Source organism: Streptomyces sp. NPDC096136 (genome assembly GCF_044763325.1).
Lineage (GTDB): Bacteria > Actinomycetota > Actinomycetes > Streptomycetales > Streptomycetaceae > Streptomyces.
Map to the genome: position 1 here is coordinate 55,484 of NZ_JBIWFZ010000023.1, position 56,393 is coordinate 111,876.

The following is a 56,393-nucleotide window of genomic DNA, read 5'->3' on the forward strand; positions in this document are numbered from 1 at the left end:
ATGAAGCTGACCCGCTCGCCGGGGCTGAGGTTCTCCAGGAGCAGCGCGATCGCCGTGATGGTGGCGAACATGACGAGGCCGACGCCCAGCAGCACCGCCCGGGTACGGTTCGGCCGGAAGGTGACCGGGAGTTCGGGCAGGGCGGGCTGGGCGGCGGACTCGCTCATGGTGCGGTGGGGCCTTCTGGGGATGGCGTACGGGGGGCGGCGGACGGCCCGGCCGGGTCGCGGGTGACCGGGCCGGGGCCGGACGGGCCCTAGAGGCGGCAGGCGTGGATCGAGGTGGTGAGGATCGCGCGCGCGCCGAGCTCGTACAGGTCGTCCATGATCCGCTGGGCTTCCTTGGCGGGGACCATGGCGCGGACCGCGACCCAGCCCTCGTTGTGGAGCGGGGAGATGGTCGGCGACTCCAGGCCCGGGGTGAGGGCGACCGCGCGCTCCAGGTGCTCGGCGCGGCAGTCGTAGTCCATCATCACGTAGCTGCGGGCCACGAGGACGCCCTGGAGGCGGCGCAGGAACTGCCCGACCTTCGGGTCGTCGTCGCCGGCGCCGGTGCGGCGGATGACGGTCGCCTCGGACTTGAGGATCGGCTCGCCGATGACCTCCAGGCCGGCGTTGCGCAGGCTGGTGCCGGTCTCGACGACGTCGGCGATGACCTGGGCGACGCCGAGCTCGATGGCGGTCTCGACGGCGCCGTCCAGGTGGACGACGGAGGCGTCGACGCCGAGGTCGGCGAGGTGCTTGGCGACGATGCCCTCGTAGGAGGTGGCGATCGTCATCCCGGCGAAGTCCTCGGGGCCCTTCGCGGTGCCGGGCTTGGTGGCGTAGCGGAAGGTGGAGCGGCCGAAGTTCAGCGGCAGGATCTCCTCGGCGTTGGCTCCGGAGTCCAGCAGCAGGTCGCGGCCGGTGATGCCGATGTCGAGCTTGCCCGACGCGACGTAGATCGCGATGTCCTTCGGGCGGAGGTAGAAGAACTCGACCTCGTTGTCGGGGTCGACCGTGACGAGTTCCTTGGACTCCTTGCGCTGGCGGTAGCCGGCCTCATGGAGCATCTCCGACGCCGGTCCGGAGAGCGAACCCTTGTTGGGGACGGCGATGCGCAGCATGGGCTTCCTTCGTGCGTAGGTGCGTAAGGGGGGTGGGCCGGGGGGCCCGGGGCGGAGGGCTCCGGCCTAGAGGTGGGCGTAGACGTCGTCGAGGGAGATCCCGCGCGCCACCATCATCACCTGGACGTGGTAGAGCAGCTGGGAGATCTCCTCGGCGGCGGCGTCCTTGCCCTCGTACTCGGCGGCCATCCAGACCTCGGCGGCCTCCTCGACGATCTTCTTGCCGATGGCATGGACGCCCTTGCCGACGAGCTCGGCGGTGCGGGAGGTGCTGGGGTCGCCGTCGGCGGCCTTGAGCTGGAGCTCGGCGAAGAGCTCTTCGAAGGTCTTAACGGGTGTGTTCGCCATGATGCCCTTAGGGTACGGGTTCACCCGGCCCCCCCGGTGCCGGGGTTCACTCCGTGGACTACCGCCAGGGCTCGCTGACGGTCCGCAGGGTCATGGCGGTGGAGACGGCGGCGGTGACCGCTTCGTGCCCCTTGTCCTCGTTCGATCCCTCCAGGCCGGCACGGTCCAGCGCCTGCTCGTCGTTGTCACAGGTCAGGACGCCGAAGCCGACGGGGACCCCGGTGTCGATCGACACCTGGACCAGACCCTGGGTGACGCCCTGGCAGACGTAGTCGAAGTGCGGGGTGCCGCCGCGGATGACCACGCCGAGGGCGACGATGGCGTCGTAGCCGCGGCCGGCGAGGACCTTGGCGACGACCGGGAGCTCGAAGCTGCCCGGGACGCGCAGCAGGGTGGGCTCGTCGATGCCCAGCTCGTGCAGGGCCCTCAGGGCGCCGTCCACCAGGCCGTCCATGACCTTCTCGTGCCACTGGGCCGCGATCACGGCCACCCGGAGGTCGCCGCAGTTCTTCACGCTCAGTACGGGTGCGCCCTTGCCGCTCACAGCTCTGCTCCTCGGGGGGGTCCGGTGGGTACCGGGGTTGACGGGGGGTGGGGTGGGGTGGTGCGGGGTGACTACTGGTTTCCGCAGGCGGAGGTGGGCACGGCCCCCTCCAGCCAGGGGAGGTCGTGGCCCATGCGGTCGCGCTTGGTGCGCAGGTAGCGCAGGTTGTGCTCGCCGGCGCCGACCGGCATGGCCTCCCGGCCGGCGACGGAGATGCCGTGGCTCTCCAGGGCGTCGGCCTTGTCGGGGTTGTTGGTCAGCAGCCGCACGGTGCGCACGCCCAGGTCGGCGAGGATCTGGGCGCCGGCGCCGTAGTCGCGGGCATCGGCGGGCAGGCCCAGTTCCAGGTTGGCGTCCAGGGTGTCGCGGCCGCGCTCCTGGAGCTCGTAGGCGCGCATCTTGGACAGCAGTCCGATGCCGCGGCCCTCGTGCCCGCGGAGGTAGACGATGACCCCGCGGCCCTCGGCCTGGACCCGGGCCATGGCGGCCTGGAGCTGGGGGCCGCAGTCGCAGCGCTGGGACTGGAAGATGTCGCCGGTCAGGCATTCGGAGTGCATCCGGACGAGGACGTCGCGGCCGTCGCCGATCTCGCCGTGGACGAGGGCGACGTGCTCGACGCCGTCGACGGTGGAGCGGTAGCCGTACGCCGTGAACTCGCCGGCGGCGGTCGGCAGGCTGACCTCGGCCTCGCGGCGGACGGTGGGCTCCGCGGAGCGCCGGTAGGCGATCAGGTCCTCGATGGAGATGATCGTCAGCCCGTGCTTGCGGGCGAAGGGGATCAGCTCGGGCAGCCGCAGCATGACCCCGTCCTCGCCGGCGATCTCCACGATGGCGCCGGCGGGGCGCAGGCCCGCGAGGCGGGCGAGGTCGACGGCGGCCTCGGTGTGGCCGTTGCGGACCAGGACGCCGCCGGGCTTGGCCCGCAGCGGGAAGACGTGTCCGGGGCGGACGAAGTCGCCGGCCTCGGAGGTGCCGTTGGCGAGGAGGCGCAGGGTGGTGGCGCGGTCGGCGGCGGAGATGCCGGTGGTGACGCCGTGGGCGGCGCTCGCGTCGACGGAGACGGTGAAGGCGGTCTTCATCGACTCGGTGTTGTCGCGGACCATCTGCGGGAGCTCCAGGCGCTCCAGCTCGGGGCCCTCCATCGGCGCGCAGATCAGGCCCCGGCACTCGCTCATCATGAACGCGACGATCTCGGGGGTGGCCTTCTCGGCGGCGATGACGAGGTCGCCCTCGTTCTCGCGGTCCTCGTCGTCGACGACGACGACGGGGCGGCCGGCGGCGATGTCGCGGATGGCCTGCTCGACGGGGTCGAGGCGGAAGGACTCCTCGGCGTAGGAGTCGGCCGGGTCGGGCACGGGCTTGAGGACGGGGGTCATGCCGTTGCTCCTTCGAGGGCCGGGGCGGGGGTGGTGCGCGAGCGCTGGTACCAGTCGTGGGCACCCCAGAGCACGAGGGCTCCGTAGATCACGTAGACGAACGCGGAGAAGGCGTAGCCGCTGGTGAAGGCGAGGGGGACGCCGACGGCGTCGACGAGCAGCCAGGCGAACCAGAACTCGACCAGGCCCTTGGCCTGGGCGTACATGGCGACGATCGTGCCGACGAAGATGTAGGCGTCCGGGAGCGGGTTCCAGGACATCCACGGGTAGAGGGTGAAGAGCCCGGTGACGGCGAGGGTGCCGACGGCGGCGGCGCCGAGCAGCAGGCCGCGCTCGCGCCAGGTGGCGAAGCGGACGGCGAGGGAGGCGTCCTGGGCCTGCCGCTTGCCGCGGGTCCACTGGGCCCAGCCCCACAGGGCGACGAGCATGACCACGACCTGCTTGCCGGCGTTGCCGGAGAGGTGGCCGGCGGCGAAGGCGACGAAGAGGATGGCCCCGGAGAGGAACTGGGTCGGCCAGGTCCAGATGGAGCGCCGCCAGCCGAGGGCGAGGGCGGCCAGGCCCATGGTGTTGCCGATGGCGTCGGACCAGATGATCTTCTGGCCGAAGGCGGTGAAGGCTTCGGAGTTCAGCCAGGTCAGGGCGCTCACTTCTGCCCCTCCTCGGCGTGCAGCGGGTCCACGCCGGCGGCGAGCAGCCGCTCGACGTACTTGGCGAGGACGTCGACCTCGAGGTTGACCGGGTCGCCGGGCTGCTTGATGCCCAGGGTGGTCAGCGCGAGGGTGGTGGGGATGAGGCTGATGGTGAAGTGGTCGGCGGCGGCCTCGACGACGGTGAGGCTGACGCCGTCCACCGTGATGGAGCCCTTCTCCACGACGTACCGGGCGAGGTGCGCGGGGAGCGCGACCTTGACGAGCTCCCAGTGCTCGGAGGGGGTGCGGGAGAGGATCTCGCCGGTGCCGTCGACGTGTCCCTGGACCAGGTGCCCGCCGAGGCGGCCGCCGAGGGCCATGGGGCGCTCCAGGTTGACCCGGGAGCCCGCGCCCAGGGCGCCGAGGCTGGAGCGGTTGAGGGTCTCCTGCATGACGTCGGCGGTGAACTCGCCGTCGGCGGTCTCCACGACGGTCAGGCAGACGCCGTTGACGGCGATCGAGTCGCCGTGCTTGGCGCCCTCGGTGACGACCGGGCCGCGCAGGCGGAAGCGGGAGGCCTCGGCGAGCTGCTCGACGGCGGTGACCTCGCCCAGTTCTTCGACGATTCCGGTGAACACTCAGTGCTCCTTGGGGGCGTTGGAGGGGACGGCGGTGATGCGCAGATCGGTGCCGACGCGGACGGCCTCGGTGATGTCGAGGCGTACGGCGTGGGCGATGTTCGTGATGCCGGCGCCGGCGAGGGCGGCGGGGCCGGCGCCGAGGAGGGCCGGGGCGATGTAGCCGACGACGCGGTCGACGGCTCCGGCCTCCAGGAAGGCTCCGGCGAGGGCGGGTCCGCCTTCGAGGAGGACCGAGCGCACCCCGCGGGCGTTCAGCTCGGCGAGCAGGAGCGGGACGGGGACGCGGCCGTCGTGCAGGGGCAGCCGCAGGACGTCGGTGCCGGGCAGGTGGCGGGTGTCGGCGTCCTCGCCGGTGACGATCAGGGTGGGGGCCGCGTCGTCGAGGATGCGGGCGGTGGGGGCCAGGCCGGCGCGGGTGTCGAGGGCGACGCGCAGCGGCTGGACGGCCCCGTCGACCCCGCGGACGGCGAGGTGGGGGTCGTCGGTGCGCAGGGTGCCGCCGCCGACGAGGACGGCGTCGGCCTCGGCGCGCAGCCGGTGGACGTCGGCGCGGGACTCGGCGGAGGTGATCCAGCGGCTGCTGCCGTCCTCGGCGGCGCTGCGGCCGTCGAGGGTGGCGGCGTACTTCCAGGTGACGTGGGGGCGGCCCAGGCGGACGGAGGTGAGCCAGGCGGCGTTGCCCTGCTCGGCCTCGTCGGCCAGCAGGCCCGCCTCTGTGGGGACCCCGGCGGCGCGCAGGGTGGCGCCGCCGCCGCTGGCCTGCGGGTTCGGGTCGGAGACGGCGTAGACCACGCGGGCGATCCCGGCGTCGATGAGCGCCTGCGCGCAGGGGCCGGTGCGGCCGGTGTGGTTGCAGGGTTCGAGGGTGACGTAGGCGGTGGCGCCGCGGGCGGCGTCTCCGGCCGCGCGCAGGGCGTGGACCTCGGCGTGCGGGCCGCCGGCCCGCTGGTGCCAGCCCTCGCCGACGACGGCGCCCGCGGGGTCGGTGATGACGCAGCCGACGACGGGGTTGGGGCTGGTGGAGCCGAGTCCGCGGGAGGCCAGCTCGATGGCCCGGCGCATCGCGGTGGTGCTCGGGTCGGGTGCTGCCTGCGCGGCGTGTGTCGCCACCGGGTCCTCCTGCCTCGTCGGGCACGGACTCCGGGGCCTGTCGGGATACGACAGATGAAGCGGGAAAGCGCACGCGGGAACGCCGGGGCCGGAAAAACGGCCCGTCCGACACGTATCCCTGGGATACGTCGGTGGACCGCCGACGGCGGCGTACCGGTGACTGCCCGCCGCGCACTGCCTCCCATCCGGACTTTAACCGTCGGTCCAGGAATTTCACCTGGTCAACCGGCCGCTGGCTGCGGACGGGTCGCGGACTATACCGCCGGTTCGGAATTACACCGACCCCGGAGTGCGCTGCTACTGGTACTAGGGCCAGTGTGCCACGGGGGATCGGCGGCCATGCGGGTGAACCGCTGTGGCCTGGCTCACAAGGAAGCCGTCCTTGAGCGCCCCTGTGGCGGCGGCGGCGTCCGGAACCCCGCGGATCCGAGGTTGGTCCAGACCTATTGACGGGTTGGTCTAGTCCTCTTAACGTTCCCTTCATCTTCCCGGGAGCCGGCCTGCCGACGTGCGCACGTCACGGGCCAACCAGCGCCGCGTATCCGCCCGTTGCCGCCTTTGGCCCTGCCATCCTCCCCTCCCCAGGAGGCACCATGCCGTCCCCCACCCGTACGAGAGCGATGCTCCTGGCATCCGGCGCCGCGATCGCCGGACTGCTGGTCGGCGGGCTCTCCGCAGGCGTCTCCCACGCCGCCGACAACGAGAGCTGCCGCCCCGACGGGCTCTACAAGACGCCCGGAGTGGACGTCCCCTACTGCTCCGTCTACGACTCCGAGGGCCGCGAGAGGATGGGCGCGGACCACCAGCGCCGCGTCATCGGCTACTTCACCAGCTGGCGCACGGGCAAGGACGGCACCCCGGCCTACCTGGCCAACAACGTCCCGTGGTCGAAGGTCACCCACCTGAACTACGCCTTCGCCCACGTCGGCTCCGACAACAGGATCTCGGTCGGCTCGGACGGCCCGAACAACGCCGCCACCGGGATGACCTGGCCGGGCGTGGCGGGCGCCGAGATGGACCCGGCCCTGCCCTACAAGGGCCACTTCAACCTGCTGAACAAGTTCAAGAAGCAGTACCCGAACGTGAAGACGCTGATCTCGGTCGGCGGCTGGGCCGAGACCGGCGGCTACTTCGGCGACGACGGCAACCGCGTGGCCTCGGGCGGCTTCTACTCGATGGCCACCAACGCCGACGGCTCCGTCAACCAGGCGGGCATCGACACCTTCGCGGACTCCTCGGTGGAGTTCGTCCGCAAGTACGGGTTCAACGGCGTCGACATCGACTACGAGTACCCGACCACGATGAAGGACGCGGGCAACCCTCTGGACTGGCAGCTGTCCAACGCCCGCCGGGCCGGTCTGGTCCAGGGCTACGCGGCGCTGATGAAGTCGCTGCGCGAGAGGCTCGACCGCGCGGGCGCCGCCGACGGCAAGCACTACCTGCTGTCCGTCGCCGCCCCCTCCTCCGGCTACCTGCTGCGGGGCATGGAGACGTTCCAGATGCAGAAGTACCTGGACTACGTCAACATCATGTCCTACGACCTGCACGGCGCCTGGAACGAGTACGTCGGCCCCAACGCCTCCCTCTTCGACGACGGCAAGGACGCCGAGCTGGCGGCCGCGGGCGTCTACTCCACCTCCCAGTACGGCGGCGTCGGCTACCTCAACACCGACTGGGCCTACCACTACTTCCGCGGTTCGATGCCGTCGGGCCGGATCAACATCGGCCTGCCGTACTACACCCGCGGCTTCAAGAACGTGCAGGGCGGCACCGACGGCCTGTGGGGCAAGGCCCCGGCCACCGGCTGCCCGGCGGGCGCCGGTCTGACCAAGTGCGGTGACGGCGCGGTCGGCATCGACAACCTCTGGCACGACCTCGACACCAACGGCGTCGAGTCCCCGGCGGGCTCGAACCCGATGTGGCACGCGAAGAACCTGGAGAAGGGCGTCGTCGGCGACTACGTCACCAGGTACGGCTTCCCCGCGAACACCACGCTGACCGGCACCTACGCCCGCAAGTACGACTCCACGCTGGTGGCGCCGTGGCTGTGGAACGCGCAGAAGAAGGTCTTCCTGTCGACGGAGGACGAGCAGTCCGTCGCCGCCAAGGCCGACTACGTCGTGGACAAGGGCATCGGCGGCACGATGGTCTGGGAGCTGGCGGGCGACTACGCGTACAACGCCGCCAAGGGCCAGTACGAGATGGGCGACACCCTCACCTCCCTGATGTACGACAAGTTCAAGGCGGCCTCCCCCTACGGCGCGAAGAAGGCCGGGGGCACGCTGCCCACCCAGGCGGTGGACATCAAGACGGAGTTCACCGAGTTCAAGCTGGGTGACTCCAACTACCCGATCACCCCGAAGCTGAAGATCACCAACAACACGAAGACCACCCTGCCCGGCGGCACCGAGTTCCAGTTCGACTACGGCACCTCGGCCCCGGCCAACGCCTCGGACCAGTCCGGCTTCGGCACGAAGGTGATCGCCACGGGCCACTCCGGCCCCAACGCCGGCGGCCTGAAGGGCGACTTCCAGCGGGTCTCGCTGAAGCTCCCGGCCTGGCAGACGCTGGCCCCGGGGGCCTCGGTGGACCTGGCGTTCAACTACTACCTGCCGGTGTCCACCCCCTCCAACTGGACGGTGAACATCTCCGGCACCACGTACGCCCTCGCCGGCGACCTGGCGCGCGGCACCACGGTGACGGAGCCGGGCGCCGGCCAGCCCCCGACCACCCCGCCGACCACGCCTCCCACCACCCCGCCGACCACTCCCCCGACGACGCCGCCGACCACGCCCCCGGGCGGGACCTGCACCAACCCGGCGTACGTGGCGGGCACGGTCTACAACGGCGGGACGGTCGTCTCGCACAAGGGCCGCAACTGGAAGGCACAGTGGTGGACGCAGAACGAGGAGCCCGGCACCACCGGCCAGTGGGGCGTCTGGCAGGACCTGGGCGCCTGCTGACACCCTCCGGGTGACACGGACGTGAGGACCCGGTGGCCCGGCGGCCACCGGGTCCCCGCACGTCCGCGGCCCCTCCCGCGCGCCGGTGTCACGTTCCCGCGCCCCCGGCTGTCCTGTGGGGGAAGGCACTCCCCCGCGGAAGGACAACCCCACGATGAGCACGATCCTCGTGACCGGCGGCACCGGCAATCTCGGAGCCCTGGTCGTCACCATGCTGCGCGACCAGGGCCACGAGGTCCGGGCGCTGAGCCGGTCCTCCGCCGCGTACCCGGTCGACCTGCGCGACGGCAGCGGGCTGGACGCGGCGCTGGCGGGGGTGCGGGTGGTGGTCCACTGCGCCAGCTCGCCGCGCGGGGGCGACGACGTGGCCGCCGGGCACCTGATCGACGCGGCCCGGCGCGCCGGGACCGTCACGAACCTCGTCTACATCTCGATCGTCGGCGTGGACGTGGTGCCGTTCGGCTACTACCGGACCAAGCTGCGCGTGGAGCGGATGCTGGAGGGGTCGGGGCTCGGCGTGACGATCCTGCGGACCACCCAGTTCCACGACCTGGTGGCCCAGGTGGCGGGGGCGGCGGCGCGGCTCCCGCTGCCGGTGGTGCCGCTGCCCAAGGGCGTACGGGTGCAGCCGATCGCCGTCGAGGAGGTCGCGGAGCGGCTCGCGGAGCTGGCGGTGCCGGAGGCGGCGGGGCGGGTGGCGGACATGGGCGGGCCGCAGGCGCGGACCCTGGAGGAGTGGGGGCGGGCGTACCTCGCGGCGGCGGGCAGCCGGCGGCGGGTGGTGGGGGTACGGCTCACCGGGCGGGCGTACGCGGCGTTCCGGCGGGGCGGGATCCTGGCCCCTGACCGGGCGGTGGGGCGGATCACGTTCGGGGAGTTCCTGGAGCGGCGCGGCTAGCCGTACGGGGGTGCCGCCGCGCGGGGCCGTCCCCTGCCCGCGCAGCGGTCCCCGGGGGCGGTCAGCCGAAGAGCTCCGCCTGGGCGGCCTCGCGGGCCGCGAGGCGGGCGCCCTCCAGGACCGCCGGGTCGCCGAGGGCCGTGGCCCGGACCTCGGTCGGGACCGGGCTCAGGGCGGCCAGGCGGCGGGCCACCCGCGCGGCCAGGTCCTCTCCGCCCGCGCGGCCGAGCGCCCCGCCGAGGACCACGCAGCCAGGGTCCAGCACCGAGGCGACGGCCGCCGCCCCGAGGGCGAGACGTTCGGCGACCGCCTCCAGGAAGGCCTCCCCGGCGGCCCCGGCCAGCGCCTCCTCCACGGGCCCGCCGAAGCCGTGCTCCACGGCCAGCGCGGCCAGTGCCGCCCGGCCGGCCAGGGCGTGGAAGCCGCCGCCGCAGTCGGTGGCGGAGGGCAGCGCGGCGGTCCCGGGCACCGGCAGGAAGCCGATCTCCCCCGCCCCGCCGGAGGCGCCCCGGCGCAGGCGCCCGTCGAGCACCACCGCGGCCCCGACCCCGGCGCCGAGCCACAGCAGCACGAAGGAGCCCACGTCCCGGGCGGCGCCGACGCGCTGTTCGGCCAGGGCCGCGAGGTTGGTCTCGTTCTCCACCACCACCGTGGCAGGCAGCCGCCGCCGGAGCGCGGCCGCCAGGTCCCGGTGCCAGGCGGGCAGCCCGCCGCTGTCGCGCAGCTCGCCGGTGGCCGGGGCGACCAGGCCCGGCGCGCCGACGACCACCGTGTGCAGCGCCTGCGCCCCGGCCTCCCGGGCCAGGGCCTCCAGCCGGTCCACGGCCTCCCCGACCGCGTCGACGGGCAGTTCCGCCCGGGCCAGCGGGTTGCCCAGCAGGTCCGTGACCACCGCCGTCGCACTGTCGGTCCGGACGTCCAGGGCGGCCAGGTGGGCCCGCCGGGCCACGATCCCGTAGAGGCGGGCGTTGGGGCCGCGGCGCTCCGCCCCGGACTCCCCCACGACCTCGACCAGTCCGGCCGCACCGAGCCGTTCGAGCAGGTCGGCGACGGAGGGGCGGGAGAGTCCGGTCAGCTGCTTGAGCCGGGTGGCCGTCAGCGCCCCCTCGGCCTGGAGGAGTTCGAGCGCGAGCCGGTCGTTCATGGCCCGGGCCGTGCTCGGCGAGGCGGGCGAGGGGGCCGGGGCGGCGGGGGCGGAAGCGGCGGGGGACATCGCCTTCACAGAGGTCACGGGACCCATCCTAGGGAAAGGACTTCAATTATCAGGCAGGCTCCCTGATAGTTTCATTCCATGACGACCGTGACGGCCGGGGAACCCGGCACCGGCCCGGCGCGGCTGCGCCGCGCCCGCTTCGCGATGGCCGCCGTCTTCTGCGCCCACGGCGCGGTGACCGGCTCCTTCGCCACCCGCATCCCCTGGATCCAGGAGCACGCCCAGATCGGCGCCGGCACCCTGGGCCTGGCCCTCGCCTTCCCCGCCCTCGGCGCGGCCGTCGCGATGCCGCTGGCCGGGCGGGTCAACCACCGCTTCGGCGCCCGCGCCGCGCTGCGCGGGCTGCTCGCGCTGTGGACCCTGTCGCTGGTCCTGCCGGGCCTGGCCCCGAACCTGGCCGCCCTGTGCTGCGCCCTCTTCTTCTACGGGGCCGCCGCCGGCATGTCGGACGTGGCCATGAACGCGCTCGGGGTGGAGACCGAGAACCGGCTCGGCCGCTCGATCATGTCCTCGCTGCACGGGATGTGGAGCGTGGGCGCCCTGCTCGGCTCGGCCGCCGGCACGGTCGCCGCGCACGCCGGGACCGACGCCCGGCTGCACCACCTGATCGCCGCCCTCGTCCTGACCGCCGCCGGGCTGGTCGCCGTCCGCGGCGTGCTGGACCTGCGCAGCGAGCCGGATGCGCAGGCGCCGCCCCGCTTCGCCCGGCCTCCGAAGGCCGCCGTGCTGATCGGGGCCGTGGGGTTCTGCGCGGTCTTCGCCGAGGGCGCGAGCCTGGACTGGTCGGCGGTGTTCCTGCGGGACGTGCTCGGCACCGAGGCCGGTGCGGCCGCCGCCTCCACCACGGCGTTCGCACTGACCATGGCCGTGGCCCGGCTGGCCGGGGACCGGGTCGTGGACCGGTTCGGGGCGGTGCGCACCGTCCGGGCGGGCGGCGTACTGGCCACCGCGGGCGGGCTGCTGGTGGTGGCCGTCCGCCAGCCGGCGGCGGCCATGGCCGGGTTCGGGATGATCGGGCTGGGCATCGCGGTGGTGGTGCCGCTGGCCTTCGCGGCGGCGGCGCGCAGCGGGCCGGCCCCCGCACAGGCCATCGCGGGGGTCGCGACGATCACGTACACCTCGGGGCTGATCGCCCCGTCGGCGATCGGCGCGGTGGCGGACGCCACCTCGCTGGTGTGGTCGTTCGGCCTGGTGACGCTGCTGGCGTGCGCCCTGGTCGCGGGGGCGGCGGCGCTGCGGCCGGGGCCCCTGCCGCGTGCCGCGGGCACCGTCAATCGGGACGAACCCGCTGCTACCCGGCCCTAATATATGGCTGGCCGCCCTGCGGTCATGATCCTTGACCTCTCGGCGGAACGGAAGTGGTGGAACATGGGCTTCGGCCTGCGCTGGACCCTGCACGGAGACGGGCGGACCCCCGCCCCCGGCGCGGTGGTGCGGCCGGACGAGCGGCTGTCGTGGCCGCGCACCGCCGGGCTCGGCGCCCAGCACGTCGTCGCGATGTTCGGGGCGAGCTTCGTCGCCCCGGTCCTCATGGGCCTGGACCCGAACCTGGCCATCATGATGTCGGGCGTCGCCACCGCCGTCTTCCTGCTCGCCACGCGCGGGCGGGTCCCCTCGTACCTGGGCTGCTCGCTCGCCTTCGTCGGCGTCGCGGCGGCGATCCGGGCCGGCGGCGGGGACAGCGCGGTGGTCACGGGCGCGGTGTTCGTGGTCGGCGCGGTGCTGTTCCTGGCGGGACTGGCCGTGCGGCGGTTCGGCGCGCGGATCATCCACGCGGCGATGCCGCCGGTGGTGACGGGCGCGGTCGTGATGCTGATCGGGTTCAACCTGGCCCCGGTGACGGCGTCGACGTACTGGCCGCAGGACCAGTGGACGGCGTTGCTGACCATGCTGTTCACCGGGCTGGCCGTGGTGTGCCTGCGCGGCTTCTGGTCGCGGATCGCGATCTTCCTGGGCCTGGTCTTCGGATACGCGCTCTCCTGGGTCCTCGACCTGGTCTTCGGGAAGATCCACTCCCCGGCGGGCGGGACGGAGGCCGTGGACCACTGGCGGCTCGACCTCTCCGGCGTGGGCCAGGCCGACTGGATCGGGCTGCCGACCTTCCACGCGCCGTCCTTCGAGTGGTCGGCGATCCTGATCGCGCTGCCGGTGGTGATCGCGCTGATCGCCGAGAACACGGGGCACATCAAGGCCGTCGGCGAGATGACGGGCGACCCGCTGGACGACGAGCTCGGCACGGCCATCGCCGCCGACGGCGTGGCGTCGATGCTGTCCACGGCCGTCGGCGGCCCGCCGAACACCACGTACTCCGAGAACATCGGCGTCATGGCCGCCACCCGGGTCTACTCCACGGCGGCCTACTGGGCGGCGGCCGGATTCGCGCTGCTCTTCGGCCTGTGCCCGAAGTTCGGCGCGGTCGTCGCCGCGATCCCCGGCGGGGTGCTGGGCGGGATCACCGTGATCCTGTACGGCATGATCGGCCTGCTCGGCGCGCAGATCTGGCTGAACGCGCGGGTGGACCTGAGCAATCCGCTGAACCTGGTGCCGGCCGCGGCGGGCATCATCATCGGCGTCGGCGGCGTCACGCTGCGGTTCAGCGACACCTTCGAGCTCGGCGGCATCGCGCTCGGCACGATCGTGGTGATCACCGGCTACCACGCGCTGCGCCACTTCGCGCCGGAGCACCTCAAGCGGCAGGAGCCGCTGCTGGACTCGGGCACCTCGGCCTACGACGGCTCCGAGGAGCCCGGGGACAAGCGGGGTTGACGGCGCTTCGCCCGAACCGGGGAAGCCTGCGGCCAAGTTCCCCGCGCCGGCCGCCCCGGCTGGGACGCTGCCTGTCATGGAAGCGGTACTCGCGCGGATGCGCGTCCTCGACGAGCGGCTGCCCGCGCAGGACGGCGTCGCCGTCTTCAACCGGGTGTACCTGACCGTGACGCAGACCCTGCACGAGCGGATCGGGCACGGGGGCTTCCCCGAGCCCCGGCGGGCCGAGACGCTCGGCGTGCGGTTCGCCGAGCGGTACCTGACGGCGGTGGAATCGGACCGGGCGCCGGCCTGCTGGCGCCCGCTCCTCCAGTACCGCCGCCACCCGGGGGTGCGGCCGCTCCAGCACGCCCTGGCCGGGATCAACGCCCACATCGGGCACGACCTGGCCCTGGCGGTGGTGTCCACCTGCCGGGTGCTGGACTGCGCCCCGGCGGCCCTGGAGGCCGACTTCCACCGCGTCGGCGACACCCTGGTCTCCCTGGAGGAGCGCATCCGGGAGGACCTGATGCCGGGCCCGGACCTGCTGGAGATCGCCGACCCGCTGACGCACCTGCTGGGTTCCTGGAGCCTGGAGCGCGCCCGCGCGGGCGCCTGGGCGGCGGCCCGCCTCCTGTGGACCCTGCGCCGCTCCCCCGAACTGGCGGAGGAGTTCCGGGAATCCCTCGACGCGGGCGTGGGCCTGGTGGGCCGCTGCCTGCTGACGCCGACGGGCTGAAACCCCGGTGCGGCCGGGACGCACCCCTCCCCAGGTGTACGGATGGCGGGCCGGGGTACGCCGCCTCCCGGCGGCGGCAGCGGCTGCTCTGGGCCCGGGCCGTGTGAGGCGGTCCGGAATAGGGGACGGGCCGCCGCCGCGTGGTGAACGCGGGGGCGGCCCGTGGCCGTGGACCCGGGAGTACCGGTCGGGTACTAGTCCTCGGGGAGTTCGACCGGGGCGATCTCGTCGTAGACGTCGCCCGGGCCGGGGTTGGTGGCGTCCGTGGAGCCGCCGAGGTGGTGCATGACGCCCCAGACCGCGTTCAGGGCGGTCTGGACGGCGCCCTCGGCCCAGCCCGCGGTCCAGGAGATGTCGTCGCCCGCGAGGAAGATGCCGCGCTTGTCCTCGGGGAGGCCGTCCTGCATGAAGTGGGTGAACAGGCGGCGCTGGTAGCGGTAGTGGCCCGGCAGGTTCGCCTTGAACGCGCCCATGAAGTAGGGCTCGTTCTCCCAGCTCACGGTCACCGGGTTGCCGATGATGTGGCGGCGGATGTCGACCTTGGGGTAGATCTCGCCGAGGGACTTCAGCATGACCTCCATCCGCTCGTTCGCGGACAGCGGCAGCCACTTCAGGCTGTCGTCGCACCAGGTGTACGACAGGCAGATGACGGCCGGCCGGTCCGGGCCGTCGTCCAGCAGGTAGGTGCCGCGGGTCATGCGGTCGGTCAGGGTCATCGACATGACGTCGCGGCCCGTCTCCTCGTCCTTGTCCAGCCAGAACGGCCGGTCGACGGGGACGAAGAGCTTGCTGGACTCCATGTAGTGGGTGCGCTCGATCGCCGTCCAGTGGTCGATCGGGAACAGCGTGTCGTCACAGGCGATCTTGGACAGCAGCATCCAGGACTGCGCGGTGAAGATCGCGGCGCGGTACGTGCGGATGTCGCCGTTGGCGTCGGTGACCGTGATGCGGTTGCCCGCGGTGCGGTGCAGGCGGGTCACGGCCGGGCGCGGGGCGCCCTCGTGCAGCGAGGACAGCGAGGTGCCCTGGGCCCAGTGGACGATCTTCTCGGGCTCGCGCTCCCACAGGCGCAGCGGCAGCTGCTGCGAGCCGCCGACGATGCCGCGGTGGTGGTCGTCGGCCTCGGTGTAGACGACGCGGAGGATCTCCAGGATGGAGTTCGGGAAGTCGGTGTCCCAGCCGCCGGTGCCGAAGCCGACCTGGCCGAAGATCTCGCGCTTGCGGAAGGACTGGAAGGCCTCCGACTCGCACAGGAAGCCGTAGAAGGTCTGGTTGTCGAGCTTCTCGACGAGCTTGGCCCAGATCTCGCGGATGCGCGGGACGTCCCGCTCGCGCATCGCCTGGTTCATGTCGGAGAAGTCGGCGCCCTCGTCGAGGCAGGCGTTCCACGCGGCGGCGACGTCGCGGTAGACCTGCGGGAGGTCGGCGATGGTCTCGGCGTAGTGGGTCTCGCCCTTGAGGTCCACGACCGTCGAGGGGGTGGCCTCGGCGAGCGGGTTCGGGAAGGGCTGGGTCTGCAGGCCCACCAGGTCGATGTAGTGCTGGAGCGCCGTGGAGGAGGGCGGGAAGCGCATGGCGCCCATCTCCGCCGTGAGGCCCTCGGTGCCCGGGCCCTCGAAGCCGACGGTGCGCAGGCGGCCGCCGATCTGGTCGGCCTCGTAGACGACGGGCTTGAGGCCCATCTTCATCAGCTCGTAGGCGGAGATGATGCCGGACAGGCCGCCGCCGATGACGGCGACCTCGGTGCCGTGCTCGGTCGCCGGTATCTGGCCCAGGCCCGCCGGGTGGGCGAGGAAGTCGTCGTAGGCGTACGGGAAGTCCGGGCCGAACATGGTGATCGGCAGCTGTCCGTCGCTGTGCGGGACGGCGGTGGTGGGCACCGTGGACGTCATGGGGGTACGTCTCCTTGCGGCAGAGCAGGCAGGGCTGGGGCGGGTGGTGAGGGGGGCGGGCGGGCCTCAGACGAGGGAGGCGTAGAGCCCGGGGCGGCGGTCGCGCAGGTACGGGTTGGTCTCGCGCGAGGCCTTGAGGAGCTCGGGGTCGACCTCGCCGAGGACCATCTCCTCGCCGCGGCCGGCGCGGGTGCGGGTGACCCCGTCCGGGCTGGCCAGGCAGCTGAGGCCGACGAACTCGAACTCGCCCTCGGGGCCGGTCCGGTTGACGTACGCGACGTACATCTGGTTCTCGAAGGCCCGTACCGGGACCAGCTGTTCGGCGACGAACTGGAACGGGTGCATCTGCGCGGTCGGGACCAGGAGGAGGTCGGTCCCGGCCAGCGCGTGGGCGCGCACGTTCTCGGGGAACTCCACGTCGTAGCAGATCATGATGCCGACGCGGAGGCCGTTCAGGTCGGCCTGGACGACGGGGGTGTCGCCGGGGGTGAAGGCCTCCTGCTCGAAGCAGCCGAACAGGTGGGTCTTGCGGTAGTTCGCCAGCCGGGTCCCGTCGGGGCCGATCAGCTGGGCCGAGTTGTAGACGGTGTCGCCGTCGCGCTCGGGGTAGCCGTACAGGACGGCGACCCCGTGGCGGCGGGCGATGCCCCCGATGGCGTGGGCGGACTCGCCGTCGGCCGGCTCGGCCAGGCCCGCGATGTCCCCGACCTCCAGCGCGTAGCCGGTCAGGAACATCTCCGAGGTCACGAGGAGCCCGGCCCCGCCCTGTGCGGCGCGCGCCGCGGCCTCGTCGAGCCGCTTCAGGTTCTCGGCGGTGTCGCCGAGCCGTCCGGAGCTCTGGAGGAGTGCGGTGCGCAGCGGGGGCATGGGCGAACCTCTGTGACAGATGGGGTGGGGGTCGTAAAACGGTACGTTCGGGCGTTCGATCCGGACAAGCCGTCAGCGTTGCGCTGGCCTCATCGATTCGTTGCGCGTTCCGCCCGATGTGCGGCGAATCGTTGCGCGGGCCCGGTTCGGCGGGGGGAGCGGGGCGGAGGGCGCACGCCCGAATTCGCTGTTCCCGGGGGCTGCGGGGGGCATAGCCTGCCGCCGTCGCCGCTGTCGCGTGCCGCCGCGCGGGGGCTCCCCGGGGGCGGCCGCCCCCAGGGAAGGATGCCGCACCGCATGTCCACCGAGAACCCCGCCGCCCCGCTCGACAACCCGGTGTGGGCCGCGCTGACCGGCCCGCACCGGGCCTTCGCCGAGTACTCCGGCCGCGGGGCCGCCCGCTACCTGCCGGAGGCGAACCCGTTCGCGGCGGTCGCCGACCCGGCCGACCCGGCCGCCTGGGCGGACCTGGCCGCGCTGGTCGGGCCGGACCGGGAGGTGTGGCTGACCGGCCTGCCGACCCCGCCGCCCGGCTGGGAGACCGTGCGCTGCATTCCGGGCGTACAGCTGGACGGGCGGGCGGTACGGGCCGAGGGCTCGCCGGAGGCGGTCAGGCTGGGGCCGGCCGACGTGGCGGAGATGACGGCGCTGGTGCGGTTGACCGAGCCGGGCCCCTTCCTGCCCCGGACCATCGAGCTGGGCGCCTATCTGGGCGTCCGCCGCGGGGGCCGGCTGGTGGCGATGGCCGGGGAGCGGATGCGGCCGCCGGGCTGGACGGAGATCAGCGCGGTGTGCACCCACCCGGACCACCGCGGCCAGGGCCTGGCCGCGCTGCTCGTCCGGGCGGTGGCGGCGGGGATCCGCGAGCGCGGCGACGTCCCGTTCCTGCACGCGGCCGCCGACAACACGCACGCGATCCGGCTCTACGAGTCGATGGGCTTCACCCTGCGCCGGGAGCCGGTGTTCATCGGGCTGCGCACCCCCGGGGCGGCGGGCGGCCGGCCGTGACGCGGGTTTCACACGGGTTCATCGAGTGCCGCCCGGGCCTGCCGTAGCGCCGGCACGGACGGGGGCCCGGGCCGGGGGACGGACGGCCGAGCGATGAACACGCGCCATCAGCGGCCGTCCGGCCCTCCGCCCGGCTCCCGTCCCCGTGTCCCGTCACGCCCCGGCCGCGCCCCGCTCAGCCCAGGCGCGGGCGAACAGCTCGTGCGGGGGGACCGGCGCGAGCAGGCGGAGCAACCGCGTGTGGAGGTACCGGGCCGAGCCCGCCCCCAAATGCGCCGCGATCTTCCGGCTCTCGAGCGGCAGGTGCGGGGCCTTCAGCTGCGTCCACTCACCGGGGGCGAACAGGGTCCGTCCCGAGCGGGCCCGCTTGTCGCCCACCACGGCGCCCGTGGCCAGCAGCTCCGCCTGGGCGGCCTTGTGCCGGGCCGGCGTCCAGCCGTTCCAGCGGCGCACGGCCCGGTCGGTGGGGCGGGCGAGGGCCATGAGCTGGAGGTACAGGGCGGCCGCGTCCGCACCGGTCCCGAGGGCAGCAGCGGCCTCGGCGACCAGCTCCGGGGCGCTCAGCGCGGGGTTGGCCTCGTAGCCGCCCTCCGGTACGGGTGTGGCGGCCGCGCGGGCGGCCAGGCGGGAGAGGTCGTCGAACAGGGCCCGGTGCCCGCGCAGCTCCGACAGCAGCCAGGACCGCTCCCCCAGACCGGCGGCGAGGCGCTCGGCCCGCTCACGGCGCTCCGGATCGGCCAGGGCGGCGGGCCGCAGGAAGGTGTCCCCGGCCGGGACCGCGACCACGAGGAGTCCGTCGTCGTGGGCCGTGGAGGTCCCGGTGGCCCCCTTGCCCGGCGGCTGGGGGCACGGCAGCACCGGCCCCGCGTACGGGCGGAAGAGCGGGTCGGCGGCGACCCGGTCCGCCAGCTGCGTGAACCGGCCGACGGGGATCAGCGTGCCCGGGTCCGCCAGCACCTCCCGCAGCCGCCCGTACAGCGCCAGGGCGCCGCGGAAGGCCGGGTCCCCGACGGGGCGCTCGGCCAGCGCCCAGGCGATCACGGAGGCCGCCCGGCGGTGCGGGGGCTCGGTGGTCCCGACCGGGTCCCCCGTCGGGGCACCCGGGCCCGCGTGGTACAGGTCGAGCCCGCCCGTACGGTCGCCGGCCAGGACGAAACCCGCCTCGCCGAAGGCGGAGTCGGCCGGGGCGCGTCCGGCGGGCAGGGTGCGGGCCCAGGTGTCGGGCAGGCCCAGCTCGGCCTCCAGGGCGGCGGCCAGCTCCTCGTCGGCGGGCTCGCCGGCGCCGAGGAGCCCGTTCCAGACGGCGGCCATCCGCTCGGCCGCCGCCACCGCGCCGCCCGGCTCCCACAGCGCGGCCGGGTCCTCGGGCAGGGCGGCGGCCAGCACGGCGCGCCGTCCGGCGTCGCCGAGGCTGCGGCAGAGCGCGTCGTACTGCTCGGCCAGGGTCCTGTTCGCCTTGAAGGGGGCGGAGGCCAGCAGCTTGAGGTGGTGGTCGTAGTGGTCGCGGGCGGGGAAGCCGCCGAGGACCAGGGCGGCGACGGGGCCGCGGACCCCGGTCAGCCCGGCGAAGGCCTCCCGCGCCGCCGGGGGTGCGGCCAGCGGGCCCCGTTCGGCGAGCAGTTCCAGCAGCCGGGGCAGGCGGGCGGCGTCGTCCGTCCCGATGGTGCGGACCTCGCTGTCCTCGGCGCCCTCGGGCGCGGGGTCGGCGGCCCGCTGGAGGAACCAGGCGGTGCCGCTCCGGACCGGCCCCGAGGCGAGGGTGGCCCCGGCGGCGCGGCGGGCGGCCAGGGCCTCCTCGGTCGCCCGGCCCGTGCGCCAGGCGGAGCCCGGCTCGGCGAAGGGCTGCCCGCTCCAGGTCTCCAGCAGGGCGGCCAGCGCCTCGCGCTCCTCGGCGGGGGTGGTGGCGGCGAGGGCCCGCCAGGCGACGGCGTCGATGCCGCCGACCAGCGGCTCCCAGGTCTCGGGGACGGCCGGCCGGGCCAGCACGCGGGCCTCGTCGTCGATCTCCCCGCGCAGGTGGCGCCCGTCGGCGGCGACGGCGGTCTGGACGGCCGGCTGCGGGGGGATCGAGGGCTCGTCGTAGGCGCGGTGGCGTGCGGGCACCAGCCCGTACAGGGCCGGGACGAGGACGCTGTCGGGGGCCTCGGCGCGCAGCGCGACCACGGGCCCGGAGCGGATGACGGCGATCCGGCGGGACAGCTCGCGGCGGCGGCGCAGGACGTCGGCGGCGAGGGCGGCGGCCCGGGCGACGCCGTCCGCGACCCGGGGGTCGAGGGGCTCGCCGGGCAGGGCGGGCGCGGGCCCGCCGGCCGCGGCGGCGTCGAGCAGGGCCCGTACGGCGGTGTCGGGTACGGCGCGCAGGGCCCGGGAGGAGGCCTCGCAGCGCACGGTGAGGAAGTGCCAGAAGGCGGGCGGAGGGACGGGGCCCGCGGCGTCCCCGAAGCCGGGGGTGCGGCGCCCGTCCGAGCCGGGGAAGCCCTGGACCTGCCAGAGCAGGGAGTTGTCCTCGGCGGCGTGGCAGCGGATGGTCTCCTGGCCGGCCAGGACCGCCTCCTCGCCGTCCTGCGGCATCCGGATCACGGCCCAGGGGCGGGTGCCCCAGCGGCGGCTGCGGTAGGAGGCGCGGCGGCCGTCGACGCCCTCCAGGACGAACTCCTTGGGCGAGGGGCCGGGGTGGGGGGTGCGGTTCAGGACGCGGAAGCCGACGAGGGCGCCGTCGCGGCCGAGCGGGGAGTCGGGGGCGCCGTCGGGGAGGGCGGCGAGGGTCTGGAGGTCGCCGAAGTGCTCGGTGCCGGGCGGGAGGGGGGCGGCGGTGTGGAAGGCGGGGGTGTCGTGGCCGGGGAGGGCGGCTCCGGTGGCGGGGTCGACACGGGTCCAGGTGCGCCAGGAGCGGTGGACCCGGGTGCTCCAGATCGTCTTGCCGTCGCTCATCTGGACGTCGTGGGAGCCGATGCCGTCCCGGTCGCCGGGGCGCAGGACGTGGCCCTCCTCCAGGCGTCCGCCGTCGGGGGTGGCGAACTGGTAGCCGAGGCCGCCCTGGATCATGCCGCCGTAGCGGCGCAGGCCGAGCTGCCGCTCGGCTTCGAAGACGTCCTCGGGCCGGTCGGCCCAGAAGGCGTGGGTTCCGAAGGAGGCCTTGGGGGTGGTGGCGAACCCGATCAGGAAGGAGCCGCCGACCCAGTGGGCGGTGTGCGTGGTCGCCCCTTCGGGGAGCCGGAAGGCGCAGGTGCCCCGGGTGCCGGCGTGGTCGACGGCGACGGCCCGGTCGGGGCCGTAGACGGTCAGGACGGGCCAGGTGCAGGTGACCCCGGTGACGGCGTCGGGGCCGCCGAGGCCTGCGACGGCCTCCTCCAGGGCGGGCCAGGCCCATTCCTCGGGCAGTCCGGCGCGCAGGGCGCGGGCGAGCGGGCCGGTGAGGTCCAGGGCGGCGAGGGCCTCCTCGATGCCGTCCAGGGCGAGGGCGGTCGGCCGGTCGAGGAGGGCGGCGAGCTCGTCGACGGCCTCGTCGGCCGCGGCGAGGCCGCCGCCGCGCAGGGCGCCGATCAGGCTCTCGACGCGGCCGTGGACCTCGGCGGCGATGCCGGCGTTGCCGGGGAGGTGGGTGATGGCGGTGCCGGCCCGGCGCAGGGCGGCGTGGACGGTGCCCTCCAGGCGGGGGCCGAAGAGGGGGTCGGCGGCGAGGGCCTTGAGGTCGCGGCGCGAGCGCCCGTCCCAGAAGACCAGCTCCACGGCGATGCCGGGGTCCTCGACGGGTATGCCCTCGGCGAGGCAGGCGTCGAGGAGGTCGGCGTCCAGTCCGGGGTAGCGGTAGCGGTCCTCGTGCAGGCGCAGCGGGGTCCCGGCGGCGCGCAGCCGGGGGGCCCAGCGGGCGAGGAGGTCGAAGAGCTCGGCGGGCATGGGCTGGCGCACGACGCCGCCGCCGGAGCGGCCGTGCCCGAAGCGGCGGGTGTACCGGGCGAACCAGCCGGGCAGGCCGTCCTCGGGGACGATCCGGCCGGCCGCGGCGGCGTCGGCCGCGCCGCAGCCGATGAGGAGGCGCAGCCAGGAGGAGGCGTCGCCGCGGCTCTCGGGGAAGAGGTCGAGGAGCGCGAGGGCGGTGTCGTCGGCCGGGGGGTGGGCGGTCAGCAGCGGGGTGGCCGCGTCCAGCAGGCGGTCGGGGACCTCCTTGTGCCGGGCGGGGGCCAGGACGAGGCCGAGCACGCGGGCCTCCTCCGCGGCGCCGAGTCCGGCGGCGCGGGCGGACTGCCGGACGCGGCGGGCCAGGTCGGCGGGGAGCTCGCCGGGCGAGCCGGACCAGGCCCGCAGGACGCGTACGTACTCCTCGTGCGCGGCGGCGGGCTCCAGGGAGGCGGCCAGCCGGTCCTGGTGGCCGCTCAGCTCGGTGGCGGGCAGTGCGCCGGCACGGGCGAAGAGCAGCACGTTGGCGTGCTGCCAGTCGGGGTCGACGGGCAGCGCGTGGGTGCGCTCGGCCTTGCGGGCCAGGGCGTGGGCGCGGGCGGCGGAGCGCAGGTGCCAGGCGATGAGCTTGTGGCCGACGGTGTCCCAGAACCAGGGCAGGTGGGCGGGGTCCAGTTCCCGGACCCGACGCTCCAGCCCGTCCACGAACCGGCCGGGCTTCTCGTAGGCCCGGTGGATGGTGCTCGTGACCTCGTCGAACAGCTCGACGGCCGCGGGCTCGGCGGCGGGGTCGTGGACGCGGGCCCAGTCGGTGTAGACCGTCGAGGTGTGCGGTTCGGCCGGCAGCGGGATCTGGATCTTCATGCGGCCGATGGTGGCACGCGCCTGTGACAGCCCCCGGCCGTCTCCCCGTAGGAACGGCGACGCCCCCGCCGGATGGTCCGGCGGGGGCGTCGGGGTGTCCTACGCCGGTGCGCCCGAGGTGAAGCGGCGCAGCAGGGGCGACAGGACGAGGACGGATTTGGTCCGCTCCACGAAGGGCTCGCCCGCGATGCGCTCCAGGACCCGCTCGAAGTGGCGCATGTCGGAGGCGAAGACCTGGACGAGGGCGTCCGCGTCGCCGGTGACGGTCGACGCGGACACCACCTCGGGGTACCGCTCCAGCCCCCGCCGGATGTCGTCCGGCGAGGTGTTGTGGCGGCAGTAGATCTCGATGAAGCCCTCGGTCTCCCAGCCCATGGCCGCCGGGTCCACGCGGACGGTGAACCCGGTGATGGCGCCTTCGGCGCGCAGCCGGTCCACGCGCCGCTTGACGGCCGGTGCGGAGAGTCCGACCTCGGAGCCGATGTCGGCGTAGGAGCGGCGGGCGTCCTCGGCGAGGGCGTGCACGATGCGTTCGTCGAGATCGTTCAGTCGCACTGAGGATGGATCACTTCTCTGCTGTGGCCACTTCTGCTTCCGTGGCCAGACGGGAGCGGCGGATGCCGTACAGGAAGTAGAACACGAGGCCCACGATCATCCAGCCACCGAAGACCATCCAGGTGGCGGCATCCAGCTCGAACATCATGTAGCCGCAGGCGACGGCGCCCAGGATGGGGGTGACCGGGAAGAGCGCCACCTTGAAGGTGCGGGGCATGTCGGGCTTGGTGCGGCGCAGGATGATCACGGCGACGTTGACCAGGCCGAAGGCGAAGAGGGTGCCGATGCTGGTGGCGTCGGCGAGCTTGCCGAGCGGGATGAAGGCCGCGAGGACGCCGCAGAAGACGGAGACGATGACCACGTTGGCGCGGGGGGCGCCGGTCTTCTCGTCGACCTTGGCGAAGACCTTGGGGACGAGGCCGTCGCGGGACATCGCGAAGAGGATGCGGGTCTGGCCGTAGAGGACGGCGAAGACGACGGAGAAGATCGCGACGATGGCGCCGGCGGCGAGGACGACGCCCCAGACGCTGGTGCCGGTGACGTCGGTCATGATCTGGGCCAGCGCGGCCTCGGCGCCCTCGAAGTCCTTCCACGGCATGGCGCCGACGGCGACGAAGGCGACGAGGACGTAGAGGACGGTGACGATGCCCAGCGAGAGCATGATCGCGCGCGGCAGGTCCTTCTTCGGGTCCTTGGCTTCCTCACCGGCGGTGGAGGCGGCGTCGAAGCCGATGTAGGAGAAGAAGAGGGTGGAGGCGCCGGCGGCGATGCCGCTCATGCCCAGCGGGGCGAGCGGGGTGTAGTTGCCGGCCTTGATGCCCATGACGCCGATGCCGATGAAGAGCAGCAGGGTGACGATCTTCACCGCGACCATGATCGAGTTGACGGTGGCGCTCTCCTTGGCGCCGCGCATCAGGAAGACCATGGAGAGCAGGACGACGACCAGGGCCGGGAGGTTGATGTACCCGCCGTCGCCCAGCGGCGCGGAGACCGCCTCGGGAACGGTGACGCCTATGGTGCCGTCGAGGAACTCGTTGAGGTACTGGCCCCAGCCGACGGCGACGGCCGCGACGGAGACGGCGTACTCCAGGACCAGGCACCAGCCGCAGATCCAGGCGATGAGCTCGCCCATGGTGGCGTACGCGTAGGAGTACGAGGAGCCGGAGACCGGGACGGAGCCGGCCAGCTCGGCGTAGGAGAGGGCCGAGAACAGGGCGGTGAGGCCCGCGAGGATGAAGGAGATCGTCACGGCGGGGCCGGCCTTGGGGGCGGCGGTGCCGAGGACGACGAAGATGCCGGTGCCCAGCGTGGCACCGATGCTGATCATGGTCAGCTGCCACATGGTGAGCGAGCGGCGCAGCGTACCGCCCTCACCCTGCCCACCCTCCGAGATGAGCCGCTCGACCGGCTTGCGCCGCATGAGCGGGTTCACGGGCTTGCGCGTCTCCGGGGAGAGCGGGGGTGCCTGGCCCTGATCGAGCACGAGGGGACTCCTTTGACACTGCGGGATGGGGACGGGTCAGGCGTCGACCGCAGCGGTCCGGAGCAGTTGTCAGACGGGTGGGAACCCGTCTGGGCATGAGAGGACCGCCGAGCAGGCGGTCCGCGCCACTCCACGTACAGGGGGTGAGCCTACGAGCTGAGTGATACCGCCCGTAATGCACCATCCTTGCACATTGGCGCACGATCGTTGCGCGGATCTGTCCTGGATGGTCCTTTGTTGCATGCGGATGATCGATCAGTGCGCGCCCGCCCCCGACCTCCGTTCTTGACAGTCCATCAGAATTCCCGCAGCGTGCCGCCATGGACGCAGACGGCACGGCCACGGCCTGGCTCGACCCGGGCCCCTTCCTGCGCGGGGTCGCCTGGGTGGACGGGGACCGGCCCGTACGGGCCGACCCGGCCGACACCGAGCGCCTGCCGTGGGACACCGGCGAGCGGGCCGCCCTGCCGATAGGGGTCCGCCTGGAGTTCCTCCCCCGCGGGGCGCACGCGGTGGAGGTCCGCTACCGGGCCGCGGTCCCCGGCCCGGACGACGCCCTGCGCGACCTCGCGCACGGCTTCTCCCTCTGGGACCGCCACGGGATGGTCCGCGAGGTCTTCACCGACCCCGCCGCCGAGGCCGTCGTGCGCATCGCCCTGCCCGGCGGGCCGGGGCCCTACACCGTCCACCCGCCCGAGGCGCAGTCCCCGCTGGTCCTGAAGCTGCGCGGGGTCGGCGGAGCCCTCGCCCCCGCCCCGCCGGCCCCGCGCTGGGTGGTGCACGGCGACTCGATCACCGAGGGCTGGTGGGCCACCCGGCCCGCCCACGGCTGGCCCGCGGCCGCCGGGCGGGCGCTCGGCTGGGACACCGTGAACCTCGGGTACGCCGGCGCCGGGCGCGGGGAGCTGGCCACCGCCGAGCAGCTCGCGGCCCTCCCCGCCGACGTCCTCACCCTCGCCTTCGGCACCAACTGCTGGACCCGCGTCCCCTACACCGCCGCCCTGCTGTACGAGACCACCCGCGTCTTCCTCGACCTGGTCCGCCAGGGCCACCCCCGGACCCCGCTGCTGTTGGTCTCCCCCGTGCTGCGCCCGGACGCCGAACGCACCCCGAACCGGCTCGGCGCCACCCTGGGCGCCCTGCGCGACGCCATGGAGCGGGCCGCCCGGGACCGGATCGACGCCGGGGACGGACGGCTCGCCCTGCTGCCGGGGCGGGACCTGCTGGGGCCCGAGCACCTCGCGGACGGGCTGCACCCCGACGACGCCGGACACCGGGCCCTGGGCCTCGCTGTGGTCACGGCCCTGCGCCGGGCCGGGTTCGACGGACGGTGAGTGAAACACCCCACACCGCTCCCGGTGAACAGGACGCTCCCCCGGCGCCGTGTTCCGCACGAGTTGACGGGTTCCGGCGACGGGCAGGACCCGGACCCGGCGGACACCACACGTGGGAGAGAACAACATGGGCATCAAGCGCGGAACCACCCTGGCCGCGGTCGCGGTCGTCGTCGTGCTGGCGGCGACCGCCTGCAACGGGGACGACAAGGCCGACAAGGCCGACGCGGCGAAGCCGGCCGGGGCCGCGGCCGCCGCTCCCGCCGCCGACCCCTACGCAGGCGACAAGGCCGCCGGGGACGCGGGCGCCAAGCCCGCAGGCGCGCTCACGGTCTCGACCACCGACCGGCTCGGGCCGGTACTGACCGACGCCGCCGGCTTCACCCTGTACCGCTTCGACAAGGACACCGCCAAGCCGCCGGCCTCCAACTGCGACGGGGACTGCGCCAAGGCGTGGCCGGTGGTCCCGGCCGGCGACGCGAGCGCCGCGGCGGGCATGGACCCGGCCCTGCTGGGCGAGGTGGTCCGCAAGGACGGCAGCAAGCAGCTGACGGTGGCCGGCTGGCCCGCCTACCGCTACGCCAAGGACGCCAAGGCCGGCGACCTGAACGGCCAGGGCGTCGGCGGCACCTGGTTCGCCCTCGCCCCCGACGGCAAGAAGGCGGCGAAGGCCGGGGCCCCCGCCGCCTCCCCCGCCCCCGCCGGAGCCGGCCAGGCCGCCGGGGCCCTGACGGTGGCCAAGGACGCCAAGCTGGGCGACCACGTCGTCGACGGCAACGGCATGACCGTCTACCGCTTCAAGCCCGACACCGCCTGGCCGATGGTCTCCAAGTGCACCGGCGAGTGCCTGGCCAAGTGGCCCGTCGTCCCGCCGGCGGAGCGCGGCGAAGGGATCGTCGAGAAGAACTACCTGGTCCTCGACCGCCCCGACGGCAAGAAGCAGCAGACCGTCAACTGCTGGCCCGTCTACACCTTCACCGGCGACAAGAAGGCCGGCGACACCAACGGGCAGGGTGCGGGCGGCACCTGGTACGCCGTCGCCCCCGACGGCAAGCTCATCACCACCGCCCCCTAACCCCGTGCCGGACCGGCCGCCGGTCCCGCACGTCCCCCACGCACCGGCCGCGCGGCCCCCGCCCTCCTCCCCCCGGGCGGGGGTCGCGCACCGTTTTCCGCCGCCGGTGCCTTCCCTAGACTCGGGCCATGCTGCGCGTACTGGCCGTCGACGACGAGAAGCCCCTGCTGGAGGAACTCCTCTACCTGCTGCGCTCCGACGACCGGGTGCTCAGCGCGGAGGGCGCCTCGGACGCCACCGAGGCGCTGCGCCGGATCACACGGGCGGTGGAGAGCGGGCCCGACGGGCCCGACGCCATCGACGTGGTCTTCCTCGACATCCAGATGGCCGGGCTGACCGGGCTGGACATCGCCCGGCTGCTGGCCGGGTTCGCGCGGCCCCCGCTGATCGTGTTCGTCACCGCGCACGAGGGCTTCGCCGTCCAGGCCTTCGACCTCAAGGCGGTGGACTACGTGCTCAAGCCCGTGCGGCCGGAGCGGCTGGCCGAGGCGGTGCGCCGGGCCCGGGCCCTGCTCGGCCGCCCGGACGGCCCCGTGGAGGCCGCACCCCCCGCGCCCCCACCGGCCGCCCCGGCCGGGCGGGACGCCCCCGGGGCGGCCGCCGCCGAGCGGGCGCCCGAGCAGATCGCCGTCGAACTGGGCGGGGTCACCCGGTTCGTGGCCATCGCGGACATCGCGTACGTCGAGGCCCAGGGCGACTACGCCCGGCTGCACACGGACGGGGGCAGCCACCTGGTGCGGATCCCGCTGTCCACCCTGGAGGAACGCTGGGCGGCCCGCGGGTTCGTCCGCATCCACCGGCGCCACCTGGTGGCGCTGGGCCGGATCGACGAACTCCGTGTGGACGCGGGCACCACGAGCGTCCGGATCGGCTCGGCCGAGCTCCAGGTGAGCCGCCGTCACGCCCGCCAGCTCCGCGACCTCCTGATGCGCCAGGCCACCGGCTGACCCTCCCGCCCCCGGGCGGGCCGGTACCCCTCGGCCGTGCGCCCGTCCGTGCGACCGGCTCGCGCGCCCGCTCCCGCGCGACCGTCCGGCGTACCGGAGCGCCGTTCGTCGCTCGGGGAGGGGCGTACGGCGATCCGCCGGGCCCGTCGGCCGCAGGGGCGGGACACGGCGGCCCGCCGCCTCCGGGGCGGCCTTATCGTGTGATCTTCCGGCCGGGGGAGGAACGAGATGTCCGAGATCGAGGCGCTGCTGGAGGCGCTGGCCGGACTGCCCCGCACCCGGGCCTCCGGGCCCGCGGAGGCCGAGGCGCTGCTGGCCCGGCTGCGGAGCGCGGCCGCCCGCTGGGCGGACGTGCTGTACGAGGCCCGCGAGGGCACCCGCGAGCAGCTGTCGCCGAGCGCGGAGGCGGCCCTGACGCTGGCCTTCCGGCGGGCCGAGGAGTCGTACGTGGAGCTGGAGATCGCCCTGCGCGACTGCGCCGAACACCGCGACCCTGCGTTCTGACGCCGCGTCCCCGGCCTGGTCGGGGGCCGGAACACGCCTGTTCCGGGGGGCGGGGGCTGCGTAGACTCCCAAGACCCCCGCCCCGGCCGAAGGACCCCTGTTGAACCGGACGTACGCGCTGACCGCGGTCACCGTCGTCGTCCTGGTCACGGTGCTGGTCGGCGCGCTCGGGCTGCGGATATCGCGGACCACCTCCGACTTCTACGTCGCCTCGCGCACGGTCGGCCCGCGGCTGAACGCGGCCGCCATCGGCGGGGAGTACCTCTCCGCCGCCTCCTTCCTCGGCGTCGCCGGGCTGGTGCTGCTCCAGGGGCCGGAGATGCTCTGGTACCCCGTCGGGTACACCGCCGGGTACCTGGTCCTGCTGGTGTTCGTCGCGGCGCCGCTGCGCCGCTCCGGCGCGTACACGCTGCCGGACTTCGCCGAGGACCGGCTCCGGTCCCGGGCGGTGCGGCGCATCGCGGTGCTGTTCGTGCTCGGCGTCGGCTGGCTGTACCTGCTGCCGCAGCTCCAGGGGGCCGGGCTGACGCTGGAGGTGCTGACCGGGGCCCCGCAGTGGGTGGGCGGGCTGGTCGTCGCCGGCGTGGTCACGGCGGCCGTGGCGGCGGGCGGGATGCGCAGCATCACCTTCGTACAGGCCTTCCAGTACTGGCTCAAACTGACCGCCCTGCTGGTGCCGGCCTTCTTCCTGATCGCCGCCTGGACGGCGGACGGCGCGCCCCGGGCCTCCTTCGACGCCCCGGCCGTCTTCCGCGAGCACACCGCCGTCACCGTCGCGAAGGACGTCCGGCTGTCGGTGCGCGAGCCGCTGGAGCTGACGGTGACGGGCCGGGTGGACGGGCGCTCCTACCGGGAGGCCCCGCTGACGCTGACGGCCGGCCGGCATTCCGTCCAGGCCCGCACCCGGCTGGAGTTCACCGCCGGCTCGGCCGTCCCGGACTCCCGTGCCGGGACCGTCAGGGACACGCCGGGCTGGTCGCAGCCGCCCGCCGGGGGCGACCGCGGGCACCGGCTGTACGCCACGTACGGGCTGATCCTGGCCACCTTCCTCGGGACCATGGGGCTGCCGCACGTCGCGGTGCGCTTCTACACCAGCCCCGACGGCCGGGCGGCCCGCCGCACCACCCTGGTGGTCCTGGGCCTGCTCGGCGTCTTCTACCTGCTGCCGCAGGTGTACGGGGCCCTGGGCCGGATCTACGCGCCCGAGCTGGCCCTGACCGGGGACGCGGACGCGGCGGTGCTGGTGCTGCCGGAGCGGATGCTGGGCGGGCCGCTCGGCGACCTGCTGGGGGCGCTGCTGGCCGGGGGCGCCTTCGCGGCGTTCCTGTCGACGGCCTCCGGGCTGACCATGGCGGTGGCCGGGGTGCTGCACCAGGACGTGCTGCCCCGGCGCGGGGTGGGCAGCTTCCGGCTCGCGGTGGCGGTGGCCATGGCGGTGCCGCTGGCGGGCGGGTTCGTCACCGCGAGGGTGCCGGTCGCGGACGCGGTGGGTCTGGCCTTCGCGGTGTCGGCGTCCTCGTTCTGCCCCCTGCTGGTGCTCGGCATCTGGTGGCGCGGGCTGACTCCGCCGGGCGCGGTGGCCGGGCTGCTCACCGGCGGCGGGGCGGCGCTGGGCGCGGTGGTGGCCACCCGCAGCGGGCGGGTTCCGGCGGGGTGGGCGCACGCGCTGCTGGCCTGGCCGGCGGTGTGGTCCGTGCCGCTGGGGTTCCTGACGATGGTGCTGGTGTCGTTGGCCACCCGGTCCCGGGTGCCGGCCGGGGCGGCGGCGGCGCTGGCGCGGCTGCACCTGCCCGAGGACGTGGCCGGGGCACGGGCCGCCGGGCGGGGCGCGTGGTGACGGGGGCTGCGCTCGGGGTGCTCGTGGTGACGGGGGCGCTCCTGCTGCTGGCGCTGGGCTGGGCGGGCGGCCGCCGGCACGCCCGGCGCGGGGAGCGGGCGGCGGGGCTGGACCTGGGGACCCCGGTGGAGCGGGCGACGTTCCACACCCTGCACACCGCCTCGCTGGCCGCTCCCCCGCTGCGCGCCGGGCTGACCCCGGACGCGGCCCGCAAGGCCGCCCGGCGGCTGCGTTCGCTGCTGGGCACGGAGGCGCTGTGCCTGACGGACCGCGAGGCGGTGCTGGCCTGGGACGGGCCGGGCGCCGACCACCACCAGCGGCGGGCGATGGCCCGGGTGGCGGTGATGCTGGAGTCGGGGCGCAGCCAGAGCGTGCGGACGGAGTGCCAGCGGCCGGGCTGCCCCCTGAAGTGGGCGGTGTTCGCCCCGCTGACCGGTGAGGACGGGCTGCTGGGGGCGCTGGTCGCCTACGGGTCGCGGGAGTCGGCGGTGCTGGTGCGGGCGGCGACGGAGGTGGCGCGCTGGGTCTCCGTGCAGCTGGAGCTGTCGGAGCTGGACCGGGCGCGGACCCGGCTGATGGAGGCGGAGATCAAGGCGCTGCGGGCGCAGATCTCCCCGCACTTCATCTTCAACTCCCTCGCGGCGATCGCCTCGTTCGTGCGGACCGATCCGGAGCGGGCGCGGGAGCTGCTGCTGGAGTTCGCGGACTTCACCCGCTACTCCTTCCGCCGGCACGGGGAGTTCACCACGCTGGCGGAGGAGCTGCGTTCGATCGAGCGTTATCTGGCCCTGGCCGGGGCCCGGTTCGGGGACCGGCTGAAGGTGACCTTGCAGGTGGCGCCGGAGGTGCTGCCGGTGGCGCTGCCGTTCCTGTGCCTCCAGCCGCTGGTGGAGAACGCCGTCAAGCACGGGGTGGAGGACTCCGCCGGGGAGTGCCGGATCACCATCGCGGCCCGGGACGCGGGCGCGGAGGCGGTACTGACGATCGAGGACAACGGGGTGGGCATGGACCCGTCCCGGCTGCGCCGGATCCTGGCCGGGGAACGGGCGGGGTCCTCCCCGGGCATCGGGCTGCCGAACGTGGACGAGCGGATGCGGCAGGTGTACGGGGACGACTACGGCCTGGTCGTCGAGACGGGCGTGGGCGCCGGCATGAAGATCACGGTCCGGATCCCCAAGTACCGGGCGGGCGTGCACACGACGACGCCCCGCCCCCCTGCCGGTCCGGCGGGGGGCGGGGCGTCGTCGGAAGCCCGGGAGGACTAGCTCCAGCTGGCGTGGAGCGGCTTGCCCTCGGCGTAGCCTGCGGCGGACTGGATGCCGACGACGGCCTTCTCCTCGAACTCGGCCAGGGAGGCCGCGCCCGCGTAGGTGCAGGAGGAGCGGACACCGGCGATGATCGAGTCGATCAGGTCCTCGACGCCCGGGCGCTGCGGGTCGAGGAACATGCGGGAGGTGGAGATGCCCTCCTCGAACAGCGCCTTGCGGGCGCGGTCGTAGGCCGACTCCTCCGAGGTGCGGTTGCGCACGGCGCGGGCGGAGGCCATGCCGAAGGACTCCTTGTACAGGCGGCCCTCGGCCGACTGCTGGAGGTCGCCCGGGGACTCGTACGTGCCGGCGAACCAGGAGCCGATCATCACGTTGGAGGCGCCGGCGGCCAGGGCCATGGCCACGTCGCGCGGGTGGCGGACGCCGCCGTCGGCCCAGACGTGCTTGCCGTACTTCTTCGCCTCGGCGGCGCATTCCAGCACCGCGGAGAACTGCGGGCGGCCCACGCCGGTCATCATGCGGGTGGTGCACATGGCGCCGGGGCCCACGCCGACCTTGATGATGTCGGCGCCGGCGTCGATGAGGTCCTTGACGCCCTCGGCGGCGACGATGTTGCCGGCCACGATCGGGACGTTCGGGTCCAGCGCGCGGACGGCCTTGATCGCGTTGATCATCGACTCCTGGTGGCCGTGGGCCGTGTCGATGACGAGCGTGTCCACCCCGGCGTCGAGGAGCTGCTTGGCCTTGCCCACGAAGTCGCCGTTGATGCCGACGGCGGCGGCGATGCGCAGCTTGCCGTCCGCGTCGGTGGCGGGGGTGTACAGGGTCGCGCGCAGGGCGCCCTTGCGGGTCAGGATGCCGACGAGCCTGCCGTCCTTGTCGACGGCCGGGGCCAGCTTGCGGTGGCCGGCGTCGAGCTGGTTGAAGGCCTCGCGGGGGTCGATCTCGGCGTCGATGAGCAGGAGCTCCTTCGACATGACCTCGGAGAGCTGGGTGAAGCGGTCCACGCCGGTGAGGTCGTGGTCGGTGACCACGCCGACGGGGCGGTGGTCGGCGTCGACGACGACGCCGGCGCCGTGGGCGCGCTTGGGCAGCAGGGACAGCGCGTCGGCGACGGTCTGGGTGGGCGCCAGCGTGATCGGGGTGTCGAGCACGAGGTGGCGGGTCTTGACCCAGGAGATGACGTCGGTGACGACCTCGATCGGGATGTCCTGCGGGATGACGACGATTCCACCGCGGCGGGCGACGGTCTCGGCCATGCGCCGGCCCGCGATGGCGGTCATGTTGGCCACCACGAGCGGAATGGTGGTGCCGGTGCCGTCGGGCGAGGAGAGGTCCACGCCCTGGCGGGAGCCGACCGCGGAGCGGCTCGGCACCATGAACACATCGTCGTACGTCAGGTCGTACGGCGGCTTCAGGTCATTGAGGAAACGCACGTGCTGAACATCCCAGTCGATCGGAGGTACCTCGACAGAAGGCAGCCGAGGAAACGCACGTACTTCATTCTCCCACGGCCCGGCGTTTACACGGCCCGGGCTGATCGTCCAGGACATTCCGGGCCGCGTGGTCGCTTCCTACGAGGCGATGGTCCCGAAGGGGCGGTGCAGGGGGTTCCGGCCGCCGGTCAGCGGGGTGGCGGTGGCCCCGTGGCGGACGGCGGTCAGCTCGGCGGCGATGGCGACGGCCGTTTCCTCGGGGGTGCGTCCTCCCAGGTCGAGGCCTATGGGCGATCTGAGCCGGGCCAGCTCGACCTCGGTCACCCCCTCGGCCCGCAGCCGTTCGGTGCGCTCGGCGTGGGTGCGGCGCGAGCCCATGGCCCCGACGTAGGCGAGCGGGAGCCGCAGCGCCAGGGTGAGGACCGGTACGTCGAACTTGGCGTCGTGGGTCAGGACGCACACGGCCGTCCGGCCGTCCAGGCGCCCGGCGTCGCGTTCCGCGGCCAGGTGCCGGTGCGGCCAGTCGACGACCACCTCGTCGGCGCCGGGGAAGCGCTCGGGGGTCGCGAAGACGGGCCGGGCGTCGCAGACGGTGACCCGGTGCCCGAGGAAGGCCCCCATCCGGACCAGGGCGGAGGCGAAGTCGACGGCCCCGTAGACGATCATCCGGGGCGGCAGGGCGGCGGATTCCACCAGCAGGGTGAGGGGCTCGCCGCACAGCCCGCCGGCGGTGCCCAGCTCGGCGGTGCCGGTGCGCCCGGCGAGCAGCAGGGCCCGGACCCGGTCGGCGGCGGCCCGGTCGAGTGCGGCGCCGCCGCTGAGCCCGCCCTCCCAGGAGCCGTCGGCGTGGACGGCCAGGGCCCGGCCGAGCTGGCCGGGCGGTCCGGAGACCACCCGGGCCAGCGCGGCCCGGCCGCCGCCGGCGGCGGCGTCGAGCACCGAGCCGAGGACGGGCCGGACGGGGTCCCGGCCGCGCACCGGGGTGACCAGCACGTCCAGGACCCCGCCGCAGGTCAGCCCCACCGCGAAGGCGTCGTCGTCGCTGTAGCCGAAGCGGTGGACGCCGCCGCGGCCCGAGGTGATGGCGTCCAGGCAGAGCTCGTGGACGGCGGACTCCACGCAGCCCCCGGAGAGGGAGCCGAGCGCGGTGCCGCCGGCGTCCACGGCCAGGGAGGCGCCCGGCCCCCGCGGCGCGCTGCCGCTGACGGCGACCACGGTGGCCAGCGCGAACTCCCGGCGCTCGGCGCACCAGCCGCGCAGCGGTCCGGCGATGTCGAGCATCAGCGGATGTACGCGCGGCGCGCGGACTGGCCGGGGATCAGGGGGCGCGGCGGCAGGACGGCGGGGGGCCGGCCGGGGGCGCGTCCGCCCGGGTAGCGGGCGGGCGAGGCGAGGGACACCGGGTCGGGGGTCCGCCCGCCGGTGCCGAGGAGCCGGGCCGCGTGGGCGACGCTGGCGAGGGTGGCGTGGTGGTGCCAGCCGCGGAAGGAGCGGCCCTCGAAGTCGCGGATGCCGACGGGTTCGCAGGTCTCGGTGAAGTCCAGGGCGACCCGGTCGGTGAGCTTGGCGAGCAGGAAGAGCTGGGCGAGCGGCCGGTCCCCGATGTTGGTGATCCAGAACTCGGAGGGCAGCAGGGAGGCCTCGGTCCAGGCGCCCATCAGGAGCAGGGGGGCGGGCGGGGCGGGGGCGGGCCGGTCCTCGGCGGGGGTGGCGAGGATGTGGGCCGAGGTGAGCAGGGTGACCGCTCCCTCGGACCGGCCGTGCCGGGTCCATTCGACGACGCGGCGCTGGGAGCGCAGCGAGTCGATCAGCTCGCGGGCGGGCGCGGTGTACGGGCCGGGCTTGTGGCGGCCCGCACCGCCGAAGGAGACGGGCAGGGAGCCGTCGACCTTGAGGACGAAGGGGATGTCCTGGAGGGCGAAGGCCTCCAGGACCTGGGGGAGGTCGGAGTTGGAGACCTCCATGACGACCGGGCGGCGCTGGAGCTGCCAGGTCGCGGCCATCCGCTGGACGGCGTGCACGGCGTCCAGCGCGGGTGTCTGCGAGCGGGCCGTGTCCGGGATGCCGGCCCGGCGGCGGCGCAGCAGCTCGCTGGTCCAGGGGCCGGGCAGGGTGAGCGTCCATTCGACGGGGAAGCTGGCCTCGCTGGAGGCGAGCCAGATCCCCCCGGCCTGCTGGCAGTTGGCGGTGCGGCCGAGCTGGGGCACGAACTGCCGGCCGACGCCGACGGACCGGTCCCCGGCCTTCTCGATGACCATGGGCTGGACCACCCAGGCCAGCGGGCGCTGGGCGGTGCGTTCGAGGTGCTGGGCGAGGGACCGCCGTACCGGGGTCCAGTCCCACGGGGATTTGCTGATGAACTGCTGGAGGCTCTGTTCGACGGAACTGGCCCCCGTTCCGGCGATGTTGCGGATCGTTTTCTTCCCGCTGGTCCGCACCAGACCATGGAGATAAACGCGGGCCCAGTTTCGCTGGTCCCGCCGCGGTAAAGACTCGAAGAATAGCGAGATCAATTCGTCGATCAATTCGGAGATTTCCGTAGCGGAATCTTCCGGCAGCACTGCGCGAACCATCTGGAGCCTCCCCCGCGACCAGACTAGACCTTGACCCTACTTGACCGCCGAGAACGTCCGTAGGGCCCTGCGGCTACTTCCTGAGGTCGCTGCCAGATTCGAGCCGCTCTTCTTCTACCACGAGTGGGATGGGGATCTGGTTCGCGGCGTAGTAGAGGGCGATCAGGAAGTGTGCGACGAGTGTGAGAGGTGCGGAGAAGAAGGACAGAATCACCGTCAAGGGGTACGCGACGGCTCCCAGTCCGAATCGGACACGGGTGGCCCGCGCCCCCTCCTTGTCCACCGCCTCGTGGAAGAGGTGGCCGACCTTGGTCACGTACCACCAGAAGGCCAGGAAGGCGAGGGCGTACACGACGGTCCACATGCTGTACAGGATCGCCGCGACATTGGCCGAATCCCCGTCCGTCAGGTGCTCGGCGAGGATGTTGGTGGTGTAGGGAATCACCGAAACCACCATCAGCACCATGAGGTTCAGGAACAACAGGGGTCGGTCGACCCGCTTGAGATGACTGAAGATCGTGTGGTGGTTCACCCACATCACGCCGATGATGAGGAAACTCACCAGATACGCGGCATAGTGCGGCCATTGCTCCCAGAGTCCGTGCCACAGGGCCGACCCCTGCTCTTCCGGAACCTTTAACTCCAGCACCAGAATGGTGATCACGATGGCGAATACGCCGTCGCTGAACGCCTCCACCCGGTTGGTTTCCTGCTCCATGGCCTCCCCTTCACGATTCCCTCACGTGTACGGGGAGGGCGCCGCCCCGCCCTCCCCGCTCACGCTACCCACGAAAGGGCGGTCAGCTGCCGAAGCCGGCCGTCTGGCGCCAGATCCGGCCATCGCGGACGACGAGCGTCCCGAACGCGTGCTCCGGCGCGCCGTTCAGGTTCATGATCGCCCGGTAGAAGATGGTGTCCTCGGTCTCGACGTACTCCTGGAGTTCGACGAGCGCGGGCTTCAGGGTGAGATACCCGGTGAACGTCTCGCGAACGGCTTCGATGCCCGCCGAGACCCCCTCGAAACGGAGCAGGACGGCGTCCTCGGTGTAGTTCTTCATCACCGCCTCGATGTCCAGGGCGGCCAGGGCGTCCATCTGGCGGACGAAGACCGGGTGCAGCGCGGAGATGTCGTACTTGGCCATGTTCGACTTCCTTTCGGTGGGAGTGGGTGACGGCTTGCGGGGTGACGGATCACGGACGGGCCCCGGGGCGGCGGCCCGGCGGCTCAGCCCGCGAGGGGCAGGCGGACGAGCATCCGGGTCTCGCCCGGGCGGGAGCGGGCCGAGATCGACCCGTGGTGGCGCTGGGTCACGATCCGGTAGCTGAGGTGCAGCCCGAGGCCCGTGCCCTTGCCCACGTCCTTGGTGGTATAGAAGGGCTCGAAGATGCGCGGCAGGACGTCCTCGGGGATGCCCCGGCCGGTGTCGGTGATCTCCACGACCATGCAGACGCCCTCGGCGTGGCAGCGCAGGGTCAGCGTGCCCGCGCCCTCCATGGCCTCGGCCGCGTTGTCGACCAGGTTGGTCCACACCTGGTTGAGCTCGCCGGGGTAGCCGGTCAGCTCCGGCAGGTCCGGTGCGTAGGCGCGGACGATGGTGATCCCGGTGAGTTTGGAGCGCAGCACGACCAGGGTGTTCTCCAGCCCGTCGGTCACCGGGAACCGCTGCTCGGGAGCCCGGTCGAGGTTGGCGTAGTCCCGGGTGGCCGCGACCAGCTGGGAGATGCGAGGGCCGGCCGCGCGCAGCTCGGCGGCCAGCGAGCGGGCCTCCAGCAGCGCCGCCAGGTGGTCGAGGGCGGCCGGCAGGGCGCCCTCGCCGATCCCCTCCAGCCACTCCCGCAGCCGGCCGAGCTCCAGCCCGAGGTCGGAGGCCCCGGAGCCGAGCAGCGCGGGCCGGGCGGCGCCGGCCTCCTCGGCCCAGTCGGCGATCTCCTCCTCCGCGTCGGCCTGGGCCAGCGGGTCGGTGGTCTCCGGCGGCGGGAGCCGGTCCAGCTCCCCGGCCAGGCGCTCCAGTGCGCCGCGCTCCGCGTCCGTGGCGGCCGCGCCCCACCCGTACGCGGTGGCGGTGAGCCGCTCCAGCGCGGGCACCAGCTCCTGCGCGGCGCGGGCCACGGCGGCGGCCGGGTTGTTCAGCTCGTGCGCGAGCCCTGCCGCGAGGGTGCCGAGGGCCTCGACGGTGGCCCGCTTGCGGGCCTGGACCTCGGAGGACTTGATCCTCCAGGCCAGGACGGGGATCAGGACGGCGGCCACCCCGTTGCAGCGGGTCAGCATCTCGAAGAACACCGGCTTCGGGTAGGCCACGACGGTGGTCGCGGGCCCGCTGGCGGAGGCGGTGGCCACGTAGGACCCGTCCGTCAGCAGGGGCAGCTCGCCGGTGAAGCGGTGCGCGGCGGCGGGCTTCCCGTCGTGCTCCTCGGCGGCGGCGCCCTCCTCCTCGGTGGAGTGCCGGGTCAGCACCTCCTCCCGGCCGTCGACGACCTTGGTGACGACCAGCCCGCCGGAGACCAGCACGTGGAAGCAGGTGGCCTCCTCCCCGTCGCGGAAGAGGACCTCCCCGTCGGCGAGGACGCGCGGAACGGAGACCGAGACCAGCCAGTCCAGCTGGTCCTCGGTGATCGCCGCGAAGATCTCCAGCCCCTGGAGGGCGGTCCGCAGCTCCTTGGTGCTCACGGTGGTCACAGGGTGCTCCCCTCGGCCCTGGTGCGTGCCGCCAGCCGCAGGGTCGTGAACAGGGCCAGCGCGCACACCGCGGCGACGGCCGCCATGAAGCCGACCGCGGTGCGCTGCAGGCCGTGGATGTTGGTCAGGAGACCGGCGAGGACCGCCGGGACGCTCATGGCGAGGTAGGCGAAGACGTAGACGGCGGCCGTCAGCTCGCCGCGGTGCGCGGGTTCGGCGAGGGTGCTGATCGCGCGGAAGGAGCCGAGGAACGCCGCTCCCCAGCCGCTGCCGAGGACGGCGGTGGCGGCGAGGAACAGCGGCGCCGAGCCGGTGCCCAGGGCCAGCAGCACCAGGGCCAGGCCGGCGAGCAGCCCGAGCAGCCCCAGGACGGCGGTGCGCAGCGGCTCCGTGCGGCCCAGCAGGAGCTGGGCGCAGGTGGCGGAGCCCGCGAGCAGGGCCACGGTGGCCCCGCCGGCCAGGTAGTTGGTGGTGTGGAGCAGGGACAGCGCCAGGTGCGGCCCGAGCGAGAGGTAGAAGCCGCCCACGGTCCAGACGGCCACCACCGTCAGCACCAGCACGGCGAACCGGCGCCGCACGGCGGCCGGCACCCGGATCCGGTGCGGGGCCACCCGGGGCCGGCCGCCCGCCCCCGGCGCGCTCTCGCCCATCCGGACCACCCCGACCAGCGTGACCGCGAAGGCACCGACCAGCAGCAGGTAGCTCAGCACGGTCGGGGCGGGCGCGTACTGGACGAGCAGTCCCGCCCCGAGCCCGCCCAGGCCGATGCCCACGGTCGGCCCCGCGCTGTTGACCTGGGCCCCGAGGGCGGGCCGCGAGCGCGGGCTGAGCTCCAGCAGGGCCGCGCCCACGGCCCCGGTGGCCAGGCCCACGGCGAGCCCCTGGACGGCGCGGGCGGCGAGCAGCAGGCCGAGCCCCCCGGCCCCGGCGAACAGGCCCATGGAGACGATCGCCAGGACCAGTCCGGCGCCGAGGACGGGCCGGCGCCCCAGGGTGTCGGAGAGGGACCCGAACAGCAGCAGTCCGGCGAGCACGGTGACGGCGTACACGGCGAAGACCACCGTGACGACGCCGGAGGACAGGCCCCACCGCTGCTGGTAGAGCACGTAGAGGGCGGAGGGGACGGAGGAGGAGAGCATGAGCAGGACGAGGACCGCGCCCACCACCCAGAAGCCGGACGGTCTCGGCGCGGCCGCCGCGCGGCCGCCTGGGTACGGGGTGTCTCCCGTGGTCGTCGTCTCGGTCGGTTCGGTCACGCTGGTCAACTCCACTCCCCCGCCCTGCCCCGGCGGGCCGTCAGGCGCTGCTGTGGGCCGCCGCCCTGGCCAGCGCGCGGGCGGTGAGCACGCCCGCGAGGTGGCCGAGGTACTCGGCCGAGGTACCGCGCCCGGGGACGAACAGCTCCCTGGGCTCGGCGCGGAACGCCGCGAGCACCGCCCCGGTCGTGTACGGGCCCCCGCGCAGCCGGTCCTCGACCCCGCGCAGGCGCAGGGCGCGGGGGGTCGCTCCGGTGACCGCGATCCGCGGCCCGTCGGGGGTGATCCGCACGGCGGCGGCGCACAGCGGGTAGCGGGTGGCCCGGTCGGCGGTCTTCTCGAAGGCGCCCGCCCCTCCGGCGGCGGGCACCAGCAGGGCGGTCAGCACCTCCCCGGCGGGCACCCCGGAGGCGGCCAGTTCCTCGGCCGGGACCGTACGGGTCCCGCCGGGTCCGGCCAGTTCGGCCCGTGCGCCGGCGGCGATGGCGGCGACGGGCAGGTCGGTGGGGCGGCCGGTGGCGGCCAGGTTGCCGCCGGCGGTGCCGAGGTTGCGGACCTGGGGGTCGCCGTTGGCGCGGGCCGCGGCGGCCAGCTCCGGTGCCCCGGCGAGCACCAGCGGGTGCGCGGCGAGCTCGGCGAGCGTGGTCAGGGCCCCGATCCGCAGCTCGGCGCCGGCCCGTTCGATCCCCCGCAGCGCTGCGAGGTGCCGTACGTCGACCAGCAGGCGGGCCCGTTCGGCTCCGGTCCGCAGGTCGGGCAGCAGGCTCTGGCCGCCGGCCAGGACGCGGGCTCCCGGGGGGCCGGCCAGGAGGGCGAGGGCCTCGTCGAGGGAGGCCGGCCGGGCGTAGTCGAACTCGGTGAGGATCACCGGTCTCCCCCTTCCAGTACGCGCCAGACCTTCTCGGGGGTCAGCGGCATGTCGATGTGCTGTACGCCCAGGTCGGCGAGGGCGTCGACGACCGCGTTGACGACGGCGGCGGCGGGCGGCACGGTGGCGATCTCGCCGGCCCCCTTGGCGCCGAGCGGGTTGTGCGGCGAGGGGGTGACGGTCCGGTCGAGGGTGAAGAAGGGCACGTCGGCGGCGCGCGGCAGGGCGTAGCGGGTCAGGTCGGAGCTGACGAGGAGGCCGTTCTCGTCGTACTCGGCGGCCTCCATCAGGGCCTGGCCCAGGCCGTGCACGATGCTTCCCTCGATCTGGCCGTGCACGATCTTCGGGTTGCCGACGTTTCCGGCGTCGTCGACGGCGGTGTAGCCCACCACCTCGGTCTCGCCGGTGAGTTCGTCGATCTCGACGACCGCGACGTGCGTGCCGAAGGGGTAGTTGAAGTCCGGCGGGTCGAAGTGGGTGGTCTCGTCGAGGGCCGGCTCGATCTCGGGGGGCAGCCCCCAGCCGTACCACATGGCCATCGCCAGCTCGGAGAAGGTCTTGGCGTTCTCGGGGTGGCCTGCCTCGTGGACGCCGCCGTTCGCGTAGACGACCCGGTCCTCGGGGACGCCGAGGAAGACGGCCCCGGCCCGGACCAGTTTGTCCTTGATCTTGCGGGCGGTGAGGGCGACGGCGGGGGCGGCCATGCTGTAGGAGCGGGAGCCGTAGGTGCCCTGCCCGTACGGGGCCTTGAGCGTGTCCCCCTCGTACACCTGGACCTGGGCCGGGTCGATGCCGAGCTCGTCGGCCGCGACCTGCGCGAAGACGGTGCCGTGGCTCTGGCCGGTGGAGGCGGAGCCGACGGTGACGGTGACCTCGCCGGTGGGGTGGACGCGGATGTTGGCGCTCTCCCAGGTGCCGCCGAGCATGCCCTCCTTGGACATCCGGGTGGAGGGGCCGACCCCGCAGATGGCGACGTAGGTGGCGATGCCGACGCCCAGGCGCCTGCCGCGGGCGCGGGCCGCCGCCTTGCGGGCGGGCATGTCGGCGTAGCCGGCCAGCTCCAGGGCGCGCTCGAAGTTGGGCGCGTAGTTCCCGGAGTCGTAGGTCCAGCCGAGGCCGTTGTCGTACGGGAACTTCTCCTTGGGCACCAGGTTCCTGCGGCGGACCTCCGCCGGGTCCATGCCGATCTCGGCGGCGTACCGGTCGACGAGGCGCTCCATCAGGAAGGCGGCCTCGGCGCGGCCGCTGCCGCGCTGGGCCCCGAGGGAGACCGTGTTGGTGAACGCCGCGTACACCTCGCAGAAGGCGGCGTCGACCTCGTACATGCCGGTGATGGAGCGGCCCATCAGGGCGGTGGCGACTCCGGGCCCGATGGTGGAGGGGTAGGCGCCGAGGTTGGCGTAGCTGGTGCAGCGGACGGCGGTGATGCGGCCGTCGCGGGTGCCGCCCAGGGTGACGTGCTGGCGGTGGTCGCGGCCCTGGACGGTGGAGTTCATCAGCCCGGTGCGGGTGTCCACCCATTTCACGGGCCGGCCGAGGGCCTTGGAGAGCAGCAGGACCAGCGCCATGTCGGGGTAGAGGTAGCCCTTGGTGCCGAAGCTGCCGCCGACGGTCGGGGCGATCACCCTGAGCTTGTTGAAGGGGATGCCGAGGACCAGCGCGGAGAGCAGGAAGCGGTGGTTGTGCGGGCCCTGGGTGGAGGCGTAGAGGGTGTACTCGCCGGTGGCGGCGTTGTAGTCGCCGACGGCCCCGCGCGGTTCGATGGGGCTGTTGATGGTGCGCTGGTTGACGAGGTCCAGCTCCACGGTGACCTCGGCGCGGGCGAGGGCCGCGTCGGTGCGGTCCTTGTCGCCGCAGGTCCAGTACGCGTTCAGGTTGCCGGGGACGGCCTCGTGCAGCTGCGGCGCGCCCTCGGCGAGGGCCTCGTCGGCCCGGGTGACCACGGGCAGCGGCTCGTACTCCACGCCGATCGCGGCGAGGGCGGCGGCGGCCTGGCGCGGGGTCTCGGCGACGACCACGGCGATCGGGTCGCCGACGTGGCGGACGGTGTCGCCGGTGAGGACCGGTCGGGCGCCGGGCAGTCCGTAGGGGTGGGGCGGGAAGTGGCTCTCGACCCCGCCGGGTATCCAGATGCAGGGCAGCGGCATGACGTCGGTGAAGTCGGCGGCGGTGGCCACCTTCAGGACGCCCGGCAGCTGCTCGGCCGCCTTGGTCTCGATGGAGAGGATCCTCGCGTGGGCCACCGGGCTGCCCAGGATGGCCATGTGGGCGGTGCCCGGCAGGTCGATGTCCGCCACGTACACGGCCTCGCCGCGCAGCAGCTGCGGGTCCTCGCGGCTGTCCAGCGGCCGTCCGAGGACCCCGCCGCCGGTGGTGCTCTCCCCCGTCGCGGTGGTCATCGCGCTCACCGCCCCTCGGCCGCGGGCACGGCGGAGTCGGCTGCGGCGGCGCTCTCCGCGGGCGCGGCGCAGGCGCGCTGCACGCCGCGGACCACGCTGTGGTAGCCGGTGCAGCGGCACAGGTTGCCGGTGAGCCACTCGCGGATCTCGGGCTCGGTGGGCGCCGCTCCGGGGGCGGTGTTCTCGACGAGCTCGCCGAGGGCCATGACCATGCCGGGGGTGCAGAACCCGCACTGGGTGCCGTGCTCCTGGCGCAGGGCCTCCTGGAGGCCGGTCAGCTCCCCGCCCCGGGCGGACACCCCCTCGATGGTGGTGACCTCGGAGCCGGCGGCGGAGGCGGTGAGCACCAGGCAGCTCTTGACGGACCTGCCGTCGAGGCGGACCACGCAGGTGCCGCACTGGCCGGTGTCGCAGCCGACCTTGGTGCCGGTCAGCCCGAGTCCGTCGCGGAGCCGTTCCACGAGGAGTTCGCTCGGCCGCGCCGCGAACTCCTCGGGTCTTCCGTTCACGTGGAGGGTCAGCGTGGGGGCGGGTGTCAGATCCATGCGAGCGCCTGCGCTTCCGTGAGCGACCGGTTGAAGAGGGGGCCGCCGGGCTGCTGGAGAATTCCTCCGGAATGCAGCGGTCCGGTGTCGACGGCGGCGAATCCGAGATCGGTGAGGATTCCCGCGACGATTTCCTTCGCCTTCGGCTCGTCGCCCGCCGTGTAATGCGCGAGGCGCTCACCTCCGGCTTTTCCGGCGACGGCGAGGGTTTCGTAATGCATGGTGTTCAGGGACTTCACGACCCGGGCGCCGGGGTACCACTCGGCGACCAGTTCGCTGGACGCGCGCCCGCCCAGGTCGGCGGGGGTGCCGGGGCCGGCGAAGGCGTTGGTGGCGTCCACCAGCACCTTGTCCTGCACGACGTGCGGTGGCAGCAGCCCGCGCACCCTCGCGTAGGGCACCATCAGCACCACGAGGTCGGCCCGGCCGGCCGCTGCGACGGGGTCCGCCGCAGCCGCGGCGGGCCCCAGTTCGGCGAGCAGGGGGGCGAGCGACCGTGGCCCGGTGGCATTGGCCAGGACCACGTCGTGGCCTGCCGCCACGAGGATCCTCGCGAGGGTCGAACCGATCCGCCCGGTGCCGATGACGCCTGTCCGCATCGATGCTCCTCGATCGCTCGGTCCGGCGGTGCCGGACGTCAGTCCATGCCGATCCAGACCGACTTGGTCTGGGTGTAGCTCTCCAGGGACTCGGGGCCGCACTCGCGGCCGTAGCCGGAGGCCTTGTAGCCGCCGTAGGGGACGGAGGGGTCGTACTGGTTGTAGCAGTTGACCCAGACCGTGCCGGCCTTGATCTGGGAGGCGACCCGGTGGGCCCGCCGCAGGTCCTTGGTGTGGACCCCGGCGGCGAGGCCGTACGCGCTGTCGTTGGCGATGCGCACGGCGTCCTCCTCCGTGTCGAAGGGGATGACCGACAGGACGGGGCCGAAGATCTCCTCCTGGGCGATCCGCATCCCGTTGTCCACGCCGGTGAAGACGGTGGGCAGGAAGTAGAGGCCCTGGCTGGAGGCCCCCTCGGGGGTCCAGCCGGTGCCGCCGGTGCGCAGCACCGCGCCTTCCTTCTCGCCCACCTCGATGTACGAGCTGACCTTGTCGAACTGGGCGCGGTGGGCCAGCGGGCCGAAGAGGGTCTCCGGGTCGCGCGGGTCGCCTGGCCTGAGGGCGGCGGCCCGGCGGACCAGGCGTTCGACCAGCTCGTCGTGGACGGGGCGCTGGAGCAGCAGCCGGGAGCCGGCCGTGCAGATCTCGCCCTTGTTGTAGTAGATGCCGAAGAAGGCGAGTTCCTCGGCGGCGTCGAGGTCGGCGTCGGCGAAGACGATGTTGGCGGACTTGCCGCCGAGTTCCATCGTGACCTTCTTGAGGGTGCCGGCCGACTTGCGGATGATCGACTGTCCGACGGCGGTGGAGCCGGTGAAGGCGATCTTGTCGATGCCGGGGTGGCCGGTGAGGGTCTCCCCCAGCTCCACCCCGGGTCCGGTGACGACGTTCAGCACCCCGTCTGGGATCTCCGCCTCCTGGAACAGCTCGGCGATCTTCAGGGCGGTGAGCGGGGTGGCCGGTGAGGGCTTGTGGACGACCGTGTTCCCGGCCGCGAGGGCCGGGGCGATCTTGGTCATCGACAGCAGCAGCGGGAAGTTGAACGGGGTGATGGCGCAGACCACGCCCAGCGGCTCGCGCAGGGTGTAGGCGAGCTGACCGCCGGCGGGAGCCCTGGAGGAGCCGTCGACCCGGGTGACCGCGCCCGCGTAGTAGTGCATGAGCTGGGCGGCCATGGGGGCGTCGACGGTGCTGGAGAAGGCGAACGGCTTGCCCATGTCCACCGTCTCCAGCAGGGCGATCTCCTCCAGGTCCCGTTCGATCAGCTCACCGACGCGGTTCAGCCGCAGCGCGCGCTCCTGGGCCGACAGCCTGCTCCACGGACCCTCCTCGTACGCCGTGCGGGCGGCCGCGACGGCGGCGTCCGCGTCGGTCGCGGCGGCCTGGGCCACCGGTACGATCTCCTGCCCGTCGATCGGGCTGATGTCCGGTTCCGTACGGCCGTCCCGGGCCGGGACCCACTGGCCGCCGATGAACAGCTTCCCGGGATGGGCCAGGGGGTGGCCGCTGAGCTCGCGCTTGGTCATGGCTGCACCTTCCGGTGTCGCGGGGGCTAGGCCTCTTCGAGCCGGCGCAGGAACGTCTCGGCAAGGGCCCTGGAGGAGTAGGGGTTCTGTCCGGTGGTGAGGTTGCGGTCGACGACGACGTGCGAGTCCCAGATCGCGTCCGCCTTCTCGTAGCGGGCGCCGAGCCGGGTCAGCTCGGCCTCCAGGATCAGCGGGAGGCGGCCGGCCATGTTGGTGACCAGCTCCTCGTCGTGCGAGAACGCCGTCATCCGGTAGCCCTCGAACGGCCAGCGGCCCTCTCCGTCGCGCAGGGAGAGCAGGGCGGTGTGGCCGTGGCAGACGGTGGCGAGGGGCTTGTCCTGCGCGAGGGCCCAGCGCAGCACCTGCGCCAGCTCGTCGGACTTGGGCAGGTCGCCGATGGCCCCGTGGCCGCCGCTGATGTAGAGGGCGTCGTACCCGGCGACGTCCTTCTCCCCGAGGGACTCGATCGCGAGCGGGCTGCGGAGCTGGGGGGCCTGCTCGATCACGCGCACGTACTCGGCCGCGTTGGCCGCGTCCTCGTCGGGCGAGCCCGCCGGGCGGACGTACTGCAGGAACTGGGGGTCGATGCTGGTCCGGTCGACCGTGGGGGCGGCGCCCCCGATCGTCGCCACGTCGACGGTGTGACCGGCGTCCCGGAAGAGGGTGTAGGGAACCACGAATTCCTCGGCCCAGAAGCCCGAGGGGTGCTGCTCCCCGTCCAGGAGATGGAGGGTGGCCTTTGCCGTCAAGACGACGAGAATCCTCATGATTCTCTCCTTGTTCTGGATTCGCTGCCGATTCAACACGCCCCTCTACAGGGGCGTAAGGGGGTGGCGTCAGGCACGCGATACTTCGTCACGTGCGTCCAACGCCGTGAGGATCGTGCGGAATTCACCGACCAGGGGGTGGTCGGGGAAGGCTTCGGCGAATATGCGTTCGCCGTAGAGGGCCGCCATTTCCGGTACGTACGGGAGGATTCCGGCCAGGGGGGTGCCGTATACCTCCTCGGCGCGCCGGCGGACGGCGTCGTGGTCGACGCCCTCGGGCGCCATGCTGAGGACCAGGGCGCGCCGGCAGGCCAGCCGCCCGGCGAGGGCGATGGTCTCCTCGACCCCGGAGAGGTCGATCCGGTCCGCCCTCGTCATGATGAGGACGATGTCGGCACTGCCCATGGCGGTCACCGACTCGTTGTTGAGTCCGGCGTGCGTGTCGAGCAGCAGGACGTCCAGCGCGTGGCTGCGCGCCAGCCGCTCGAAGCCCTCCGGGAGCAGTCCGACGTCGTACCCGGTGGCCATCAGCTCCCGCAGGGCCGCCGTCCCGGTCCGGGCCGGTACGACCAACAGTCCGGGCACCGCCGTCCGCCGGGCCGCGGCCTCGATCTCGCAGCGGCCGAGCAGGTAGTCGGCCAGCGAGCCGGCTCCGGGCGCCACCCCGAACAGCAGGTCCAGGGTGGGCGACTGGAGGTCCGTGTCGACCACCCCGACCCGCCGTCCGGCGGCCGCCAGCAGCAGTGCCAGGTTGGCCAGCACCGAGGACTTCCCGGTGCCGCCGCGGTGCGAGTGCACCACGATGGTCCGGGTCATCACGCCACCACCCGGTAGCCCGTGCCGTCCGCATGCGGCCCCCGCGCCGCACGTGGCCGGTGCAGGGCCAGCATGGTGACGTCGTCGTGCTGTTCGGCGACGCCGGTGTGATCGCGCACCGCCCGGTCCATCAGGTCGACCACGTCCCGGCCGCTCGCCGGGGGGCCGGCGAGCAGTTCGAGCATCCTCTCGTCACCGAGGAAGTAGCCTTCGGGGCAGCGCGCCTCGGGTACTCCGTCGGTGAACACGAAAAGGGTGTCGCCCGGGTCCAGCTGGGCGTAGCCGAGGGTGTAGACGCAGTCGGGCAGGACCCCGACCGCGGGCCCCGTGACCTCCAGCGCCCGGGTGCCGGAGCCGTCGCCGGAGAGCAGCAGCGGCGGGTTGTGGCCGCCGTTGATGTAGACGAGGCTGCCGGTGTGGGGGTCCAGGACGCCGAAGAAGAGGGTGGCGAAGTAGCCCTGTCTGAGGTGGTTGCGGGTGAGGTAGCCGTTGGTGGCGGTGACCGCGTTGAGCAGCGGGGTGGCGCCGACCACCGGGGTGCGCCGGCTGCCGCCCGTGCGGCCGGCGGCCATCAGGTGCTGGAGGCCGCTGTTCTCCGCGGTGTGCCGGAGCAGGGAGCGGATGAGGGCCATGAAGAGGGCGGCGCCCACTCCCTTGTCGCAGACGTCGGCGACCACGAGGGCCAGTCTGCGGCCCCGGGAGATCTCGAAGACGTCGTAGAAGTCCCCGGCGACCTGCCGGGCCGGCCGGAAGCGCACGTCGATCTCCCAGCCGGCGGGAACGGGCAGCGATTCGGGCAGGAAGCCGGCCTGGATCTCGCGGCCGATCTCCAGTTCCTTCTCGTAGCCCATGAGTTCGGCCCGCGCGTCGGCCTCCTGCACGGTGCGGCCGAGTCCGGCGCGCTCCGTGCAACTGCGCAGCCGGGCCGCGACCAGGGCCGGCAGGAAGGGCGGGACGAGGTAGTCGTGGCCGAGGCGGACGTGCCGCTCCAGGGCGGCGAAGTCCGCCACGGTCCAGGCCACCACGATCGGCGCCCCGGCCCAGCGGCGCAGCCGCCGGACGACCGTGCGCACGGTGTCCCCGTCGGCTTCGGCGGGGACGAGCAGCACGTCCGCGCAGGGCAGCGCGTCCGGGCGGTCGCGCAGCAGGTGCGCGAGGGAGGGGGTGACGAGTTCCGCGTCCATCAGCCGGAGCGCTTCGAGCAGTTCGGCCGGCGGCAGCGGGTGCACGTCCAGGATGATCACGGTCGTGGAGGGCATGCGTCCGTCCCCTCAGCCTTGACGGTCAGCGTGCTGATGTTGCGACCGTCCCTGTGGGCATAGGTGTACGAATCCACGCTGGTCAGGGCCAGGTGGATGCCGAGGCCGCCGACCCGCCGCCGTTCCGGGGGGATCCCGGGGGCTGGGGGCAGGCGGCCTGCGACGGGGTCGAACGCGGGGGCGGTGTCCTCGATGGTGATCCGCACCCCGTCGGGGCCGGAACGGCCCAGGACGGTGATCCGCCCCGCGCCGCCCCGGTACCCGTGCATCACGATGTTGGTGGCCAGTTCGTCCACGGCCAGCCTGATCCGGTAGGTCGCCCCCGTGCCGAGCCGGGCCCGGCCGGCGAGCCGAAGGACGAACGCGGCGATCTCGCCCAGTGCCCCGACGGTCGCGGGCACCTCCAATACGGCGGGCTTCCTCGCCAGTTCGACCACGTCACTCACCGGCCCGGGCCGCGTGCTCAGTCATCGGAGAGCACGATGCTGCGGTCGAGTCCGGCCGTGCGGATGGTCCGCGAGACGGGCTCGATGGCGCCGACCACCTTGATGGTGACGTGGTCGGCGACCTTCTGCTGGGCGAAGACCAGGGAGCGCAGCCCGGCGCTGGCCATGTAGCCGACGCCCGCCATCCGGATCTCGACGGTGCTGGTGCCGTGGCCGGCGGCCTTCTCGATGGTCTGGTGGAGCTCCGGCGCGGTCTTGGCGTCCAGCTCGCCCGTCAGTTCGATCACGGTGGTGTCGCCCTCGATGCTCAAGGACACGGAAAGCGGCATGTCAGGTCTCCTTCGGTCACTCGGGGTCGTTGGCGCGGCCGACCAGGATCACGACCGAGCGCGGGCCGATCAGGTACTTGCCGGCGTTGTCGAGCTCCTGCTCCGTGCCCGGGGTGCGGATGTCGTACGGGGCCTCGGCGCCGGTGTCGGCGAACAGGTGCCAGCTGCGCCCGTGGGGCAGGGCGGGCAGTTCCAGGTCGTGCGCCTCCCAGTGGGAGTTCATGGCGACGTACACCACGTCCTCGTCGGCGGTCCCGCAGCGGGCCACCGCGATCAGGCGGCTCTCGGACGACCAGTCGGGCTGCCAGGCCCGCTCCCCGTGCCAGCTGATGTCCGGCAGCCCGAGGCTGTCGCGGAGCCGGCCGGTGGGGTGGGTGGTGGAGCGCAGCTCGCGGTGGCGGCCCCGGAAGGCGATCATCTCGCGGGTGAACCGCAGCAGTTCGGCGTTCTCGTCGACCTGGTCCCAGTCGAACCAGGACAGCTCGTTGTCCTGGCAGTAGGTGTTGTTGTTGCCCTGCTGGGTGCGGGCGACCTCGTCCCCGGACAGCAGCATCGGGATGCCCTGGCTGGTGAGCAGGATGGCCAGGGCGTTCTTCATCTGGCGCAGCCGCAGGGCGTTGACCCCGGGATCGTCCGTGGGCCCCTCGGCCCCGCAGTTCCAGCTGTTGTTGTCGTTGGCCCCGTCGTTGTTGCCCTCGCCGTTGGCCTCGTTGTGCTTGTCGTTGTACGCGACCAGGTCGGCCAGGGTGAAGCCGTCGTGGGCCGTCAGGAAGTTGACGGAGGCGGAGGTCCCGCGGCTGGAGTACAGGTCCGGCGAGCCGGCGATCCGGGTGGCCAGCTCCCCCGTGACCCCGGGGTCGCCCTTGAGGAAGCGGCGCACGGTGTCGCGGTACTTGCCGTTCCACTCGGCCCAGCGGCCGTAGGCCGGGAAGTTGCCGACCTCGTAGAGGCCGCCCGCGTCCCAGGCCTCGGCGATGAGCTTGGTGTGGCGCAGGACGGGGTCGAAGGCGAGCATCTCCAGCAGCGGCGGGTTGGGCAGCGGGGTGCCGTCCAGGTCCCGGCCGAGGATGGCCGCGAGGTCGAAGCGGAAGCCGTCGACGTGGTAGTCGGCGACCCAGTGGCGCAGGCAGTCGAGGACGTAGTTGCGCACCACCGGGTGGTTGCAGTTGACCGTGTTGCCGGTGCCGCTGAAGTTGAAGTAGTAGCCCTCGGGCGTGAGCATGTAGTAGGTGGCGTTGTCCAGGCCCTTGAAGGAGATGGTCGGGCCCTGCTCGTTGCCCTCGGCGGTGTGGTTGAAGACGACGTCGAGGATGACCTCGATGCCGGCCGCGTGCAGGTCCTTGATCAGGGTGCGGAACTCGTCGCCCTGCATCCCGTAGCGTCCGGTGGCCGCGTAGCCGGCCTTCGGCGCGAAGAAGGAGACGGTGTTGTAGCCCCAGTAGTCGTAGAGCTTCTCGCCGGTCTCCGGGTTGCTGCGCGGGTTGTCGCTCTCGTCGAACTCGAAGACGGGCAGCAGCTCGATGCAGTTGACCCCGAGCTCCTTCAGGTACGGGATCTTCTCCCGCAGCCCCGCGAAGGTGCCGGGGGCGGTGACCTGCGAGGAGGGGTGCCGGGTGAAGCCGCGTACGTGGGCCTCGTACACGACGAGGTCCTCGGCGGGGATCCCCAGCGGGGTGTCGTCGCCCCAGTCGAAGTCCTGGAGGCAGACCCGCGAGCGGTACTGGTAGCCGCGGCTGCGGTCCGGCTCCACGCCCCACACGTCGCGGCCGGCGATCAGCCGGGCGTAGGGGTCGGAGAGGACCTGCCGGGCGTCGAAGCGGTGGCCGGTGGCCGGGTCGTAGGGGCCGTCGGCCCGGTACCCGTACTCGATGTTCTCGTGGTCGAGGCCGAAGACCGTCATGGAGAAGACGCTGCCGGTGCGGAACTCCTCGGGGAATTCCAGCTCGGCCATCGGCTCGGGCTCTCCGCGCTTGTAGATGACCAGCGTCATGGAGGTGGCCTGGTCGGAGAAGACGGAGAAGCTGACCCCGCCGGGGACCACGTTGGCCCCGAAGGGGAACGGCTTGCCCGCGCGGACGCGGTACCCGCCCACTTCGTGGGTCGGGTACGCGTCCACGCGCAGCACTCGTTCGGAGCGGGCCTCGCTCATCGCACGGCCTTGGCCCGGCCGGCGGCGGCCGCGGCCTCGCCGGTCTCGAAGAAGTCGAGGAAGCCGGTGGCCGACATGACGAACCGGACCTCCTCGCTCACCCCGTACAGGGTGACGGCGACGCCGGCGTGCTGGGCCTCGCGGTAGACGACCAGCAGGGTGCGCAGGCCGGCGCTGGAGACGTAGGTGACGGCGGTCAGGTCGATGCGCAGCGGCCGGCCCTCGCGGACGAGCGGCAGCAGGGTCTCCAGCAGGGTGCCGGAGGTCTCGCTGTTGATCTCGCCGGTGGCGACGAGCACGGTGCCCGTCTTGTTGCGGCGTTCCTTCACGTTCAGACTCATGTCGTGCTTCCCCTCTGGTTGGGGCGCCCCCCGTTGGGCACTACTTCTGGGCCACCGGCCGGAGCCGGACCTTGACCTTGACCCGCCCCTGGACGTCGGGGAGGTGGACGGTCAGCTCGTCCGCGTCGAACTCCTCGTACGGCTTCTCGTCGATCTCCACGGACGCGATCCGCACCGAGCCCGCGGGCAGCAGGTCGGGCGAGACGCGCAGCGTCCGGCCGGGCAGGTCGGTCGGGTCGGGCTGGAAGTGGAAGTCCATCTCCCGGCCGTTGATGAGCAGGTTGTTGTAGACGGCGGCGAGGTAGCAGAGCTCCGCCGAGTGGTACATGGACATCGAGTGGCTGCCCTTGAGCCGCTCGGTGCCGAGCAGGTACGGCGTGCCGCTGGCGAGCACGTTGAAGTACACGGCTCCCTCGTCGTGGTCGAGGAAGAAGGTGTTGTAGAAGGCCTGCGCCTGGCGCGCCTCGCGCAGGGTCGCGTCGCCGCCGACGGTGCCGTGGAGGATGAGGTAGGCGAGGATCGCCTGCTCCTGCTGCCACCAGGCCTTGCGGTCGTGCCAGGCGAAACGATACGTCTCCTGGTCCCCCTCCTTCACCCGCTCCACGACGTCGTACCAGCCGCCGCGCTGGAGGTCGCTGCCGACGGCGGGCATGATCCCGCCGATCTTCCGGGCGAGCTCCTCGTAGGCGGGCTTGGCCTTCAGCGAGTTCATCCGCATCAGGTTCCAGGCGATCTTCAGGTTGTGCCCGACGACCGCGCGGTTCTGCTGCCAGCTGTGCGCGGTGTCGTGCGACCAGTCCCGGAAGAAGCGCTCCTGGACGAACGGGCTGTTCTTGTAGTCCGGGAACTTGTCCGCGATGGTGTCGAAGGTGTACTCCAGGAAGTCGGCGTACTTCTGGTCGCCGGTCGCCAGGTACAGGTTGATCAGGTACGCGGGCGCGTGGTCGCCGACCGAGTTCCAGTTCTTGCGCTCGGCGTTCTCGCCGAGGGACTCGTGGTCGGGGCTGAAGAGGATCGGGTCGACGTGCGAGTAGTAGCCGCCCTGTTCGCGGTCGAGGAAGAACTTGTCGAACAGCCGGATGGTGGCGTCGGCGTCGTTCTTGATCCGGACGTCTCCGGTGACCCGGTAGGTCTGGATGGGGCCGGCCAGGGCGTAGATCTGCTCGTACATCGGGATGGCGTCGTAGTCGTCGGAGAACTCCGAGGTGAACAGCTTGCGCTCGCTGTCCGCGTCGACGCTGATGCCGTGGTACCAGTAGACGACGTCTTCCTCGGTGTCCACGACCCGCATGTGCTTGCGCAGGTACTCGGTGCCGCGCTCGGCGACCTCCAGGTACTCGTCCTTGCCGGTCAGCAGGTAGGCCGAGGCCATGCCGTAGACCAGGCGGGAGATGGTGTCGGTCTCCTGGACGTGGCTGGCGGTCTTGTCGCCGCCGAGGCGGATCTCGGTGCGGTACTGGGTGAAGTCCACCGGCCCGTCGCCGAACTGCGCCCGCTTGTAGAAGTCGGCGAGGGACTCGATCTGCTTCACCCACCAGCCGGCCTCCTCGAAGCGGTAGTCCTCGGCGCTGCGGCCCAGGAACACCAGCCTCTTGGCGTCGAAGCGCCCGCCCTGCTCGGGGTAGTGGACCCCGTAGGCGAAGAGCAGCCGGCCCGGGGAGAGCATCTCGTCGATGTGCCCCGAGGCGTCGATGTACGGCTCGTCGAGGTTGCGCACCAGCTCGGCGCTGGGGCCCGAGGCGAGCGAGACGTCGAACTCCCGGTCGTCGGCGGTCCTCAGCCGCAGCAGCCGTGCGGCGGAGTCGAAGCGGACGACGTAGCCCGCGATCGTGTCGGAGAAGGAGAAGCCGGGCGAGCCCGCCATGTCATGCACCGTCCTTGTCGTGTGAGCGGTCGTCCTCGAATCCCTGGCTGACCTCGACGATCACCCCGTCGGGATCGCGGACCCAGACGGTCCGCCAGCCGCAGAGGAAGTCGTCGAAGGCCAGCGGCCCCAGGGTCACATCGGCGGCGTCGCCCAGTTCCGCGAGGAAGGCGTCGACGCTGTCGGTCTGGAAGGCCAGGTGGCGTATCAGGCCCGGGGCCGGCGGCCCGTCTCCCCCGGCTACCGCTGGGGGGACCCCCGGGGCCGGGCCGGCCGGCCCGGCGGCGGCCTCGAAGAGCTCCAGGTACGCGTCCCCCTTGCGCAGGAACACGATCCGGGTCTCCCCGAGGTCGACCACCCGGGCCCGGGTGAAGCCGAAGTGGCGGGTGTAGAACTCCTCGGTGCTCTTCTGGTCGGCGCAGTTGAGGCCCACGTGCGACCAGACCATCGGGCGCTCGCCGGCGCCGGGCATCAGGTGCTCCCCCGGCCCCGGCGCGCCGCGAGGAGCTCGATGATCCGGCGGGCGAACAGGTGGTGGTGGGCGCCGGTGCGGCCGGTGACCAGGTCCCCGTCGACCACCACGTCCTCGTCGACATACTCGGCGCCCATGTTGCGGACGTCGCCGACGAGGTTGTTGTGGCAGACGACCTTGCGGCCGCGCACCTTGTCGGGGATGGAGGAGGCCAGCCACATGCCGTGGCAGATGATCCCCTTGAGGACGGTCGGCTCCTCGAAGGCCCGGCGCAGGAACTCGGTCGCGGGCGCCAGCACGTCCACGTCCTCGGTGTAGCGCAGCCGGTCGGCCACCATGCCCGAGGGCACGATGACGGCCGCGTAGCCGCGCAGCTCCTCGTCGTCCAGTCCCTCCAGGGAGCGGTCGGCGGTGAACGGCGCCCGGTACTCGTGCCCGGTGAAGGTGATGGAGTCGTTGCCCCACAGCCGGGTCAGGAAGTGGACCTCGGCGCCCTCCTCCGCGAACCGGCGCTGGTAGTAGGAGATCTCCGGCTCGTAGAAGTCGCTCTCGACCAGGACGGCGATGCGCGTCCCGCTCAGCGCGCCTTCGCGCAGTACGGCGTCAGGCACGTCGGGCCCCCCTGTTCCGGCCGGTGAGGAAGTCCGCCGCGCGCTCGGCGATCATCGCGATGGCGGTGTGGCAGTTGCCCGACGGGACGGCCGGCATCACGCTGGCGTCGGCGACGCGCAGGTTCCGTACGCCGTGCACCCGCAGCTCGGGGTCGACGACGGCGAGGTCGTCGACGCCCATGCGGCAGGAGCCCGCCTGGTGGTGGTAGCTCTCGGCCTTCTGCCGGACGAAGGTCCGCAGGTCCTCGTCGCCGACGGCGCCGGGCCCCGGCTGGAGCTCCTGCTTGTACCAGGGCGAGAAGGCGGAGGTGGCGAAGATCTCCCGGGCCAGCTTGACGCCCTGCACCATCCGCTCCAGGTCCCAGCGGTCGCCCAGGTAGTTCGGGTGGATCAGCGGGTGGGCGAGCGGGTCGGCGCTCGCGAGCCGGATCCAGCCGCGCGAGACCGGGCGGACGACCCCGGGCAGGATGGAGACCGTGTTCGGGTGGTCCTGGCCGACGATCACGTCGAACGGGACGTGGACGAAGGCGATCTGGAGGTCCGGGGCGGGCAGCCCGGGCCGGGAGGACAGGAACAGCGCGCTCTCCGACAGGTTCTGCGCCGGAGCCGGGAGCTCCTGGGTGACCTCGGCCATCAGCCCGGTCAGGACGTGGTTGTGGAAGTTCTCGCCGACCCCGGGCAGGGCCGCGGTGACGCCGATCCCGTGCTCGCGCAGCCGCTCGGGGTGGCCGATGCCGGAGAGCAGCAGCAGCTTCGGGGACTCGATCGCCCCGGCCGCCACGATCACCTCCCGGCGGGCCCGTACGGTGTGCAGCCCCGGGGCGGCGGCAGTGCTGTGGCCGTCCCGGACCGTGCGGCCCGGGATCTCGGCCGGGGGCCGGCTCTGGACGTACTCGACGCCCGTGCAGGTGTCCCCGTCGATGAGCAGCCGGGTGGTCTGGGCGCTGGTGCGCAGGGTCAGGTTGGGGCGGGCGAGGGCCGGCTCCAGGTAGGCGGCCAGGGTGCCCTGGCGGCGGCCGTCGGCCACGTCGATGTGGTGCCAGCCGGTGCCGAAGAGGCCGCCGCGCGGGCCGTCGGTGTTGAAATCGGCGATCTCCCGGTGGCCGAGTTCGACGGCGGCGTCGATGAAGGCGCGGGAGACCGGGTTGGGTGCGTGGCGCCCGGCGTTGGTGACGCGCTGGGGGCCGCCGGTGCCCGTGGTGGGGGCGGTGACGTCCTCCTGGTCCTCCAGGAGGGCGAAGTACGGCAGCACGTCCTCGTACGCCCAGCCGGCCGCACCCCGGTAGGCCCAGTTGTCGAAGTCCGAGGCGTGGCCCCGGATGTGCATCATGATGTAGAGGTTGCTGCTGCCGCCGGGGGCCTTGCCGCGCGGCTCGTAGGTGCGGCGCCCGCCCAGGCCCGGCTGCGGGACGCTGGTGTAGCCCCAGTCGACGGGTCCGCCGAGCAGCTTGTACCAGGAGGACGGGTCGTCCACCTCGGGCGGGATGCGGTGGCCGCCCGCCTCCAGGACCAGGACGGAGACGTCCGGGTCGGCGGAGAGGCGGTCGGCGAGGACGCTGCCGGCGGTGCCGGAGCCGACGATCACGTAGTCGTACTGCTCTGTGGCCACGGTCCGGTC

49 protein-coding genes and 1 riboswitch (1 of these 50 cut by a window edge) are annotated in these 56,393 nt (G+C 73.4%); of the genes, 12 read left to right on the top strand and 37 right to left on the bottom strand.

What is annotated here, in order from left to right; all coding sequences use genetic code 11:
• The 8 genes from ACIRBY_RS32725 to ribD all read right to left on the bottom strand — a co-directional run.
• A protein-coding gene (locus ACIRBY_RS32725) for a PH domain-containing protein (RefSeq protein ID WP_403907545.1) crosses the window boundary here: on the bottom strand, positions 1-167 show its start. 298 nt of this gene lie to the left of the window's left edge; only the first 167 of its 465 coding nucleotides appear in the window; it begins with the start codon at positions 165-167; its stop codon lies beyond the left edge, outside the window.
• Positions 168-256: 89 nt separating this feature from the next.
• Entirely contained in the window at positions 257-1,105 is an 849-nt protein-coding gene (gene hisG / locus ACIRBY_RS32730) for an ATP phosphoribosyltransferase (protein WP_403907547.1), read from the bottom strand.
• Between the two features lie 66 nt (positions 1,106-1,171).
• On the bottom strand, positions 1,172-1,453 hold the full coding sequence (locus ACIRBY_RS32735) for a phosphoribosyl-ATP diphosphatase (RefSeq protein WP_042817366.1): 282 nt from the start codon (positions 1,451-1,453) through the stop codon (positions 1,172-1,174).
• 58 nt (positions 1,454-1,511) lie between these two features.
• A complete protein-coding gene (gene ribH, locus ACIRBY_RS32740) occupies positions 1,512-1,997 on the bottom strand; it encodes a 6,7-dimethyl-8-ribityllumazine synthase (RefSeq protein ID WP_042817356.1) in 486 nt (161 codons plus the stop codon).
• A 71-nt stretch (positions 1,998-2,068) separates the two neighbouring features.
• A complete protein-coding gene (locus ACIRBY_RS32745) occupies positions 2,069-3,373 on the bottom strand; it encodes a bifunctional 3,4-dihydroxy-2-butanone-4-phosphate synthase/GTP cyclohydrolase II (RefSeq protein WP_403907549.1) in 1,305 nt (434 codons plus the stop codon).
• Positions 3,370-4,023 (bottom strand): nicotinamide riboside transporter PnuC, encoded by a 654-nt coding sequence (locus tag ACIRBY_RS32750; protein ID WP_403907551.1) that lies wholly within the window; start codon positions 4,021-4,023, stop codon positions 3,370-3,372. The genes ACIRBY_RS32745 and ACIRBY_RS32750 overlap by 4 nt, the downstream gene beginning before the upstream one ends.
• Positions 4,020-4,643, bottom strand: coding sequence for a riboflavin synthase (locus ACIRBY_RS32755; protein ID WP_403907553.1), 624 nt, complete (start codon positions 4,641-4,643; stop codon positions 4,020-4,022). Before ACIRBY_RS32755 ends, ACIRBY_RS32750 begins: the two co-directional genes overlap by 4 nt.
• The gene (ribD, locus tag ACIRBY_RS32760) at positions 4,644-5,708 is read right to left on the bottom strand and encodes a bifunctional diaminohydroxyphosphoribosylaminopyrimidine deaminase/5-amino-6-(5-phosphoribosylamino)uracil reductase RibD (RefSeq protein ID WP_403907659.1); all 1,065 of its coding nucleotides are present in this window, start codon (positions 5,706-5,708) and stop codon (positions 4,644-4,646) included.
• Positions 5,709-5,923: 215 nt separating this feature from the next.
• A riboswitch (FMN riboswitch) is annotated at positions 5,924-6,053 on the bottom strand.
• A 296-nt stretch (positions 6,054-6,349) separates the two neighbouring features.
• On the opposite strand from ribD, the gene ACIRBY_RS32765 reads away from it, so the two are divergent.
• Both ACIRBY_RS32765 and ACIRBY_RS32770 read left to right on the top strand, forming a co-directional pair.
• The gene (locus ACIRBY_RS32765) at positions 6,350-8,719 is read left to right on the top strand and encodes a chitinase C-terminal domain-containing protein (protein ID WP_403907555.1); all 2,370 of its coding nucleotides are present in this window, start codon (positions 6,350-6,352) and stop codon (positions 8,717-8,719) included.
• A gap of 154 nt (positions 8,720-8,873) precedes the next feature.
• Positions 8,874-9,617, top strand: a complete 744-nt coding sequence (locus ACIRBY_RS32770) for an SDR family oxidoreductase (RefSeq protein ID WP_403907557.1) — start codon at positions 8,874-8,876, stop codon at positions 9,615-9,617.
• A gap of 61 nt (positions 9,618-9,678) precedes the next feature.
• Here ACIRBY_RS32770 and ACIRBY_RS32775 read toward each other — a convergent pair whose 3' ends face one another.
• Positions 9,679-10,830: an ROK family transcriptional regulator gene (locus tag ACIRBY_RS32775; protein WP_403907661.1), complete on the bottom strand. Its 1,152-nt coding sequence runs from the start codon at positions 10,828-10,830 to the stop codon at positions 9,679-9,681.
• A 78-nt stretch (positions 10,831-10,908) separates the two neighbouring features.
• Between ACIRBY_RS32775 and ACIRBY_RS32780 the strand changes: the two genes are divergently transcribed.
• The 3 genes from ACIRBY_RS32780 to ACIRBY_RS32790 all read left to right on the top strand — a co-directional run bounded on the left by ACIRBY_RS32780 (position 10,909) and on the right by ACIRBY_RS32790 (position 14,314).
• Positions 10,909-12,135, top strand: coding sequence for an MFS transporter (locus ACIRBY_RS32780; protein ID WP_403907559.1), 1,227 nt, complete (start codon positions 10,909-10,911; stop codon positions 12,133-12,135).
• A 63-nt stretch (positions 12,136-12,198) separates the two neighbouring features.
• Positions 12,199-13,596: a uracil-xanthine permease family protein gene (locus ACIRBY_RS32785; RefSeq protein WP_403907663.1), complete on the top strand. Its 1,398-nt coding sequence runs from the start codon at positions 12,199-12,201 to the stop codon at positions 13,594-13,596.
• A gap of 76 nt (positions 13,597-13,672) precedes the next feature.
• Positions 13,673-14,314: a DUF5995 family protein gene (locus tag ACIRBY_RS32790; protein ID WP_403907561.1), complete on the top strand. Its 642-nt coding sequence runs from the start codon at positions 13,673-13,675 to the stop codon at positions 14,312-14,314.
• A gap of 194 nt (positions 14,315-14,508) precedes the next feature.
• On the opposite strand, the gene ACIRBY_RS32795 is transcribed toward ACIRBY_RS32790, so the two are convergent.
• Together ACIRBY_RS32795 and ACIRBY_RS32800 are read right to left on the bottom strand one after the other, a co-directional pair.
• Positions 14,509-16,206, bottom strand: coding sequence for a flavin monoamine oxidase family protein (locus tag ACIRBY_RS32795; protein ID WP_403907563.1), 1,698 nt, complete (start codon positions 16,204-16,206; stop codon positions 14,509-14,511).
• Positions 16,207-16,272: 66 nt separating this feature from the next.
• Positions 16,273-17,073: a carbon-nitrogen hydrolase family protein gene (locus ACIRBY_RS32800; RefSeq protein ID WP_403907565.1), complete on the bottom strand. Its 801-nt coding sequence runs from the start codon at positions 17,071-17,073 to the stop codon at positions 16,273-16,275.
• A gap of 297 nt (positions 17,074-17,370) precedes the next feature.
• On the opposite strand from ACIRBY_RS32800, the gene ACIRBY_RS32805 reads away from it, so the two are divergent.
• On the top strand, positions 17,371-18,081 hold the full coding sequence (locus ACIRBY_RS32805) for a GNAT family N-acetyltransferase (protein ID WP_403907567.1): 711 nt from the start codon (positions 17,371-17,373) through the stop codon (positions 18,079-18,081).
• Between the two features lie 153 nt (positions 18,082-18,234).
• Here ACIRBY_RS32805 and ACIRBY_RS32810 read toward each other — a convergent pair whose 3' ends face one another.
• The 3 genes from ACIRBY_RS32810 to ACIRBY_RS32820 all read right to left on the bottom strand — a co-directional run bounded on the left by ACIRBY_RS32810 (position 18,235) and on the right by ACIRBY_RS32820 (position 24,880).
• Positions 18,235-22,842, bottom strand: coding sequence for a hypothetical protein (locus ACIRBY_RS32810; protein ID WP_403907569.1), 4,608 nt, complete (start codon positions 22,840-22,842; stop codon positions 18,235-18,237).
• A gap of 99 nt (positions 22,843-22,941) precedes the next feature.
• Positions 22,942-23,397, bottom strand: coding sequence for an Lrp/AsnC family transcriptional regulator (locus ACIRBY_RS32815; RefSeq protein WP_007262967.1), 456 nt, complete (start codon positions 23,395-23,397; stop codon positions 22,942-22,944).
• A 10-nt stretch (positions 23,398-23,407) separates the two neighbouring features.
• Positions 23,408-24,880: an amino acid permease gene (locus ACIRBY_RS32820; RefSeq protein WP_403907571.1), complete on the bottom strand. Its 1,473-nt coding sequence runs from the start codon at positions 24,878-24,880 to the stop codon at positions 23,408-23,410.
• Between the two features lie 320 nt (positions 24,881-25,200).
• Here ACIRBY_RS32820 and ACIRBY_RS32825 point away from each other — a divergent pair, with 320 nt between their 5' ends.
• The 6 genes from ACIRBY_RS32825 (at position 25,201) to ACIRBY_RS32850 (ending at position 31,842) form a co-directional block, all read left to right on the top strand.
• Positions 25,201-26,214 carry a GDSL-type esterase/lipase family protein gene (locus ACIRBY_RS32825; protein ID WP_403907573.1) on the top strand — a complete coding sequence of 338 codons (1,014 nt, stop codon included), beginning with the start codon at positions 25,201-25,203 and terminating at the stop codon, positions 26,212-26,214.
• A gap of 127 nt (positions 26,215-26,341) precedes the next feature.
• On the top strand, positions 26,342-27,289 hold the full coding sequence (locus ACIRBY_RS32830) for an SCO0930 family lipoprotein (protein ID WP_403907665.1): 948 nt from the start codon (positions 26,342-26,344) through the stop codon (positions 27,287-27,289).
• A 128-nt stretch (positions 27,290-27,417) separates the two neighbouring features.
• Positions 27,418-28,236, top strand: a complete 819-nt coding sequence (locus tag ACIRBY_RS32835) for a LytR/AlgR family response regulator transcription factor (RefSeq protein WP_403907575.1) — start codon at positions 27,418-27,420, stop codon at positions 28,234-28,236.
• A gap of 228 nt (positions 28,237-28,464) precedes the next feature.
• Complete coding sequence (locus ACIRBY_RS32840; RefSeq protein WP_403907577.1) at positions 28,465-28,740, top strand: hypothetical protein; 276 nt, start codon at positions 28,465-28,467, stop codon at positions 28,738-28,740.
• A gap of 100 nt (positions 28,741-28,840) precedes the next feature.
• A complete protein-coding gene (locus ACIRBY_RS32845; protein ID WP_403907579.1) occupies positions 28,841-30,577 on the top strand; it encodes a cation acetate symporter in 1,737 nt (578 codons plus the stop codon).
• Positions 30,574-31,842 carry a sensor histidine kinase gene (locus ACIRBY_RS32850; RefSeq protein WP_403907667.1) on the top strand — a complete coding sequence of 423 codons (1,269 nt, stop codon included), beginning with the start codon at positions 30,574-30,576 and terminating at the stop codon, positions 31,840-31,842. The genes ACIRBY_RS32845 and ACIRBY_RS32850 overlap by 4 nt, the downstream gene beginning before the upstream one ends.
• Here ACIRBY_RS32850 and ACIRBY_RS32855 read toward each other — a convergent pair.
• The 23 genes from ACIRBY_RS32855 to ACIRBY_RS32965 form a co-directional block, all read right to left on the bottom strand.
• Positions 31,839-33,281, bottom strand: coding sequence for a GuaB1 family IMP dehydrogenase-related protein (locus ACIRBY_RS32855; RefSeq protein ID WP_403907581.1), 1,443 nt, complete (start codon positions 33,279-33,281; stop codon positions 31,839-31,841). The genes ACIRBY_RS32850 and ACIRBY_RS32855 overlap by 4 nt on opposite strands.
• A gap of 138 nt (positions 33,282-33,419) precedes the next feature.
• Entirely contained in the window at positions 33,420-34,562 is a 1,143-nt protein-coding gene (locus ACIRBY_RS32860; RefSeq protein WP_403907583.1) for an XdhC family protein, read from the bottom strand.
• A complete protein-coding gene (locus ACIRBY_RS32865; protein ID WP_403907585.1) occupies positions 34,562-35,854 on the bottom strand; it encodes an IS701 family transposase in 1,293 nt (430 codons plus the stop codon). Before ACIRBY_RS32865 ends, ACIRBY_RS32860 begins: the two co-directional genes overlap by 1 nt.
• Before the next feature lie 73 nt (positions 35,855-35,927).
• Positions 35,928-36,572: a TMEM175 family protein gene (locus ACIRBY_RS32870; RefSeq protein ID WP_042814423.1), complete on the bottom strand. Its 645-nt coding sequence runs from the start codon at positions 36,570-36,572 to the stop codon at positions 35,928-35,930.
• An 82-nt stretch (positions 36,573-36,654) separates the two neighbouring features.
• Entirely contained in the window at positions 36,655-36,996 is a 342-nt protein-coding gene (locus ACIRBY_RS32875) for a nuclear transport factor 2 family protein (RefSeq protein ID WP_403907587.1), read from the bottom strand.
• 83 nt (positions 36,997-37,079) lie between these two features.
• Complete coding sequence (locus tag ACIRBY_RS32880) at positions 37,080-38,531, bottom strand: ATP-binding protein (protein WP_403907589.1); 1,452 nt, start codon at positions 38,529-38,531, stop codon at positions 37,080-37,082.
• Positions 38,528-39,787: an MFS transporter gene (locus tag ACIRBY_RS32885; RefSeq protein WP_403907591.1), complete on the bottom strand. Its 1,260-nt coding sequence runs from the start codon at positions 39,785-39,787 to the stop codon at positions 38,528-38,530. The genes ACIRBY_RS32880 and ACIRBY_RS32885 overlap by 4 nt, the downstream gene beginning before the upstream one ends.
• Positions 39,788-39,827: 40 nt before the next feature.
• Positions 39,828-40,655: an FAD binding domain-containing protein gene (locus tag ACIRBY_RS32890; protein ID WP_403907593.1), complete on the bottom strand. Its 828-nt coding sequence runs from the start codon at positions 40,653-40,655 to the stop codon at positions 39,828-39,830.
• Entirely contained in the window at positions 40,652-43,054 is a 2,403-nt protein-coding gene (locus ACIRBY_RS32895) for a xanthine dehydrogenase family protein molybdopterin-binding subunit (RefSeq protein ID WP_403907595.1), read from the bottom strand. Before ACIRBY_RS32895 ends, ACIRBY_RS32890 begins: the two co-directional genes overlap by 4 nt.
• Before the next feature lie 5 nt (positions 43,055-43,059).
• On the bottom strand, positions 43,060-43,599 hold the full coding sequence (locus tag ACIRBY_RS32900) for a (2Fe-2S)-binding protein (protein WP_403907597.1): 540 nt from the start codon (positions 43,597-43,599) through the stop codon (positions 43,060-43,062).
• The gene (locus ACIRBY_RS32905) at positions 43,590-44,198 is read right to left on the bottom strand and encodes an NADPH-dependent F420 reductase (protein ID WP_403907599.1); all 609 of its coding nucleotides are present in this window, start codon (positions 44,196-44,198) and stop codon (positions 43,590-43,592) included. Before ACIRBY_RS32905 ends, ACIRBY_RS32900 begins: the two co-directional genes overlap by 10 nt.
• Positions 44,199-44,236: 38 nt before the next feature.
• Entirely contained in the window at positions 44,237-45,721 is a 1,485-nt protein-coding gene (locus ACIRBY_RS32910) for an aldehyde dehydrogenase family protein (protein WP_403907601.1), read from the bottom strand.
• Between the two features lie 26 nt (positions 45,722-45,747).
• Positions 45,748-46,488: a type 1 glutamine amidotransferase domain-containing protein gene (locus ACIRBY_RS32915; protein WP_403907603.1), complete on the bottom strand. Its 741-nt coding sequence runs from the start codon at positions 46,486-46,488 to the stop codon at positions 45,748-45,750.
• A gap of 69 nt (positions 46,489-46,557) precedes the next feature.
• The gene (locus ACIRBY_RS32920) at positions 46,558-47,304 is read right to left on the bottom strand and encodes an AAA family ATPase (protein WP_403907605.1); all 747 of its coding nucleotides are present in this window, start codon (positions 47,302-47,304) and stop codon (positions 46,558-46,560) included.
• Positions 47,304-48,563 (bottom strand): PP2C family protein-serine/threonine phosphatase, encoded by a 1,260-nt coding sequence (locus ACIRBY_RS32925; protein WP_403907607.1) that lies wholly within the window; start codon positions 48,561-48,563, stop codon positions 47,304-47,306. Before ACIRBY_RS32925 ends, ACIRBY_RS32920 begins: the two co-directional genes overlap by 1 nt.
• Positions 48,545-49,009, bottom strand: a complete 465-nt coding sequence (locus tag ACIRBY_RS32930) for an ATP-binding protein (protein WP_403907609.1) — start codon at positions 49,007-49,009, stop codon at positions 48,545-48,547. Before ACIRBY_RS32930 ends, ACIRBY_RS32925 begins: the two co-directional genes overlap by 19 nt.
• A 17-nt stretch (positions 49,010-49,026) precedes the next feature.
• Complete coding sequence (locus ACIRBY_RS32935) at positions 49,027-49,338, bottom strand: STAS domain-containing protein (protein ID WP_403907611.1); 312 nt, start codon at positions 49,336-49,338, stop codon at positions 49,027-49,029.
• A 16-nt stretch (positions 49,339-49,354) separates the two neighbouring features.
• On the bottom strand, positions 49,355-51,487 hold the full coding sequence (gene glgX, locus ACIRBY_RS32940) for a glycogen debranching protein GlgX (RefSeq protein WP_403907613.1): 2,133 nt from the start codon (positions 51,485-51,487) through the stop codon (positions 49,355-49,357).
• On the bottom strand, positions 51,484-51,828 hold the full coding sequence (locus ACIRBY_RS32945) for an STAS domain-containing protein (RefSeq protein WP_366453572.1): 345 nt from the start codon (positions 51,826-51,828) through the stop codon (positions 51,484-51,486). The genes glgX and ACIRBY_RS32945 overlap by 4 nt, the downstream gene beginning before the upstream one ends.
• 40 nt (positions 51,829-51,868) lie before the next feature.
• Positions 51,869-53,692 (bottom strand): AGE family epimerase/isomerase, encoded by a 1,824-nt coding sequence (locus ACIRBY_RS32950; RefSeq protein WP_403907615.1) that lies wholly within the window; start codon positions 53,690-53,692, stop codon positions 51,869-51,871.
• A 1-nt stretch (position 53,693) separates the two neighbouring features.
• A complete protein-coding gene (locus tag ACIRBY_RS32955) occupies positions 53,694-54,164 on the bottom strand; it encodes a VOC family protein (RefSeq protein WP_403907617.1) in 471 nt (156 codons plus the stop codon).
• Positions 54,164-54,775: a DJ-1/PfpI family protein gene (locus ACIRBY_RS32960; RefSeq protein WP_403907619.1), complete on the bottom strand. Its 612-nt coding sequence runs from the start codon at positions 54,773-54,775 to the stop codon at positions 54,164-54,166. The genes ACIRBY_RS32955 and ACIRBY_RS32960 overlap by 1 nt, the downstream gene beginning before the upstream one ends.
• Positions 54,768-56,384: a GMC family oxidoreductase gene (locus ACIRBY_RS32965; protein WP_403907621.1), complete on the bottom strand. Its 1,617-nt coding sequence runs from the start codon at positions 56,382-56,384 to the stop codon at positions 54,768-54,770. The genes ACIRBY_RS32960 and ACIRBY_RS32965 overlap by 8 nt, the downstream gene beginning before the upstream one ends.
• Positions 56,385-56,393: the final 9 nt, after the last annotated feature.

Coding starts and splice junctions, on each gene's coding strand:
- ACIRBY_RS32870 (WP_042814423.1), bottom strand. CDS start 36,572: ATGGAGCAGGAAACCAACCGGGTGGAGGCGTTCAGCGACGGCGTATTC.
- ACIRBY_RS32825 (WP_403907573.1), top strand. CDS start 25,201: ATGGACGCAGACGGCACGGCCACGGCCTGGCTCGACCCGGGCCCCTTC.
- ACIRBY_RS32950 (WP_403907615.1), bottom strand. CDS start 53,692: ATGGCGGGCTCGCCCGGCTTCTCCTTCTCCGACACGATCGCGGGCTAC.
- glgX (WP_403907613.1), bottom strand. CDS start 51,487: ATGAGCGAGGCCCGCTCCGAACGAGTGCTGCGCGTGGACGCGTACCCG.
- hisG (WP_403907547.1), bottom strand. CDS start 1,105: ATGCTGCGCATCGCCGTCCCCAACAAGGGTTCGCTCTCCGGACCGGCG.
- ACIRBY_RS32945 (WP_366453572.1), bottom strand. CDS start 51,828: ATGAGTCTGAACGTGAAGGAACGCCGCAACAAGACGGGCACCGTGCTC.
- ACIRBY_RS32895 (WP_403907595.1), bottom strand. CDS start 43,054: ATGACCACCGCGACGGGGGAGAGCACCACCGGCGGCGGGGTCCTCGGA.
- ACIRBY_RS32765 (WP_403907555.1), top strand. CDS start 6,350: ATGCCGTCCCCCACCCGTACGAGAGCGATGCTCCTGGCATCCGGCGCC.
- ACIRBY_RS32955 (WP_403907617.1), bottom strand. CDS start 54,164: ATGCCCGGCGCCGGCGAGCGCCCGATGGTCTGGTCGCACGTGGGCCTC.
- ACIRBY_RS32735 (WP_042817366.1), bottom strand. CDS start 1,453: ATGGCGAACACACCCGTTAAGACCTTCGAAGAGCTCTTCGCCGAGCTC.
- ACIRBY_RS32810 (WP_403907569.1), bottom strand. CDS start 22,842: ATGAAGATCCAGATCCCGCTGCCGGCCGAACCGCACACCTCGACGGTC.
- ACIRBY_RS32860 (WP_403907583.1), bottom strand. CDS start 34,562: ATGCTCGACATCGCCGGACCGCTGCGCGGCTGGTGCGCCGAGCGCCGG.
- ACIRBY_RS32840 (WP_403907577.1), top strand. CDS start 28,465: ATGTCCGAGATCGAGGCGCTGCTGGAGGCGCTGGCCGGACTGCCCCGC.
- ACIRBY_RS32790 (WP_403907561.1), top strand. CDS start 13,673: ATGGAAGCGGTACTCGCGCGGATGCGCGTCCTCGACGAGCGGCTGCCC.
- ACIRBY_RS32805 (WP_403907567.1), top strand. CDS start 17,371: ATGTCCACCGAGAACCCCGCCGCCCCGCTCGACAACCCGGTGTGGGCC.
- ACIRBY_RS32775 (WP_403907661.1), bottom strand. CDS start 10,830: ATGTCCCCCGCCGCTTCCGCCCCCGCCGCCCCGGCCCCCTCGCCCGCC.
- ACIRBY_RS32905 (WP_403907599.1), bottom strand. CDS start 44,198: ATGCGGACAGGCGTCATCGGCACCGGGCGGATCGGTTCGACCCTCGCG.
- ACIRBY_RS32920 (WP_403907605.1), bottom strand. CDS start 47,304: ATGACCCGGACCATCGTGGTGCACTCGCACCGCGGCGGCACCGGGAAG.
- ACIRBY_RS32910 (WP_403907601.1), bottom strand. CDS start 45,721: ATGACCAAGCGCGAGCTCAGCGGCCACCCCCTGGCCCATCCCGGGAAG.
- ACIRBY_RS32900 (WP_403907597.1), bottom strand. CDS start 43,599: ATGGATCTGACACCCGCCCCCACGCTGACCCTCCACGTGAACGGAAGA.
- ACIRBY_RS32830 (WP_403907665.1), top strand. CDS start 26,342: ATGGGCATCAAGCGCGGAACCACCCTGGCCGCGGTCGCGGTCGTCGTC.
- ACIRBY_RS32925 (WP_403907607.1), bottom strand. CDS start 48,563: ATGCCCTCCACGACCGTGATCATCCTGGACGTGCACCCGCTGCCGCCG.
- ACIRBY_RS32835 (WP_403907575.1), top strand. CDS start 27,418: ATGCTGCGCGTACTGGCCGTCGACGACGAGAAGCCCCTGCTGGAGGAA.
- ACIRBY_RS32935 (WP_403907611.1), bottom strand. CDS start 49,338: ATGCCGCTTTCCGTGTCCTTGAGCATCGAGGGCGACACCACCGTGATC.
- ACIRBY_RS32800 (WP_403907565.1), bottom strand. CDS start 17,073: ATGCCCCCGCTGCGCACCGCACTCCTCCAGAGCTCCGGACGGCTCGGC.
- ribD (WP_403907659.1), bottom strand. CDS start 5,708: ATGCGCCGGGCCATCGAGCTGGCCTCCCGCGGACTCGGCTCCACCAGC.
- ACIRBY_RS32865 (WP_403907585.1), bottom strand. CDS start 35,854: ATGGTTCGCGCAGTGCTGCCGGAAGATTCCGCTACGGAAATCTCCGAA.
- ACIRBY_RS32795 (WP_403907563.1), bottom strand. CDS start 16,206: ATGACGTCCACGGTGCCCACCACCGCCGTCCCGCACAGCGACGGACAG.
- ACIRBY_RS32780 (WP_403907559.1), top strand. CDS start 10,909: ATGACGACCGTGACGGCCGGGGAACCCGGCACCGGCCCGGCGCGGCTG.
- ACIRBY_RS32915 (WP_403907603.1), bottom strand. CDS start 46,488: ATGAGGATTCTCGTCGTCTTGACGGCAAAGGCCACCCTCCATCTCCTG.
- ACIRBY_RS32745 (WP_403907549.1), bottom strand. CDS start 3,373: ATGACCCCCGTCCTCAAGCCCGTGCCCGACCCGGCCGACTCCTACGCC.
- ACIRBY_RS32770 (WP_403907557.1), top strand. CDS start 8,874: ATGAGCACGATCCTCGTGACCGGCGGCACCGGCAATCTCGGAGCCCTG.
- ACIRBY_RS32875 (WP_403907587.1), bottom strand. CDS start 36,996: ATGGCCAAGTACGACATCTCCGCGCTGCACCCGGTCTTCGTCCGCCAG.
- ACIRBY_RS32785 (WP_403907663.1), top strand. CDS start 12,199: ATGGGCTTCGGCCTGCGCTGGACCCTGCACGGAGACGGGCGGACCCCC.